Annotated in this window: 59 protein-coding genes (1 of these 59 only partly in view); 29 read left to right on the forward strand and 30 right to left on the reverse strand. The window is 70.5% G+C overall.

Annotated features, from left to right (window positions below):
• Positions 1 to 115 precede the first annotated feature (115 nt).
• Positions 116 to 766: a TetR/AcrR family transcriptional regulator gene (locus tag DAERI_RS17145; RefSeq protein WP_103130666.1), complete on the reverse strand. Its 651-nt coding sequence runs from the start codon at positions 764 to 766 to the stop codon at positions 116 to 118.
• Between the two features lie 141 nt (positions 767 to 907).
• Between DAERI_RS17145 and DAERI_RS17150 the strand changes: the two genes are divergently transcribed.
• On the forward strand, positions 908 to 4111 hold the full coding sequence (locus DAERI_RS17150; protein ID WP_103130667.1) for a bifunctional cytochrome P450/NADPH--P450 reductase: 3204 nt from the start codon (positions 908 to 910) through the stop codon (positions 4109 to 4111).
• A 223-nt stretch (positions 4112 to 4334) separates the two neighbouring features.
• Here the strand turns inward: DAERI_RS17150 and DAERI_RS17155 are convergent, their stop codons facing one another.
• Entirely contained in the window at positions 4335 to 4481 is a 147-nt protein-coding gene (locus tag DAERI_RS17155) for an SDR family oxidoreductase (protein WP_439952259.1), read from the reverse strand.
• Positions 4482 to 4599: 118 nt separating this feature from the next.
• On the reverse strand, positions 4600 to 6243 hold the full coding sequence (locus DAERI_RS17160; protein ID WP_165794263.1) for an outer membrane protein assembly factor BamB family protein: 1644 nt from the start codon (positions 6241 to 6243) through the stop codon (positions 4600 to 4602).
• Between the two features lie 87 nt (positions 6244 to 6330).
• Between DAERI_RS17160 and DAERI_RS22465 the strand changes: the two genes are divergently transcribed.
• From DAERI_RS22465 to DAERI_RS17190, 6 genes are all read left to right on the forward strand, one after another.
• Entirely contained in the window at positions 6331 to 6948 is a 618-nt protein-coding gene (locus tag DAERI_RS22465) for a hypothetical protein (RefSeq protein WP_235610441.1), read from the forward strand.
• Between the two features lie 68 nt (positions 6949 to 7016).
• A complete protein-coding gene (locus tag DAERI_RS17170; protein WP_103130669.1) occupies positions 7017 to 7481 on the forward strand; it encodes a metallophosphoesterase family protein in 465 nt (154 codons plus the stop codon).
• A gap of 33 nt (positions 7482 to 7514) precedes the next feature.
• Positions 7515 to 8498, forward strand: coding sequence for an MBL fold metallo-hydrolase (locus DAERI_RS17175; protein WP_103130670.1), 984 nt, complete (start codon positions 7515 to 7517; stop codon positions 8496 to 8498).
• 21 nt (positions 8499 to 8519) lie between these two features.
• Positions 8520 to 9248, forward strand: coding sequence for a class I SAM-dependent DNA methyltransferase (locus DAERI_RS17180; RefSeq protein ID WP_103130671.1), 729 nt, complete (start codon positions 8520 to 8522; stop codon positions 9246 to 9248).
• Positions 9249 to 9310: 62 nt separating this feature from the next.
• A complete protein-coding gene (locus tag DAERI_RS17185; protein ID WP_103130672.1) occupies positions 9311 to 9769 on the forward strand; it encodes a hypothetical protein in 459 nt (152 codons plus the stop codon).
• Between the two features lie 180 nt (positions 9770 to 9949).
• Positions 9950 to 10375 carry a hypothetical protein gene (locus DAERI_RS17190; RefSeq protein ID WP_103130673.1) on the forward strand — a complete coding sequence of 142 codons (426 nt, stop codon included), beginning with the start codon at positions 9950 to 9952 and terminating at the stop codon, positions 10373 to 10375.
• Positions 10376 to 10434: 59 nt separating this feature from the next.
• Here DAERI_RS17190 and DAERI_RS17195 read toward each other — a convergent pair whose 3' ends face one another.
• The gene (locus DAERI_RS17195) at positions 10435 to 11577 is read right to left on the reverse strand and encodes a citrate/2-methylcitrate synthase (RefSeq protein ID WP_103130674.1); all 1143 of its coding nucleotides are present in this window, start codon (positions 11575 to 11577) and stop codon (positions 10435 to 10437) included.
• A 105-nt stretch (positions 11578 to 11682) separates the two neighbouring features.
• Here DAERI_RS17195 and tsaB point away from each other — a divergent pair, with 105 nt between their 5' ends.
• From tsaB to DAERI_RS17220, 5 genes are all read left to right on the forward strand, one after another.
• Positions 11683 to 12258, forward strand: a complete 576-nt coding sequence (tsaB, locus tag DAERI_RS17200) for a tRNA (adenosine(37)-N6)-threonylcarbamoyltransferase complex dimerization subunit type 1 TsaB (RefSeq protein WP_103130675.1) — start codon at positions 11683 to 11685, stop codon at positions 12256 to 12258.
• A 164-nt stretch (positions 12259 to 12422) separates the two neighbouring features.
• Positions 12423 to 13655 carry an ABC transporter substrate-binding protein gene (locus DAERI_RS17205; protein WP_103130676.1) on the forward strand — a complete coding sequence of 411 codons (1233 nt, stop codon included), beginning with the start codon at positions 12423 to 12425 and terminating at the stop codon, positions 13653 to 13655.
• A 9-nt stretch (positions 13656 to 13664) separates the two neighbouring features.
• Complete coding sequence (locus DAERI_RS17210; protein WP_103130677.1) at positions 13665 to 14600, forward strand: carbohydrate ABC transporter permease; 936 nt, start codon at positions 13665 to 13667, stop codon at positions 14598 to 14600.
• Between the two features lies 1 nt (position 14601).
• Positions 14602 to 15444 (forward strand): carbohydrate ABC transporter permease, encoded by an 843-nt coding sequence (locus DAERI_RS17215; RefSeq protein WP_165794265.1) that lies wholly within the window; start codon positions 14602 to 14604, stop codon positions 15442 to 15444.
• A gap of 217 nt (positions 15445 to 15661) precedes the next feature.
• Positions 15662 to 16795: an LLM class flavin-dependent oxidoreductase gene (locus DAERI_RS17220; RefSeq protein ID WP_103130678.1), complete on the forward strand. Its 1134-nt coding sequence runs from the start codon at positions 15662 to 15664 to the stop codon at positions 16793 to 16795.
• Positions 16796 to 16897: 102 nt separating this feature from the next.
• Here the strand turns inward: DAERI_RS17220 and DAERI_RS17225 are convergent, their stop codons facing one another.
• Genes DAERI_RS17225 through DAERI_RS17250 form a run of 6 tightly spaced genes read right to left on the reverse strand, consistent with a single transcriptional unit; the run spans position 16898 to position 23488 of the window.
• A complete protein-coding gene (locus tag DAERI_RS17225) occupies positions 16898 to 17515 on the reverse strand; it encodes a hypothetical protein (protein WP_103130679.1) in 618 nt (205 codons plus the stop codon).
• 31 nt (positions 17516 to 17546) lie between these two features.
• Positions 17547 to 18857, reverse strand: coding sequence for an ABC transporter permease (locus DAERI_RS17230; protein WP_103130680.1), 1311 nt, complete (start codon positions 18855 to 18857; stop codon positions 17547 to 17549).
• Positions 18854 to 19603 carry an ABC transporter ATP-binding protein gene (locus tag DAERI_RS17235; protein WP_103130681.1) on the reverse strand — a complete coding sequence of 250 codons (750 nt, stop codon included), beginning with the start codon at positions 19601 to 19603 and terminating at the stop codon, positions 18854 to 18856. Before DAERI_RS17235 ends, DAERI_RS17230 begins: the two co-directional genes overlap by 4 nt.
• Positions 19600 to 21033, reverse strand: a complete 1434-nt coding sequence (locus DAERI_RS17240) for an efflux RND transporter periplasmic adaptor subunit (RefSeq protein ID WP_103130682.1) — start codon at positions 21031 to 21033, stop codon at positions 19600 to 19602. Before DAERI_RS17240 ends, DAERI_RS17235 begins: the two co-directional genes overlap by 4 nt.
• Positions 21030 to 22082, reverse strand: coding sequence for a TolC family protein (locus tag DAERI_RS17245; protein ID WP_103130683.1), 1053 nt, complete (start codon positions 22080 to 22082; stop codon positions 21030 to 21032). Before DAERI_RS17245 ends, DAERI_RS17240 begins: the two co-directional genes overlap by 4 nt.
• Positions 22082 to 23488, reverse strand: a complete 1407-nt coding sequence (locus DAERI_RS17250; RefSeq protein WP_103130684.1) for a TolC family protein — start codon at positions 23486 to 23488, stop codon at positions 22082 to 22084. Before DAERI_RS17250 ends, DAERI_RS17245 begins: the two co-directional genes overlap by 1 nt.
• A gap of 176 nt (positions 23489 to 23664) precedes the next feature.
• Between DAERI_RS17250 and DAERI_RS17255 the strand changes: the two genes are divergently transcribed.
• Together DAERI_RS17255 and DAERI_RS17260 are read left to right on the forward strand one after the other, a co-directional pair.
• Positions 23665 to 24348, forward strand: a complete 684-nt coding sequence (locus DAERI_RS17255; protein ID WP_103130685.1) for a response regulator — start codon at positions 23665 to 23667, stop codon at positions 24346 to 24348.
• Positions 24345 to 25631 (forward strand): sensor histidine kinase, encoded by a 1287-nt coding sequence (locus tag DAERI_RS17260; RefSeq protein ID WP_103130686.1) that lies wholly within the window; start codon positions 24345 to 24347, stop codon positions 25629 to 25631. The genes DAERI_RS17255 and DAERI_RS17260 overlap by 4 nt, the downstream gene beginning before the upstream one ends.
• A 433-nt stretch (positions 25632 to 26064) precedes the next feature.
• Here the strand turns inward: DAERI_RS17260 and DAERI_RS17265 are convergent, their stop codons facing one another.
• Positions 26065 to 26421, reverse strand: a complete 357-nt coding sequence (locus tag DAERI_RS17265; protein WP_103130687.1) for an FUN14 domain-containing protein — start codon at positions 26419 to 26421, stop codon at positions 26065 to 26067.
• A gap of 91 nt (positions 26422 to 26512) precedes the next feature.
• Between DAERI_RS17265 and DAERI_RS17270 the strand changes: the two genes are divergently transcribed.
• Together DAERI_RS17270 and DAERI_RS17275 are read left to right on the forward strand one after the other, a co-directional pair.
• Complete coding sequence (locus tag DAERI_RS17270; RefSeq protein WP_103130688.1) at positions 26513 to 27088, forward strand: RNA polymerase sigma factor; 576 nt, start codon at positions 26513 to 26515, stop codon at positions 27086 to 27088.
• A 104-nt stretch (positions 27089 to 27192) separates the two neighbouring features.
• Positions 27193 to 28200 (forward strand): CAP domain-containing protein, encoded by a 1008-nt coding sequence (locus DAERI_RS17275; protein ID WP_235610442.1) that lies wholly within the window; start codon positions 27193 to 27195, stop codon positions 28198 to 28200.
• A gap of 93 nt (positions 28201 to 28293) precedes the next feature.
• On the opposite strand, the gene DAERI_RS23160 is transcribed toward DAERI_RS17275, so the two are convergent.
• From DAERI_RS23160 to DAERI_RS17290, 3 genes are all read right to left on the reverse strand, one after another.
• Complete coding sequence (locus DAERI_RS23160; RefSeq protein ID WP_103130689.1) at positions 28294 to 29547, reverse strand: sensor histidine kinase; 1254 nt, start codon at positions 29545 to 29547, stop codon at positions 28294 to 28296.
• Positions 29544 to 30095 (reverse strand): molybdopterin-dependent oxidoreductase, encoded by a 552-nt coding sequence (locus DAERI_RS17285; protein ID WP_103130690.1) that lies wholly within the window; start codon positions 30093 to 30095, stop codon positions 29544 to 29546. Before DAERI_RS17285 ends, DAERI_RS23160 begins: the two co-directional genes overlap by 4 nt.
• A gap of 466 nt (positions 30096 to 30561) precedes the next feature.
• Positions 30562 to 30798 carry a hypothetical protein gene (locus DAERI_RS17290; RefSeq protein ID WP_103130691.1) on the reverse strand — a complete coding sequence of 79 codons (237 nt, stop codon included), beginning with the start codon at positions 30796 to 30798 and terminating at the stop codon, positions 30562 to 30564.
• A 121-nt stretch (positions 30799 to 30919) separates the two neighbouring features.
• On the opposite strand from DAERI_RS17290, the gene DAERI_RS17295 reads away from it, so the two are divergent.
• From DAERI_RS17295 to DAERI_RS17310, 4 genes are all read left to right on the forward strand, one after another.
• The gene (locus tag DAERI_RS17295; protein WP_103130692.1) at positions 30920 to 31867 is read left to right on the forward strand and encodes a DUF4384 domain-containing protein; all 948 of its coding nucleotides are present in this window, start codon (positions 30920 to 30922) and stop codon (positions 31865 to 31867) included.
• 310 nt (positions 31868 to 32177) lie between these two features.
• Positions 32178 to 32393 (forward strand): FeoA family protein, encoded by a 216-nt coding sequence (locus DAERI_RS17300; protein ID WP_019585419.1) that lies wholly within the window; start codon positions 32178 to 32180, stop codon positions 32391 to 32393.
• Entirely contained in the window at positions 32390 to 34621 is a 2232-nt protein-coding gene (feoB, locus tag DAERI_RS17305) for a ferrous iron transport protein B (protein ID WP_103130693.1), read from the forward strand. Before DAERI_RS17300 ends, feoB begins: the two co-directional genes overlap by 4 nt.
• Positions 34618 to 34902: a MarR family transcriptional regulator gene (locus DAERI_RS17310; protein ID WP_103130694.1), complete on the forward strand. Its 285-nt coding sequence runs from the start codon at positions 34618 to 34620 to the stop codon at positions 34900 to 34902. The genes feoB and DAERI_RS17310 overlap by 4 nt, the downstream gene beginning before the upstream one ends.
• Before the next feature lie 37 nt (positions 34903 to 34939).
• Here DAERI_RS17310 and DAERI_RS17315 read toward each other — a convergent pair whose 3' ends face one another.
• Together DAERI_RS17315 and DAERI_RS17320 are read right to left on the reverse strand one after the other, a co-directional pair.
• Positions 34940 to 35950, reverse strand: a complete 1011-nt coding sequence (locus DAERI_RS17315) for a GIY-YIG nuclease family protein (RefSeq protein WP_103130695.1) — start codon at positions 35948 to 35950, stop codon at positions 34940 to 34942.
• 63 nt (positions 35951 to 36013) lie between these two features.
• Positions 36014 to 36316, reverse strand: a complete 303-nt coding sequence (locus DAERI_RS17320) for a hypothetical protein (protein WP_103130696.1) — start codon at positions 36314 to 36316, stop codon at positions 36014 to 36016.
• A gap of 72 nt (positions 36317 to 36388) precedes the next feature.
• On the opposite strand from DAERI_RS17320, the gene DAERI_RS17325 reads away from it, so the two are divergent.
• Complete coding sequence (locus tag DAERI_RS17325; protein WP_103130697.1) at positions 36389 to 37648, forward strand: MFS transporter; 1260 nt, start codon at positions 36389 to 36391, stop codon at positions 37646 to 37648.
• Positions 37649 to 37714: 66 nt separating this feature from the next.
• Positions 37715 to 38224 (forward strand): pyridoxamine 5'-phosphate oxidase family protein, encoded by a 510-nt coding sequence (locus DAERI_RS17330; RefSeq protein ID WP_103130698.1) that lies wholly within the window; start codon positions 37715 to 37717, stop codon positions 38222 to 38224.
• A gap of 319 nt (positions 38225 to 38543) precedes the next feature.
• Here DAERI_RS17330 and DAERI_RS22130 read toward each other — a convergent pair whose 3' ends face one another.
• Complete coding sequence (locus DAERI_RS22130) at positions 38544 to 38876, reverse strand: hypothetical protein (RefSeq protein WP_133162065.1); 333 nt, start codon at positions 38874 to 38876, stop codon at positions 38544 to 38546.
• Between the two features lie 249 nt (positions 38877 to 39125).
• Between DAERI_RS22130 and sdhC the strand changes: the two genes are divergently transcribed.
• The 5 genes from sdhC to DAERI_RS17360 all read left to right on the forward strand — a co-directional run bounded on the left by sdhC (position 39126) and on the right by DAERI_RS17360 (position 43171).
• Positions 39126 to 39485, forward strand: coding sequence for a succinate dehydrogenase, cytochrome b556 subunit (gene sdhC / locus DAERI_RS17340; RefSeq protein ID WP_103130700.1), 360 nt, complete (start codon positions 39126 to 39128; stop codon positions 39483 to 39485).
• Entirely contained in the window at positions 39482 to 39859 is a 378-nt protein-coding gene (locus tag DAERI_RS17345; protein ID WP_103130701.1) for a succinate dehydrogenase hydrophobic membrane anchor subunit, read from the forward strand. The genes sdhC and DAERI_RS17345 overlap by 4 nt, the downstream gene beginning before the upstream one ends.
• A 10-nt stretch (positions 39860 to 39869) precedes the next feature.
• Positions 39870 to 41621 (forward strand): succinate dehydrogenase flavoprotein subunit, encoded by a 1752-nt coding sequence (sdhA, locus tag DAERI_RS17350; protein ID WP_103130702.1) that lies wholly within the window; start codon positions 39870 to 39872, stop codon positions 41619 to 41621.
• A gap of 143 nt (positions 41622 to 41764) precedes the next feature.
• Positions 41765 to 42517 carry a succinate dehydrogenase iron-sulfur subunit gene (locus tag DAERI_RS17355; protein WP_165794266.1) on the forward strand — a complete coding sequence of 251 codons (753 nt, stop codon included), beginning with the start codon at positions 41765 to 41767 and terminating at the stop codon, positions 42515 to 42517.
• Between the two features lie 150 nt (positions 42518 to 42667).
• Positions 42668 to 43171, forward strand: coding sequence for a DUF2243 domain-containing protein (locus DAERI_RS17360; protein WP_103130703.1), 504 nt, complete (start codon positions 42668 to 42670; stop codon positions 43169 to 43171).
• A gap of 51 nt (positions 43172 to 43222) precedes the next feature.
• Here the strand turns inward: DAERI_RS17360 and DAERI_RS17365 are convergent, their stop codons facing one another.
• From DAERI_RS17365 to DAERI_RS17415, 11 genes are all read right to left on the reverse strand, one after another.
• Positions 43223 to 43726 carry a hypothetical protein gene (locus DAERI_RS17365; protein WP_103130704.1) on the reverse strand — a complete coding sequence of 168 codons (504 nt, stop codon included), beginning with the start codon at positions 43724 to 43726 and terminating at the stop codon, positions 43223 to 43225.
• Between the two features lie 70 nt (positions 43727 to 43796).
• A complete protein-coding gene (locus DAERI_RS17370; protein ID WP_103130705.1) occupies positions 43797 to 44135 on the reverse strand; it encodes an antibiotic biosynthesis monooxygenase family protein in 339 nt (112 codons plus the stop codon).
• 17 nt (positions 44136 to 44152) lie between these two features.
• Complete coding sequence (locus DAERI_RS17375; RefSeq protein WP_103130706.1) at positions 44153 to 44692, reverse strand: cyclin-dependent kinase inhibitor 3 family protein; 540 nt, start codon at positions 44690 to 44692, stop codon at positions 44153 to 44155.
• Between the two features lie 4 nt (positions 44693 to 44696).
• A complete protein-coding gene (hemB, locus tag DAERI_RS17380) occupies positions 44697 to 45680 on the reverse strand; it encodes a porphobilinogen synthase (protein WP_103130707.1) in 984 nt (327 codons plus the stop codon).
• Between the two features lie 70 nt (positions 45681 to 45750).
• The gene (locus tag DAERI_RS17385; RefSeq protein ID WP_103130708.1) at positions 45751 to 45996 is read right to left on the reverse strand and encodes a hypothetical protein; all 246 of its coding nucleotides are present in this window, start codon (positions 45994 to 45996) and stop codon (positions 45751 to 45753) included.
• Complete coding sequence (locus tag DAERI_RS17390; RefSeq protein ID WP_103130709.1) at positions 45996 to 46556, reverse strand: type 1 glutamine amidotransferase family protein; 561 nt, start codon at positions 46554 to 46556, stop codon at positions 45996 to 45998. Before DAERI_RS17390 ends, DAERI_RS17385 begins: the two co-directional genes overlap by 1 nt.
• Complete coding sequence (locus DAERI_RS17395; RefSeq protein WP_103130710.1) at positions 46553 to 46771, reverse strand: hypothetical protein; 219 nt, start codon at positions 46769 to 46771, stop codon at positions 46553 to 46555. The genes DAERI_RS17390 and DAERI_RS17395 overlap by 4 nt, the downstream gene beginning before the upstream one ends.
• On the reverse strand, positions 46768 to 47130 hold the full coding sequence (locus tag DAERI_RS17400; RefSeq protein ID WP_103130711.1) for a DUF3208 domain-containing protein: 363 nt from the start codon (positions 47128 to 47130) through the stop codon (positions 46768 to 46770). Before DAERI_RS17400 ends, DAERI_RS17395 begins: the two co-directional genes overlap by 4 nt.
• Before the next feature lie 53 nt (positions 47131 to 47183).
• Positions 47184 to 47810 (reverse strand): protein-methionine-sulfoxide reductase heme-binding subunit MsrQ, encoded by a 627-nt coding sequence (gene msrQ, locus DAERI_RS17405; protein WP_235610443.1) that lies wholly within the window; start codon positions 47808 to 47810, stop codon positions 47184 to 47186.
• Entirely contained in the window at positions 47810 to 48775 is a 966-nt protein-coding gene (gene msrP, locus DAERI_RS17410) for a protein-methionine-sulfoxide reductase catalytic subunit MsrP (RefSeq protein WP_103130712.1), read from the reverse strand. The genes msrQ and msrP overlap by 1 nt, the downstream gene beginning before the upstream one ends.
• A 45-nt stretch (positions 48776 to 48820) precedes the next feature.
• The gene (locus DAERI_RS17415; RefSeq protein ID WP_103130713.1) at positions 48821 to 51676 is read right to left on the reverse strand and encodes a RagB/SusD family nutrient uptake outer membrane protein; all 2856 of its coding nucleotides are present in this window, start codon (positions 51674 to 51676) and stop codon (positions 48821 to 48823) included.
• Between the two features lie 113 nt (positions 51677 to 51789).
• Between DAERI_RS17415 and DAERI_RS17420 the strand changes: the two genes are divergently transcribed.
• The gene (locus tag DAERI_RS17420) at positions 51790 to 52500 is read left to right on the forward strand and encodes a tetratricopeptide repeat protein (RefSeq protein WP_103130714.1); all 711 of its coding nucleotides are present in this window, start codon (positions 51790 to 51792) and stop codon (positions 52498 to 52500) included.
• A 71-nt stretch (positions 52501 to 52571) separates the two neighbouring features.
• Here DAERI_RS17420 and DAERI_RS17425 read toward each other — a convergent pair whose 3' ends face one another.
• Entirely contained in the window at positions 52572 to 53492 is a 921-nt protein-coding gene (locus tag DAERI_RS17425) for a diacylglycerol/lipid kinase family protein (protein WP_103130715.1), read from the reverse strand.
• 91 nt (positions 53493 to 53583) lie between these two features.
• Between DAERI_RS17425 and DAERI_RS17430 the strand changes: the two genes are divergently transcribed.
• The gene (locus tag DAERI_RS17430) at positions 53584 to 53913 is read left to right on the forward strand and encodes a DNA-binding protein (RefSeq protein ID WP_103130716.1); all 330 of its coding nucleotides are present in this window, start codon (positions 53584 to 53586) and stop codon (positions 53911 to 53913) included.
• Between the two features lie 3 nt (positions 53914 to 53916).
• On the opposite strand, the gene wecB is transcribed toward DAERI_RS17430, so the two are convergent.
• Positions 53917 to 54024, reverse strand: the 3' portion of a protein-coding gene (gene wecB, locus DAERI_RS17435; protein WP_103130717.1) for a non-hydrolyzing UDP-N-acetylglucosamine 2-epimerase. 1050 nt of this gene lie beyond the right edge of the window; the window shows 108 of its 1158 coding nt (coding positions 1051-1158); its start codon lies off the right edge, out of view — the gene reads right to left on this strand; it ends in the stop codon at positions 53917 to 53919.

Here is a 54024-nt window from a genome sequence, read left to right on the forward strand (position 1 = left end):
AGGAGCGGGAATGACCGCCACTCCCATTGGGACAGCAGGAAGGCGTGCGGCCAGACCCCTCATCGGTCCGCGCTCTGGAGCGCTTTCCGCTCCGCCCCATCGTTCAAAGGAGCGATCAGGGGCGGCCTGGCTCGGTCGTGCCTGCCCCCAGACCAGCGAGGATGAGGTTCAGGGCGAGGTCGAAGTCCTCGTCGCTGCCCGTATCGGGCATGGGCAGGTGCGGAATGCTGCGGTAGCGCGCGGGGTGCTGAGCGGCCACGGTGCGCTGCCGTTGCAGGGCCTCCCGGCTGAAGGTTCCGTCCAGCTCCGCGCGCAGGTAGCCGATCAGAAAGGTGATCAGGATGCGGCCTGTTTGGAGGACGAGCCTCTCGGGCAGCCCCGCCTGACGCAACAGGGTATAGAGCGCGTCAGTAACGTCCAGTTCGCGGGCGGCGGGTTCGTGGGGCCGCAGGAAGTCGGTGATGAAGCTGGGGTGGCGCTGGGCGAGGCGCCGGAAGCTGTGCGCGAGGCGGCGAAGCCCATCCTGCCAGGAGTCTGCCGTCTCGGCCGGCAGTTCGAGTTCGTCGAGGATGGCGAGATAGACGGCGTGCAGCAACTCGTCCTTGGTGGCGTAGTAGTGGTACACCGCCTTGGAACTCACCCCCAGCGCAGCGGCGAGCTTGCGGGTGCTGAGCGCCTCCACCCCGTCCTGGTCGATCATCCGCAGGGCGGCGGCGACGATACGCTCGGGCGTCAGCAGGGGTTGGTCGGCGGGGGGTCTGGGCATGGCGGCCCCTTGATTTTACTACGCAGCGAGGAGTAGAGTGCGTTTGCTACGCACTGTGTAGTAAAGGCTGTCCCGCGTGGCCTTTTTTCGGTCATCAACTACACACTGCGTAAATACCTCGCCCCATTTCCCGGAGTTCCCATGACCCAGACCCTGGCGCCCATTCCTGCTCCCCCCAAGCATCCCGAGTACGGCCACCTGCACTACCTTGCGGGCGACGCTCCCGTCCTGAACTTCTTCGGGCTCGCCCGGCAGATTCCCGAGGGCATCTTCCGGCTCGACTTTCCGGGCCGCACCCTGATCCAGGCGTACGACCCGGACCTCGTGGCCGAACTCACCGACGAGCGCCGCTTCCAGAAGCGCATCCACCCGAGCTACACGAACGTTCGCAACCTGGGCGGCGACGGGCTCTTTACCTCGGACAGCTCCGAGCCCAACTGGGGCAAGGCGCACCGCATCCTGCTTCCGGCCTTCTCGCAGCGGGCGATGAAGGGCTACTTCGGGCAGATGCTGGAGGTCGCGCAGAACCTCGTGGGCAAGTGGGAACGCACCCAGGGGCAGGACGTGCGCGTCGCCGACGACATGACCCGGCTGACCCTCGACACCATCTCGCTGTCGGGCTTCGACTACCGCTTCCGGTCCTTCGACAAGGAAGAGTTGCACCCCTTCCTGCAAGCCCTGGCGCGGGTGATGCACCACACCATGACGATGGCGAGCCGCCCACCCATCCTCACCCCCGAGATGGAGGAGGCCGACCGGGCGTACTGGGCGGATATCGCCGCCATGAACGAACTCGTGGACGAGGTCATCCGCGAGCGGCGGGAACACGGCGGGGGCGGGGACGACCTCCTCGGCCTGATGCTGAACGCCACCGACCCGGAGACGGGGGGGCGCCTCAGCGACGAGAACATCCGCTACCAGGTCATGACCTTCCTGATCGCCGGGCACGAGACGACGAGCGGCCTGCTCGCCTTCACCCTCTACCTGCTGCTGCGCCACCCGCATGTCCTCGCGCAGGCGTACGCGGAGGTGGACCGGCTGCTGCCCGGCAACGCCGTCCCGACCTACGACACGGTCATGAAGCTCGACGTGATCCCCCGCATCCTCGACGAGGCGCTGCGCTTCTGGAGCACCATCCCCAACTACGCGGTCACCGCCCTGCGTGACGAGGTGATCGGCGGCAAGTACGAGATCAAGGCGGGGCAGCAGGTCGCCCTCCTGATCCCCGCCCTGCACCGTCACCCGGGGGCGTGGGCGAACCCCGACGAGTTCGACATCGACCGCTGGACGCCCCAGAACCGCCGTACCCACCACCCCGCCGCCTACAAGCCCTTCGGCAACGGGATGCGCGCCTGCATCGGCCGCCAGTTCGCCCTGACCGAGGCCAAGCTCGCCCTGCTGCTGGTCCTCCAGAAGTTCGCGCTGGTCGACCCGTACGACTACCACCTCAAGGTCAAGCAGAGCCTGACCATCAAGCCCGAGGACTTCGTGCTCCGCGTCCGCGAGCGGCGGCCCCACGAGCGGTTCAGCGCGCCGGTGCCCGTGGCCGAGGAACCGCAGCCGGACCTGAGCCGCGTCAGCGTCGCGGGAACCGGCGTCGCCCTCACCGTCGCGTACGGCTCGAACCTGGGCACCACCGAGGACCTCGCCAGCCGCGTCGCGGACTACGCCACCCGCGCGGGCTTCCAGACGCGCCTCACCACGCTCGACGACCTCGTGAACAACGTGCCGGGGGAGGGCCTGCTGTTCGTCACGACCGCCACCTACAACGGCGCCGCGCCGGACAACGCCGCGCGCTTCGATGCCTGGGTGCAGGAGGGCGGGCTGGCCGAGGGGAGCCTGGAGGGGTTGCGCTTCGCCCTGCTGGGCACAGGCAACACCCAGTGGGTGACCTACCAGGCGTTCCCGAAGCGGGTGGAGGCGGCGCTGCTGAGAGCGGGCGCTCAGCCCTTCGTCCCGCGCGGGGAGGCGGACGCGAACGGCGACTTCGACGGCATGGTGAACGCCTGGTTCCAGACCCTGCTGCGGAAGGTCTCCGGGGAGTTCGGCACCCCGGCCCAGGAAGAGAATGGCCCCCGCTACGACCTTGACCTGCTGACCGAGGCGGACGTGCGCCCCGCCGTCGTTTCCGAAAAGGCGTATGGGCTCGAGGTCATCGCCAGCGAGGAACTCGTCGGCGACCCGGCCGGGCTGTGGGACTTCAGCCAGGAGCCGCCGCGCCCCTCGACCAAGGCCATCACTTTCGAGCTGCCGGAAGGCATCACGTATGAGACGGGCGACCACATCGCCGTCTTCGCCAAGAACGAGCCGCGGCTGGTGGAGTGGGCGGCGGGCAAGCTGCGCCTGAAGCCCGGCCAGGTCGTGCGCCTGCGCCAGAGCGGCCACCGCAAGTCGCACCTGCCGCTGAACACCCCGGTCACGGTCGAGGTGCTGCTCTCCGAATTCGTGGAACTCCAGGACGTGGCGACCCGCTCGAACATCGAGGTGCTGCTCGCGCACACGCCCTGCCCCTGGACGACCCGGCAACTGAAGGCCTATCTGGAGGACGACGCGCGGTACGAGGCGGAGGTCCGCAGGCCCAACCTCTCGGTGCTCGGCCTGCTCAACCGCTTCCCCGCCGTGGAGCTGCCCCTCCCGGTGTTCCTGGAGCTGTGCCCGCCGATTCGCCCCCGCTACTACTCCATCTCGTCGTCACCGCTCGTGGCGCCGCGCACCCCCAGCCTCACCGTGGGGCTGCTGGAAGCACCCTCCTGGGCGGGGGCTGGTCAATTCCGCGGCCTCGCCAGCGCGTACCTGAACCGCGTGCAACCGGGCGACACCGTCTTCGGGTACGTTCGCAAGCCCAACCCGCCCTTCCGCCCGCCGGTAGACCCGCGGACGCCGATGATCCTCGTCGGCCCCGGCACGGGCATCGCCCCCCTGCGCGGCTTCGTGGAGGAACGAGCGGCGCAGCGGGCGGCGGGGCAGACGGTCGGCCTCTCCAAGGTCTTCTACGGCTGCCGCCACCCCGAGCACGACTTCTTCTACAAAGGCGACTTCGGGAGGTGGCAGCGTGAGGGCGTGGCCGAGATTCACGCGGCCTACTCCGCCGTGACTGGTCACCCATACCGCTTCGTGCAGGACGCCATCGCTGGCGATCAGGAGAGTGTCTGGGCCTTGATCGAGGCGGGCGCGCACATCTACGTGTGCGGGGACGGGGTGCGGATGGCCCCCGCCGTGCGCCAGACCTTCGCCCGCCTCTACCGCGAGAAGACGGGCGCCCCCGCCGGGGAGGCCGAGGCCTGGGTCGATCAGCTTATGCGGGAAGGCCGTTACCAGCAGGACGTGTTCGGCGCCAGCAAGTGAAGAAGGAGGAGGGCCGCCCCTCCTTCTTCATGTTGGGAGAACCCTAAGGGGCAGAAAGACCAAGTCGCCCTGATGACCGGGGGGCCAGCAGTTTTGGCCGCCCCTTTCTTGCGAAGAGCGGCGGAGGTTGAGCCTCGCCCTACGTCCGCGACTCACCGCGTGGTTCGTCCGCCCGAGACGGACCATGCGGTGCCGCACCCCCTGGCCCTTCGGCGCGCTGGCCTCAACCCGCGCCATGGTTGAAGGTGGCGGCGCAGCCCCCGTCGACGGTGACGGTGGAGCCCGTCACGAAGGAGCTGGCGTCCGGGGCGAGGAACAGGACGGCGCGGGCGATCTCGTCGGCGTGCGCGTGGCGCCCGAGGGGCTGCACTTGCCCTTCCCCGGTGTTGAGGTCCGCGAGGACGAGGCGGGTGCCCGCCGCCCCGCCAGCCGCGCGGTGGACCGCCGGAGGCCCTGTCCGGTTCGCTCACATCGCCCGGCCTGCCGGGTTACACACCTCCCGGCTTCCTCAGGACCGCTGGGTACTCAGGCTGGGACCGCAGCGGCGTGAGGGCGGGGAAATTGAGCGGGAAGGTGAGGGTCCGCCCCGCGAGGGTCAGGACGACTCCGGTGGGGGCGCGGTGGGCCGCCGCCTTGACGCCGGGCAAGCCCGTGAGCGCGGCGAGCGGGACGAAGGGGAGGCGGTTCACGTAACGCACCGGCACCGCGCGGACGTTGGCGGTGGTGGTCGCCTGCCCCGGAAGCGCCAGGGTCGCCGTGCGGGGCGTGAGGAGCCGGATAGGTGTGCCCAGGGCCCCGGCCACGTCTGCCAGTGGAAGGTAGACCCGGCCGTCGAGGGTGCGCGCCCCCTGTCCGGCGGCCTGGGCGTACTGCTCGGGGGTGCGGGTGGGTGCGGGGGGCGTGGCGGGAGTCGGGGGCTTGGTCGCCGGGGGCTGAGCGGGCGGCGCGGGCCTGGAGGGGGGTGCGGACGGACGCCCCGCAAGGACCGCGTTCGCCGCGGCCTTTCTCGCCGCCGCGCGGGCCTGGGCCTCCTGAACCGTGAGCGTGTGGCCCCAGCCGCTGGGCACGCCCCGGAAGGTGGTCCAGGGGCCGTCGGCCAGCGGCGGCTGCTTCTGCACCGCACTCAGGCCGCCCCCCTCGGTGGAGAAGTACAGCATGCCCTGGTCGCTCACGGCCACGTTCGTGTCGATCTTCTTGCCCGCGGCGATCTTCCACAGCGCCTGCCCCGCCCGGCCGATGGCGTGGACGGTGCCGCTCAGGTCGGGCACGACCACGCTGCCGTCGGCGAGTTCGGCCGCCGCCGCCGCCACGGGGGCGCCCGCGTCGTAGACCCATTCATCCTCGCCCGTGGTGTTGACCGCGTACACCTTGCCGTCGTAGCTGCCCACCACGACGAGGTCGCCGCTCGTGACGATGGGGCTGGCGTTCACGAAGAGGCCCGTTTCCCTCGTCCAGCGCCGCTTGCCCTCGGGCGAGACCGAGTAGATGCGGCGGTCGCTGGAGCCGAAGTAGACGTTGCCCTGGCGGTCGATGGCCGGGCTGCTGAAGACCAGCGACCCCGCGCGGAAGGCCCACTTGGGCTGCCCGCCCGGCGTGAGCGCGTGGAGCTGGTTGTCCTGGGCACCGAAATAAATCGTGCCGTCGGCGGCGACGGCGGGGCTGCTGAAGACGGGCGCGCCCACCTTGTAGGTCCACAGCACCTGCCCCCCGGGCCCCAGCGCGTACACGCTCCCCCCCGCCGTGGCGACGACCACGCTGCCGTCGGCACGCAGGGCAGGGCTGGCGTACACGTCGCCGTCAAGCTTGGTCTTCCACAGCAGCTTGCCCGCCGGGTCCAGCGCGTACACGTTGTCGTCGTAGGAGGCGGCGATCACCGTGCCCTGGGGGGTCACGATGGGGTGGGCGCGGCCGATATCGCCGGTCGCGTAGTTCCATCTCTCGACGCCGCGCGCGTCGGTGCGGTGGACCCGGGTGTCGGACCCCACGAAGACCAGATCGCCGTTGTCGGCGACGGCGACGTTGGAGAGAACCTTCAGGTCCTTGAACCAGGCCACCTGCGGGGAGGACTGGGCCTGCACGGCAGAAAGGGAGGCGGGCACAAGAGCGAGTGAGAACGCGAGGATTTTCCTCATGTGAAGGTAAGCTCCTTTACAGTCCCTTTAGTGGGTGTGGGGGCACATGGACGGGTGCCAGGGTAGCGTCCTAAGATGCGTTTCGTTATGAAAAAGATTCTCATGCTGACCGCGTTCGCGCTTGCAGGCCTGGCCGCCGCGCAGACCTCCACCGACACCAGCACCACGCAGACCACCGACACCACGCAGCAGAGCACCGACACGACGACGCAGACGACCGATACCAGCACCACGCAGGACACCAGCACCACCACGACCACCGACACCAGCACGGCGGGCACGACTACCCAGGGCGCCACCGACCCCTCGACCCTGAGCGCCGCGGACAACTTCACCCGCGCCCAGGAGTTCGCCGTGCAGGCCGATGTCGCCTACCCGGTGCCCTTCTACGACCGCACCCTGTGGAAGGCCGCCGTGGACTCGGCCTACTACGCCGCGCAGCAGGAGGCCGGGAACCGCAACTACCAGTCCTACCTGGCGCAGCTCTACACCAAGACCCAGTGGTGGATCAACGCCTACAACACCTGGAACCGCCTGGGCGACCTGAGCGACCAGGAGAAGCAGTTCGCCTCCCTGAGCGCCGCCAAGCTCGCCTATATCGCCCTCCAGCGTGGTGACCGCACGGCCGCCCTCGCCTACGTGCAAAAGGGCATGAGCTGGGCCGACAGCGCCAGCCTCCAGGCCATCATGAAGCGCCTGCAGTAAAAGCACCGCTTTGAGCGCGCCCTCCCAAGCGGGGGCGCGTTTCTCATGAGGGCCTTTAGACTCGGGCCATGCGCGTCCTCGTCCTCTCCGACACCCACGGCCTGCTGCGCCCCGAAGTTCTGACGCTGGCCGGGGAGGCGGACGCCGTGTTGCACGCGGGCGACGTGGGCAAACCCGGGGTGCTCGAGGCCCTGCGTGTGGTCACGCCGGGTCCCGTCCATGCCGTGCGCGGCAATGTGGACCGGACGCCTCCTCTCTCCGCACTTCCAGAAACGTTGCTCGCCGAGTTGGAGGGCGTCTGGGTCTACCTCCTGCATGACCGGAACGACCTCGACCTGGAGCCGGGGGCGGCGGGCGTCCGGGTCGTGATCAGCGGGCACACGCACGCCCCGAGGATGGAGGAGCGCGGCGGCGTCCTCTTTCTAAATCCCGGCTCGGTGGGGCCGCGCCGCTTCCGGCTGCCGGTGGCGTGCGCGTGGCTGCATCTGGAGGGCGGCGGGGTGCGGGCCGAGCCGGTGACGCTGGAGCCGTGAGGACCACCCCCGGGCCGGTGGTAGCCTCCTGCCATGACCGCCTCCGCCCCCGCCCTGACCCGCGTTCACGGCACGCTGCACGCCCTGCAGGTGCCCATCCCCTACCCCATGAGGACGGTGACGGTGCTGATCGACACGGGCGGTCCCGTCACCCTGATCGACGCGGCGCTCGACACGCCCGAGGCGCGCCGGGCCATCGAGGATGGGCTCACGGCGCTGGGCCTGCACTGGCCGGACGTGGAGCGGGTCATCATCACGCACCACCACCCCGACCACTACGGGCTGGCGGGCGTGGTGGAGGAACGCAGCGGCGCGCAGGTGCAGATGCTCGATGTGGAGATCGGGCGCGGCGAGCGGTACTGGCACATGTGGGAGGAATGGCTGCCCGGCCACATCAAGCACATGCGCGACCACGGCCTGCCGAATGAACTGCTGGAGACGCTGGGGGCCGAGAGCCGCCGCACCCGCGCCCGGGTCAATCCCGCCAGCCGGGTCGAGCCCCTGCGCGAGGGCCAGACTGTGCCCCTGGCGGGCGGCGAGTGGGAGGTGCTGTGGCTCCCCGGCCACGCCGACGGGCACCTGGGCCTCTGGAACGAGGACGAAAGCCTCCTCATCGCCGGGGACGCGATCCTGCCGCGCATCAGCCCGAACATCGGCCTGTACGCCTACACCCGGCCCGACCCCCTGGGCGACTACCTCCAGACGCTCGGGAAACTGGAGGCGCTGAACCCCGCCCGCGCCGTCGTGGGACACCACGGCCCCGTGATGGAGGGCGTGCAGGCCCGCGCGCGGCAGCTTCGCGCCCACCACCACGAGCGGCTGGACTTCATCCGGGCGGAGGCGGGCCGGGAACCCCGTGATGCCTATCAGCTCTCCCTCGCCATGTTCCCCCGCGACCTGAACACCGCCGGGCGCCGCTTCGCCCTGGCCGAGACGCTCGCGCACGCCGAGCACCTGCGCCTGCTGGGGCAACTTGCGCGAACCTGGCAGGGGGAGGCGTGGGTGTACCACGGGTGAGGTAAATACTCTGCTCTCACGATGAATTCCTCTACGCCCACGTGGTTCGAGTTGTTCATGAGGACCCTCGACCCAGTGCAGACGGAGCGGGAGACAGAGTTCCTGGCCCGTCAACTGCCCCTCCCCGAGTACCGCCACATCCTCGACTTATGCTGCGGCACCGGGCGGCACGCGCACGCGTTGGCCCGGCGGGGGTACGAGGTCGTCGGCGTGGACCGCGACGGGCTGGCGGTGGAGGAAGCCCGGATGCAGGCCCCAACGGGCTGTCTTTTTCTCCAGGCAGACCTGCGCGACATCGGCGGCGTTCCCGGCCCCTTCGACGCCGTGACCATCCTCTGGCAGAGTTTCGGGTATTTCGATGATGACACCAACGCGGCCGTTTTGCACGAAGTACACGCCAAACTCCGGCCCGGCGGGCGGCTGATCCTGGATGTGTACCACCGCGGCTTCTTCGAGCGGCACCAGGGGGAACAAGCCTTCGAGCGTGGCGGGCTGCCAGTAAGGGAGCACAAGCGGATGGACGGGCCGCGGCTGCGGGTGGACCTGACCTATGGGGAGGGCCGGACGGGCGACTCCTTCGACTGGCGGCTGTACACCCCGGAGGAGTTGCGGGACCTCGCCCGGTCACGGGGCTTTACCTGCCTGCTCACTTGCACGGGATTTGACGAGGAGCGCCCCGCCTCGGCGGACGTGCCCCGGATGCAACTGGTGTTCGTGCGTGAGGAGAACTCCACCCTCTCCCCCACCTGATTCCCCCCTCAAATGACGCCCAGCCGCCGTTTGCCCACACCCCCCGCTCTATACTCGCCCCCATGACGGCCTCGCAAACGGAACTTCAGCGCATCATGCGCGCCCTGGAGGAAAGCGGAATGACCGTCGAAGCGGTGGAGGACGGCGCCCTGGTGCGAAACGGCGAGAGCCGGGTGGCGCTCTTCGCCGACCCCGACCCCCAGGGCGGCGTGATCGTGCGCCTTCACCTCGACCTCGACCTGTACGTCGAGGAGGACGCGCTGCCCGACATCCTGATGGGCATGAACCTGCTCAACCAGGGTCTCGATTACGGCGCCCTGAACCTCGACCCGGTGGAGGACGAGGACGCCGGGGAGGACGCCCCCCTGACCTTCGCGGTGCTGGGGCGCGCCGTGCTGTGGCTGCGCGACCTGGGCGCGGGTGAGTTGGAGCGGCTGCGCGAGCACCTGCGCCGCTTCGAGGGGGAAGTGACCGAGGCGGTCGAGCGCACCCTGCACGGCAGCAAGGGCATGAGCGCGTAGCGTCCCCACCCTGCCCCTCCGGCGGCCCGGGCGCGGATGTGTGCCCGGGCTCCTAACGTTGTGCCTCCGGGCGGGAGTACGCTCGGGGAAACTTTTCCTGTGTCGGCGCCACGTTTGGCCGCCCGTCCGCTGAACCGGGACTCACCTCCCCGCGCTCACCCCCCCGACCTGGAGGAAGGTATGCCGACCCGTTCCCGTCCGGCCCGCCGCCCCAACCCCGCGCACTTCACCCTGAACAGCCGGGGCCGGGTGTACGGCGTGTTCGTCTCGCTGGAGGACGTGCAGGAATGCACGTCCCGGCTGCTCGCCCTCGGGCTGAGGGACCAGGCCGTGCAGATCATCATGGGGGACGAGGGCCAGCAGGCCCTGGATGTCGAGGGGCGCGGGTTGTGGGGCCGTTTCCTGCGCCTCATGCAGGGCATGACCGACGAGCGGGGCCACCTGGAGCAGTACGCCCACGCCCTCGGGCGCGGTGAGATCGTCCTGAGCGTGGACCTCTCGGGCTCCCCGGGCAGCGTGGCCCAGGTGGCGCAGGTCTTCCGCGAGAGCCGCGCGCACTTCGTCAACCACTACGGCCCGTGGGTGGTCGAGCCGCTGAACGCCTGAGCCCAAAAGGGACAGGGCCGGGGCGCTGAGGCTCCGGCCCTTCGCCCTGACGTTTGTGCTTACTGGCGCTCTTGCAGCGGCACGTAGTGCTGGTCGCGGGCGCCGGTGTACACCGCGTCCGGGCGCAGCAGGCGGTTGTCGCGCGTGTACTCGATCACCGAGGCGCACCAGCCGGAGATGCGGGCCAGCGCGAAGATCGGCGTGAAGTACTCCTTGCGGATGCCCAGGTCGCTGTAGACCGTGCCGCTGTAAAAGTCCACGTTGGGGTAGATGCCGCGCGAGCCCATGCGCTCCACCACGACCCGCTCGATGGTTTCAAGGATCTGGTAGTAGTTGCTCTTGCCTTCCTTGTTGGCGACGTGCGCCGCGTAGTCCCGCAGCACGCGCGAGCGGGGGTCGAAATACTTGTAGACCCGGTGCCCCACGCCCATGATCTTTTCCTTGCGGTCGAGCTTGGCGGTGATGTAGGCCTCGGCGTTCTCCGGGGTGCCCACCTCGTCGAGCATGTCCATGACGGCCTCGTTGGCGCCGCCGTGCAGCGGACCCTTGAGCGCCCCGACCGCCGAGGTGATGCAGGAGTACATGTCGCTGAGGGTGCTCGCCGTGGCAATCGCGGTGAAGGTGCTCGCGTTCATGCCGTGGTCGGCGTGCAGCACGAGGGCGATGTCGAAGAGCCGCGCCTGCTCCTCGGTGGGCTCCTTGCCCGTCAACATGTACAGGAAGTTGCCCGCGTGGGTGAGGTCCATCCGGGGCGCCACGATCTCCTGCCCTTCCTGGGCGCGGTTGATCGCCGCAATCACAGTGGCGAACTGCGCGATCATGCGGATGGCGATGGCGCGGCGGGCCTCCTCGGTGGTCTCCTCGGCCTGGGGGTCGAGCAGGCCGAGGTAGGAGACGGCGGTGCGCAGCGCCTGCATGGGGTGAATGCCCCGGGGCATGGCCGAGATCACGTCTAGAAGCCCCTGCGGCACGGCCCGGTTCGCCTTGAGGTCGGCGTCGAAGCGGGCGAGTTCGGCCGCCGTGGGGAGTTCGCCGTCAAGCAGGGCGAGGGACAGCTCCTCGAAGGTGCTCTTCTCGGCCCACTCCTGAATCGGGATGCCCAGGTGCGTCAGGATGCCCTCCGCCCCGTTGATGAAGGTCAGCCTCGTCTCGGTGAAGAGAACGCCTTCCAGCCCCTTGGCGATGTTGGCCGTGTTCGTCATGATGGGCTCACCATACCACCGGGCCCAGCGGTGCCGAATCTCCCCACGATCACGTTCCCGCTCCGGTGACAGCGCCACGCGGCGCTCACCCTACAATGCGCGGCGATGACCGCTCCCGCCGCCCCCGTCACCCTCGCCCTCGACACCGCCACGCCCTTCCTGACCCTGGCGCTGGCCTGGGAGAACGGGGAGGTGGGGTTCAGTGAGGAGGTGGGCCGTGCCCACGCCGAGCGGCTGGCAGACGCCGCGCGGGCGCTGTTCGGGCGGGCGGGGTTGCCCTTCCGGGCGGACAGAATTGTGATCGGGACCGGGCCGGGATCGTACACGGGGGTGCGTGTGGGCGCGAGCTACGCGCTGGGGCTGGGACGGGCATGGGGAGCCCCCGTTCTGGGCGTCTCCACCCTGGAGGCCCTGGTGCGCGGCCCGGACGGAACGGTCCCAGCGGGCGAAGTGGCCGTCTCCCTCGACGCCCGGCGCGGCAACGTCTACGGCGCGGTGTACGAGGTCCGGGGGGGCGTGGTGACGTGGGTGGTCCATCCCCCGGCCCGGCGCCCGCTGGAGGAGTTCGAGGTCCTCGCCGCAGGTCTCCCCCACCACCGCGACGTGGCCCCAGACGGCCTCGCCCTGCTGCGGGCGGGGCTGGCGCACGGGGCGACGCAATGGGCGCTGGCGTATCTCTGACCCGGGAGCGTATCTGGGCGGGAGTTGGAGACGCGGCCACGAAGCCCTACTCTGGAGGAGCACGAACAACCCTGGCTGACCCCTGCCGCTCCACCCTTCCGAGTAGTTGATAGAGTTGGTCGTCTTTTCAACCGGGCTCCTGCCCGCCCACCGGAGGTTCTTCCATGCGTACCCGCCTGACCCTGACCGCCCTCCTCGCCCTGACCGGGGCCGCTGCTGCGGCGCCCACCACCCTGACCGTGTTCATGGGCAGCCAGCAGCGCCCGGAGATCTTCCAGCCCATCTTCGACCGCTTCGAGAAGCAGAACCCGAACATTCGGGTGAGGATCGAGACGGGCGGCGCCACGAGCGAGGCGCAAAACCAGTACCTCACGACGGTGCTGGCCGCGCGGGACCCCAGCCTCGACCTCTTCCTGATCGATGTGGTGAGGACCGCCACCTTTGCCGCCGCCGGGTGGGCCGAGCCGCTCGACGCTTACCTGCCGAACAAGAGCGTGTACCTCAAAGCCTTCCTGAAGGGGCCGTTGAGCGCCGCGACGGTGGACGGCAAGCTGTACGCGATGCCCGCCTTCACGGACGCGCAATTCCTGTACTACCGCAAGGACCTGCTCGCCAAGTACGGCGCCAAGGTGCCCAAAACCTGGGACGAACTCGCCGCGACCGCCGCGCGCATTCAGAAGGCGGAGGGGGGGAACCTCCAGGGCTTCAACTTCCAGGGGGCGCCCATCGAGGGCACCGTCTGCAACTTCCTGGAGACCCTCTGGGGCGCGGGCGGCAACGCGCAGAAGGTGGACAGCCCGGCCGGGCGGCAGGGGCTGGGCTTCCTGGTGAACGCGGTGAAGACGAAGCTCGCCCCCGCCGCCAGCTCCGAGATGAAGACGGACGACTCGCGCCAGCAGTTCCAGGCGGGCAACGTGCTGTTCGGCCTGAACTGGAGCTACGCCTGGGCGCACTTCCAGGGGAACAGCCCGCAGCCCACCCAGGTCAAGGGCCAGGTCGGCGTGGCGCCGTTGCCCGCCTTCAGCAAGAACCCCAGCGCGACCTGCACGGGCGGCTGGCAGTGGGCCGTCAGCGCCTACAGCAAGAACAAGGCCGCCGCCGCGAAGCTCGTGCAATTTATGGCAAGTACCGACGTTCAGCGCGAAATGGCGGTCAAGGGCGCCTACCTCCCCGTCCGGGCCAGCCTCTACAACGACAGGGCTGTCCTCGCCGCCAACCCACATTTCAAGGACCTGTACCGCATCGTGACCGCCGCCCGGCCCCGCCCCGTCACGCCCGCCTACCCGCGCGTCTCGGAGATCATCCGCAACAACGTGTCGGCGGCGGTCGCGGGCAGCAAGACGGTGGACGCGGCCCTGAAGGACATGCAGCGCGACCTGGACGGCGTGCTGAAGTGAGGCCAGACCTTGCGGAGTGAGGCCGGAAAAGTCAGCACTCCCCCCGCCACGCGGACGCGGCGCCGGATCAGGGGGGACGGCCCCCTCGCCGCCCTGCTCCTGGCCCCCGCCGCCCTGCTGCTGTGCGGCGTGCTGCTCTTTCCCATGCTGACGACCTTCCGCGACAGCCTGTTCGTGAACAAGCTGACCGAGCCGTGGGCGGGGACGCCGTTTGTCGGGCTCAAGCAGTACGCGCAGATGATTCAGGACCCGCGCTTTCTGAACGCCCTGCGCAACACCCTCTTCTTCGGGGTGCTGACGGTGGGCGGCTCGTTCCTCGTCGGCATCCCGATGGCGCTGCTGGCCCACACGCCGAGCCGGGTGCGGGGGCTGGCACGGGTCGCCCTGCTGCTCCCCTGGGCGATGCCGCCCGTCATCACCGGGTTGATCTTCGCCTGGCTGTTCAACGGGCAGTACGGGGTGATCAACGACGTGTTGGTGCGCGGGCGGCTCATCGGGGAGCCGCTCCGCTGGCTCTCCACCCCTGGCCTCGCGGTCGTGGCGATGGTCGTTACCATCGTCTGGAAGACGAGTTCTTTCGTCGCGCTGATCGTGCTGGGCGGCCTCCAGGGCATCCCGCGCGAGTTGACGGAGGCGGCGGACGTGGACGGGGCGACGCGGGTGCAGACCTTTTGGAGGGTCATCCTACCGTTGCTCGCCCCCAGCCTCGCGGTGGCCTTCATCTTCCGGGCGATCAGTGCCGTGCAGGTGTTCGACATCCCTTACACCTTCATTCAACAGGCCCCGGCGCAGGGACTGCTGGAAACGCTGGGTGTTTACATCTACCGCACGAGCATCGAGTTTCTGGACTTCGGGTACGCGGCGGCGCTCTCCGTGGCCCTCTTCGGGGTAAGCCTGGCCGTCACCCTCGTCTATGTGCGCTTCGTGCGCGGCGGGGAGGGCTGAGATGGAACAGGCTCCCCGGCTGAACCTGAGTGAGCGGGTGATCCGCGCCCTCGGCCTCGCCCTGCTCGTCTTCGGCGGCTTCTTCCCGCTCGTGTGGATGCTGCTCACCAGCCTGAAGAACGAGGGGGAACTCCAGAAGTTCCCGGTCCAGTACCTCCCCTCCCACCCGGACTTGGGCAACTACGCGCGGGTGTTTTCCGAGCAGCCGTTCGGGACCTTCTTCATGAACTCGCTGATCGTCAGCGTGCTCAGCACGGCGCTGTGCGTGGCGGTCGCCGTGCCCGCCGCTTACGCGCTGGCGCGGCTGGAGATTCGGGCACGCGGCCTCCTCCTCACCCTCGTCGTCGCCTTTTCCATGCTGCCGGTCGTGAGCCTGCTGGTGCCCCTCTTCCGGCTGATGCGGAGCGGAGGGTTGCTGAACTCCTACCCCGCCCTGATCCTCCCCTACGCGGCGCTGAGCCTGCCCGTCGCCGTCCTCACGCTCGTCGCCTTTTTCAGCGCCATTCCCCGTGACCTCGAATCGGCGGCGATGGTGGACGGCACTTCCCGCGTCGGCGCGATGACCCGGATTGTGCTGCCCCTCAGCCTGCCGGGCGTGGTGACGGCGGCGCTCCTCGTCTTCGTCAACTCGTGGAACGAATTCCTGCTGGCGCTGAGCTTCAACACGCGGCTGAACATGCGAACCGTGTCGGTCGGCGTGACGCTGTACCAGGGGGAGTTCGCTTTCCCGTGGCCTCTGATCAGCGCGGCGGTGGTGATCGCCGTGGTGCCCATCGTCGTGCTGATCGCCGTGTTCCAGAAGCGGTTTGTGGCCGGGCTGACGGCGGGGGGGGTGAAGGCGTGAGGGAGAAGTATCACTGCTCAAGCTTTCGCATTTTTGCCCCTCCCCCCTGAGGGGGGAGGCTGGGTGGGGGTGAACGGGGACGCCCCCCGGCGCGGCCAGTAGACGAGGCAAGCCATCCTGCTGACGCTCAAGCCGCTCGCGCGCCCCCTCACCCCGGCCCTCTCCCACGAGGGGAGAGGGAGAAAAGCATCAGAACTGACTTCCTAGCGAGGTTCACATGACCCAACCTTCCCAATCCGAATTCCTCTGGTTCCTCCAGCTCTCCCGTGACGGCGAGTTTATCGGGACCAGGGAGAAGCCGCCGCGCAAGCCCACGCTGCCCTACATCTCCAGCCTGATCACGACGGCGGGGGAGGCGGGGTTCGGCGCACTGCTGACGGCGACGAACTACCACTCCGAGCACGAGAACTACACGGCGGCGATTGCGGCCCTGGCGCGGACGGCGCAGACGGACCCGGGGCTCCTGATTGCCGTGCGGCCCGGCATGTTCCACCCGGCGATGTACGCGAAGATGCTCGCCACGGCGCAGAACCTCTTCCCCGGGCGGGTGCGGGTGAACATCGTGACGGGGAGCAGTCCCGCCGAGAACGCCATGTACGGCGACTTCGAGCCGCACGCCCAGCGGTACGAGCGCACGCGCGAATTCATGACCATCCTGCGCCAACTCTGGACCCAGCCGCCACCCGTCAGTTACCACTCGGATCTCTTCGCCTTCGAGAACGCGGTGCTGGACCCGCCGCCCGTGCAGCCCATCCCGATCTACTTCGGGGGCGCGTCGCCCGTCGCTCAACGGATCGCCGCCGATCTGGCGGACGTATACCTGATGTGGGGCGAGCGGGAGGACATGCTGGCGGAGCGTTTGGCCCAGATGCGGGCGCTGGAGGCGGAGACGGGCCGACCGCTGCGCTACGGCCTCCGCACCCACGTCATCGTGCGCGAGACCGAGGAGGAAGCCTGGCAGGCCGCCGAGCGCCTGATCTCCCGCGTGGACCCCGAGGTGCGCCGCGCCTTCGTGGAAAGCTATAAGCACGTGGACGGCGTGGGCCAACTGCGCCAGATCGAGATGCTGCGTGGCCTGGAGGAGGGCAACCTGCTCGTCGAGCCGGGCCTCTGGGCGGGCGTCGGCATGGCCCGCAGCGGGGTGGGCGTGGCCCTGATCGGCAACCCCGAACAGGTGGCGGCCAAGATTCGGCGCTACGAGGCGATGGGCTTTTCCTCCTTCATCTTCAGCGGTTACCCGCACCTGGAGGAGGCCCGGCGCTTCGGGGAACTCGTCATGCCGCTCCTCAAGGGGCAGGGCGGCGAGGGCTCGCGGCAGATTCACACGGACACGGTGGCTCCGGTCGCTTGACGGGAGAGAACAGGCAGCGGCGTGGAGGGAGATGCCCATGCCGCTGCTTTGCCGAATCTGGCTTAAACCTCAAGCGCGCTTGAGTTCAAACCCCGTCCAACCTCACTTCTTCTGCAACACTGCGATGTACTGCTTCAGGGCGTCGGCACCCCGTCCCTGGGCGAAGGGATTGAACCCGCCGGGCTGGAAGTTACCGGGCGCGCCCTGCCCCTGACCGTTCTGCCCGGCGCCATTCTGACCCGTTCCCCCGGGACGCTGGCCGCTGAACGCGCCGGGAACACCGGGAATCCGCAGGCCCGCCTGTCCCCCCTGCCCGCTCTGCTGGGCCTGCGTCCGCCGCGCCTCGCGCTCCTGTTCGGCCTTGAGCGTCAGGTCGTCGAGCGCCGTGACCTGCTTGCCCGTCAGAATCTTGTCCTCGATCTGCGTCAGGTACTTCTTGGCGTCGCCCGGCTGCACCGCCTTGGCCTTTTGCAGCGCCGTCAGGATGGGAAGGAGCTGTTTAGCCTGCGCCTTCGTCACCGCTGTCGCCTTGTTCTTCTCCAGGTCGGGCAGCAACCTGACCGTCTGGGCGAGGTCCATGATGGGCTGCATCTGGGCCATGCGGGCGCGCATCTCCGGGGTGAGCTGGGGCCGGTTCTGGCCCGACTGCCCGGACTGCTGGGCTCCCGCGACGGGGAGGAGGACGAACCCGAGGAGCAGGATCATCTTGCTGTACTTCATGTTGAACTCCTTCGTGGAGAGGAATTGACGTTTACTCGTACCGCAGGCTATCCACCGGGTCGAGCCGCGCGGCCCGCGCCGCCGGGTAGTACCCGAAGAACACGCCGACGAGGGCGCTGAAGGCGAAGGCGACGAGAATGGGCGTGGGCGAGAAGACCGGGCTGATGCCGAAGGTGTTTCCGGCATAGGCGGCCCCAATGCCGAGCGCCAGGCCGATCACGCCGCCGCCGACCGAGAGCAGCGCGGCCTCGACCAGAAACTGCGTGAGGATGTCGCGGGGCTTGGCGCCCAGGGCCTTGCGCACGCCGATCTCGCGGGTGCGCTCGGTCACGCTGACCAGCATGATGTTCATGATCCCGATGCCGCCCACGATCAGGCTGATCCCGGCGATGGCGCCCACCAGCAGCGTCAGGGTGGTCGTCACGCTGCTCAAGCTGGCGAGGGCGTCGGCCTGGTTCTGCACCTGGAAGTCGAGGTTGCTGGGGTCGGTCTGCTTGTGGCGCTCGGACAGCAGCGCCGTGATGTCGGCCTGAAGCCCGTCGAGGTCGTTCTTGTCGGCGGCCTGGATGTACACGTTGTTCACGGTCGGCTCGCCGCTCGCGCTGTTCGTGCGGGAGAAACGCTGGAGGTAGGTGCTGAGGGGAATGAACACCTGGCTGTTCGGGTTCCCGAAGCCGCTGTTCCCCTTGTCGGGCAGCACGCCGACGACCGTGAAGGTGACGGCGCCGAGGCGAATCTTCTGCCCCACCGGGTCGCTGCCGTCCGCGAAGAGGTCCGTCACGACCTGCGAGCCGATGACCGCCGTGCGCTTGCGGCTGTCCACGTCGGCCTGGGTGAAGTAGCTGCCGCTGGCGACGGGGCTGTTGCGAACCGTCTCGTAGGCCGGCCAGGTGCCGATCACGGTGACCTGCGTGTTGCTGCTCCCCACCTTGGCCTGCATGCTGCTCTGCGCCGCCGGGGCCACGCCCGCCACCCGGCTCCCGAAGGCGGTCGCCAGGGCCTCCGCGTCCTTCACCGTCACCGTCTGCTGGGGGCCGCCGCGCACCAGGCTGCCGCCGGGCCGCCCCCGCGCGCTCTGCACGGTGAGGAGGTTGGTCCCCAGCGATTCGAGGTTGCGCGTCACGCCCGCCGTGCTGCCCTGCCCGATGGCGGTGAGGGCCACGACCGCCGCCACGCCGATGATCACGCCCAACGCGGTGAGGATCGAGCGCATAGGGGTGCCGATGATGGCCCGCCAGGCGATGCGGAAGGCCCCTCCCAGGCCCAGGCCGCCGTGCCGCCTCGGGGCCGCGACCTGCTGTCCCGGGCTGCCGAGGGCCGAAGTGTCGGGGTTGACGGTCATGCAGTTCCTCCCGGCCTATGCGGCGTCTGCCGCTCGTCGCGCTCGATCAGGCCGTCGCGCACCCGGACCACCCGCTCGGCGTAAGCGCCGATGTCCGCCTCGTGCGTGACGATCAGGACGGTGGTGCCCTCCGCGTGCAGCTCGGCAAAGAGGGCCATGACCTCCTCACTCGTCCGCGTGTCGAGGTTGCCCGTCGGCTCGTCGGCGAGGAGGAGGCGGGGGCGACCGGCCAGCGCGCGGGCAATCGCTACCCGCTGCTTCTGCCCGCCGCTGATCTGGCCCGGGAGGTTCCCGGCCTTGTCCGCCAGGCCCACCCGCGTCAGCATCCCCATCGCCCGCTCGCGCCGCTCCCGCGCGGGGACGCCCGCGTAGGTGAGGGGCACCTCCACGTTCTCCAGCAGCGTCTGCCGGGGCAGCAGGTGGAAGGCCTGGAAGACGAAGCCGATCTCGCGGTTCCGGGCCTCCGCCCGCTCGTTCTCGGAGAGGGTCGTCACGTCGCGGCCCCCCAGGTGGTACGTGCCCGCGCCGGGCCGGTCGAGCAGGCCGATGATCTGCATGAGGGTCGTCTTGCCGGAGCCGGAAGGTCCCATCAGCGCGACCATCTCGCCCTGCGCGATCTGGAGGCTGACGCCCTTCAGGGCCTCGAACACCACGTCGCCCTGCGCGTAGGTCTTGTGGATGCCTTGCAGGTCCACCACCGGGACGGCGAGGGCGGGTGGGCGGACCACCGGGGCGGGCGCGCTCATGGCGGCCCCCCGAAGCCCCCACCGGGAGGGCCGCCGAAGCCCGACTGCCGGTTGGAACCCGAGGTGGAGGAACTGGACGTGCTGCTCCGGGTGCTGCCCGGCACGACGACCTGCTGCCCCGCCGTCAGCCCGCTCTCGACGATGGTGTTCGTGCCGTCGGTGGCGCCAGTCGTCACGCGCGTCCGCTCGGGGTCGTTGCCCTCCGCCCCCTGTACCAGGACGTAGCTGCGGTCCCGGACGGATTGGATGGCCTTCGTGGGCACGACCAGCCCCGACGCCTCGCTCTGAATGATCTCCGCCTCGGCGGTCATGCCCGGGCGCAACTTGCCATCCGTGTTCGGCAGGCTGACGGTCGCCGTGAAGACGCTGATGCCGTTCGACTGGGTGGCCCCCGGCGACACGCGCACCACCTTGCCGGTGAAGGTGTCGTTCTCGTAGGCGTCGAGGGTGACTTCCGCCGTCTGCCCCACCTTCACCCCCGAAATCTCGGTCTCGTCCACCTGCACGGGGAGGTTGAGGGTGGTGTCGTCGAGCAGGGTGAGGAGGGCCGTGTCGCTGCTCGTGCCGATGACCGCGCCCTCGGTGGCGTTGACGGCGCTCACCACGCCGCTGATCGGGGCGTACACCTTGAGGTCAGCCTGGGCCTTGCGGGCAGTCGCCAGGTTCTCCTCGGCCTGCTGCACGGCGATCTGCGAATTGCGGAGGTCCTGGGCGTTGCTCTCGGCCCCCGCCCGCTGCTGGGTGCGGGCGCTGGCGGCACTCGCGCGGGCGCTGGCCAGACTGGCGCGGGCGCTCTGCACCTTGGCTTGCGCGTCGGCCACGGCTGTTCTGGCGCTGGCGAGGTCCTGGGCGCTCACGGCCCCGACGGCGGCGAGGCGTTCCTGCGCGTTCAGGGTGGTCTGGGCGGTGGTCAGCGCCCGCTCGGCGTCACTCAGCGTCTGCCCCGCCGAGGTGACGTTCGCGTCCGCCTGCGTGACGCTGCTCTGCTGCTGTGCTCGACTCGACGCCTGGGTGGCGCGCAGGGCGTCCAGGGCCGCGCGGGCCTTTTGCAGGTTCAGCTCGGCGGTGGTGACGTTCGCCGTCACGTCGTCACTCGTGAGGGTGGTCAGGAGCTGGCCCCTGGTGACCCGCTCCCCGACCGCGGGCAGCGTCCCCACCGTCACGTTGCGGTCCACGCCGATGGTGCGGGTGACGGCGGCCTCCAGGGTGCCGGGGCCACTCACGCTGACGCGCACAGTGCCGGGTTGGACGGTCTGAAGCTGCGTCTGGGCGGTGGCCGTCTGCGTCTGCCCGGAGTGGGTGCGGGTGTACCACACGCCGCCCCCCACTCCGCCGACCAGGAGCAGACCCGCAAGGACCCACGGCCAGCGCCCCCGGCGCCGCACCGGGCGGGAGGTCACCGCCGTGGTCGTGGTGGGCGGAGTCGTCATAGGGTCCCTCCAATCCCGGTCAGGTTCTGACCCGCCGCCACGGACAGCGCGGCGAGCGACTCCAGCACGTTGTCCTGCGCCTGGAGCCGGGCGTACTGTGCCTGCTTCAGGGCGAGCTGGGTCTGCTGGAGTTCGACGGGGCTGATCGTGCCGCTCTTCAGGCGGGCCGCGTCCTGGGTGTAACTCTTCCCCGCGGCGGCCTCGCGGCTCCCGGCGACCTTGAGCTGCTCGGCGGCGTTCTGAGCGGTCTGGTACGCCGAGGCCAGCGCCGTACTCGCGTTCTTCTGCGCGGCGTCGAGCGTGCGCTGCGCGTTGGCGAGGGCGGTGCGGGCGTCTTGCAGCGTGCGGGCGGGCGTGAAGTCGTTGTCCGAGAGCTTCACGGTGAGCTGAGCGGCGGCCACGTCCTGCTGGGCGGACACCACCGAGGTGAGGTTCTCGCCCAGCCCTGAACGAAGCTGGGTCAGGCTGGTCTTGAGGGTCGGAACTGTCGTCAGCCCCGCCGCCCGCACCCCGCTCGCCAATCCGGTCAGGCTCGCCATCTTGGCCGAGGCGAGGTTGACCTGCGCCCGCGCGTCGGCGAGGTCCTGGGCGCTGCCCGCCAGGGTGTTCTGGGCCTTTTGCACGTCGAGGGCGGTGGCGTTACCCACGCTCTGCTTGACCTGCGCGACCTGGAGGGCCTTCTGATTGACCGCGTTCTGGAGGGTCTGGAGTTCCACGTTCTCCTGCGCCTCGTAGAGGGCGGTGTAGGCGTTCACCGCATTCTGGAGGGTGGAGAGCCGCGCCGCGCGGAGCCCCACGGTGGCGAGCGCCTGCCCCTGCCCCGCGGAGAGCTTGGCGGCGGCGAGGGTGCTGGGGTCGGCCTGCGCGGCCCGGTTCGCGGCCGTCGCTTTTTCGAGGTTGGCCTGCGCCGTGCGGACATCGGTGCCGTTCGTCAGCGCGGCCTGCACCGCCTGGGTGACGGTAACAGTGGACTGGGCAGCGGCGGTAGGCACGAGCAGGGCGAGTCCGAGGGCAAGGGTCAGGGTCGGCGTGCGGGTCAAGGTGTGCATCACTGGGAGCCTCCGGCGGCATTGACGAGTCGAATCAGGGCGAGTTGAACGGTGGCGCGGGCCTGCACGAGGTCCCGCTGCGCCTGGGCGAGCGAAATCTGGGCCGCCGTCACGTCGTCGGCGGTGCTGGTCCCGGCGGACAGACGAGCCTGCGCGGCGCTCAGGGCCGCCTGCGCGGCCTCCACCTGCGTCTGCTTCGCCTGGAGGGCGATCAGATTCGTCTGGGCCGTGCTGTACAGGGTGCGGACGTTGAGTTCGGCGTTCTGCTGCGCGACTTGCAAGGTGAGCTGTGCCTGCGTGACGTTCGCCTGCGCCGCCGACACCTGGGCACGCGCGGCGGGCGAGTACACCACGTAGCTGCCGGTGATGCTGGCGACGAAGCGGTTGCTGGCATTGCTCCCGCTCGCGCCGAAGGGCACGCTGTAGCCGATGCCCGCGTTCCCCTCCTTCACGTCCAGGCTGGCGGTCAGGCCGCCGCTTCCGGCTGGTCCGTACCGCACGCTCGCGGTCAGGTCAGGAAGCTGCTGGTCCCGCTGCTGCGTCTCCAGCGTGTCCTGCGCGGTGGCGAGGTTGTTCTGCGCCTGGACCACGTCCACCGTGTTCGTGCGCGCCCGGGCGACGAGGGTGTTCAGGTCGGGCAGGGTGAAGGTACTTGCGGGCTGGGTGGAGAACGTCACGCCCGTCAGGTCCTGGTTCAGCACGGCGGCGAGGTTGAGCCGCGCACTCTCCAGGCTGCTCTGCGCCTCCGTGACCGAGCCCTGGGCGAGTTGCACGTTCGCCTGGGCGCTCAGCACGCTCTCCTGGGTCGCATTGTTCTGCGTCTGCTGCGTGCGCGCGATCTCCAGTTGCCGCTGGCGCAGGGCGAGCGTCTGCGTGGCGAGCGTCACGTCCTGCCCGGCCACGACCGCCGCGAGGTACTGCTGGTAGACGTTCAAGCGGGCGCTGGCCTGCGCCGCCGCCAGGTTCGCCTGGGCCAGGGTCAGGCTGCGTTGAGCCGTTCGCAGACTCGACTGCCCGCTCGACCACGGCAGCAGTCCCAGGCTCGCCTGCACGCCCGCGCTGCCTCCCAGGCTGCCCGCGGTGGAGGTGGTCGTGCCGTCACTCGCTGTGGTCGTCGAGCCCCCCGTGTAGCTGGCACTCCCGGTCACGCTGACGCTGAGCCCAAGGGCACCCCGGGCCGCGTTCAGGTTCTCCTGCGCGACCCGCACGCTGAGCCCCGCCTGGGTCACGCTGGGGGCCTGCGCGAGCCGGGCCAGCGCCGCGTCGAGCGTCAGGGTGGAGGACGGTGCGGTTTGCGTCTGGGTCGGTGTGGTCTGCGTCGTCTGCGCCTGCACGCCGCCCGCTCCCAATAGCAGCGCGAGCGTCAACGTTCGGAGAAGGGGGAGGCGGGGGGGAGGGCTCGTCATGGCCCCCAGGGTGACGTGCCCCCGCGAATGCCCTGCGAACCTTTTTTGAAGATTTGTCGAAGAGGGGTGGAGGCGCACGGGGAGGCGCCGGACTGCGCGGAGACGGCCCGCAGCGCCCCTCCTGCCCCGCTGGGCGCCTTCGCCAAACCTTGGCCCGGGGTGCCTACCATGGGGGCATGAGCGCCCTGATCCTGATCGTCGAGGATGAACCGCAACTGGCGGAGGTGCTGGAAGCCTACGCGAGGCAGGAGGGCTACCGCACCGAGCGCGCCGCCGACGGGAACACGGCCCTGACCGCCTACCGCGCCGCCCACCCCGACCTCATCCTGCTCGACGTGATGCTGCCTGGCCGGAGCGGCCTCGACGTGCTGAAAACCGTCCGCGCCGACGGCGCCACCCCCGTCATCCTGGTCACCGCCCGCGCCGAGGAGACCGACCAGATCGTGGGGCTGGAACTCGGCGCCGACGATTACGTGGTCAAACCCTTCCGCCCCCGTGAACTCATGGCGCGGGTCAAGGCCGTGCTGAGACGGGTGAGCGCTGCCCTGGAGGACAACGAGCGCCCGCTGCGGGTGGGGCCGCTGGAGGTGGACCGCCGGGCGGTGGTGGCGCGGGTGAACGGGCAGCCGCTGACGCTGACCCCCACGGAGTTCCGGCTGCTCGCGCACCTGGCGCAGGTGCCGGGCCGGGCCTTCTCCCGCGAGGAACTGCTCGCCGCCGCGCTGCCCGACAGCGACGCGCTGGAGCGGGTGGTGGACGCGCACCTCGCCTCGGTGCGGCGCAAGCTCGACGGGGTGCGGGCCGGAGAGCTGCTCCGCACCGTCCGGGGCGTGGGCTACCGCCTGGAGGCGAGCCCTTGAGGCTGCGCCGCCCCCGCTTCCCCCCCGTCCGCTGGCGCACGCCGAGCCTGGCGGTGACGCTGCTCCTCGCCATGCTGCTCGTCGTGGGGCTGGCGGTGGGCGGCATGTTCCTGTTCTCGAACCTCGCCGGGCGCCGCGAGGTCGCCAAGCTGCCGCCCGAGGTCCAGACGTACCTGCGCGAGCGCCAGGAAGCCGAGCGCCGGGGCCAGGAACCGCCCCCACCCCCCCATCCCCCGGCCCTGCCGGGAACAAGCGCGGCGCGGGGCACGGGGGAGGCCCAACCTGATCCGGGTGTCACGGACCGCGCCGACCGCTCCCAGGGGGGACGCGGGGGCGGTGGCCTGCCCGCCGTCCTCAACCCCCGCAACCGCTCCTTCATCCGTGACGTGCAGACCAGCCTGATTCAGGGCGGCCTCGTCGCGGCGGCGGTCGCGGCCTCCCTCAGCCTGCTGCTCGCGCGGCGGGTGGCGCGGCCCATCTCGGCGGTGTCGCAGGCGGCGGTGCGGCTGGCGAACGGCGACCTGACCTCCCGCGCGCCCGCGCTCCGGGGGGACCGGGAGGTCGCCGACCTCGCCCGCACCTTCAACGAGATGGCGGGCAGCCTGGAGGCCCTGGAGCGCGAGCGCCAGCAGGCCGTCGCCGACATCGCGCACGAGCTGCGCACCCCCATCGCCATCATGCAGGCCCGCCTGGACGCGCTGGAGGACGGCGTCTACCCCCTCGACCGCGAGCAGATCGGGCTGCTGAGCGCGCAGACGCAGCTCCTGACCCGCCTGGTGGGCGACCTGCGGACCCTCACCCTCGCCGACGCCGGGCGGCTCGGCCTGCACCTGGAGGAACTCGACCTCGCCGAGGTGGCCGGGCAGGTCGTGCGCGACCTGGGGGACCGGGCGGGGGAGCGCGGGGTCACGCTGACGGCGGCGGCTCATCCTGCCGCCGTGGTGGCCGACCCCGACCGGGTGCGGCAGGTCACCGCCAACCTCGTGGAAAACGCCCTGCGGCATGCCCGCAGCCAGGTCACCGTGCGCGTGGAGACGGCCCCCGACGGGGTGAGGCTCCACGTGGACGACGACGGCCCCGGCATCCCCGAGGACCTGCGCGAGACGGTCTTCACCCGCTTCACCCGCCTCGACGAGAGCCGCACCCGCGACACGGGCGGCAGCGGCCTCGGCCTCGCCATCGTCCGCGCCCTCGCCGGAGCCCACGGCGGCCACGCCTGCGCCGACGCCTCCCCCCTCGGCGGCGCCCGCTTCACGGTGACCCTGCCGCATCAGATGGGGTGAGGGGGGGGAATTTGGGGTGGGGGCTGTCCCAGGGTGTAGTGGAGAAGCTGGCGCCTGTTCTGCGGACTTGGGACGAGGAGAAGGGCTTGGAGATTCTGGCTGGCCTCCCACGCCCGGCCCGCTCACCCCCTCCCAACCTCCCCCCTCAAGGGGGAGGGGTAAAAGCGCCAAAGCTCCTGCTTCCCAAAACCGTCAATTGTGGACGGCCCATTCCTGTCAGCGACTCGCTCTCGCACCGCCTTCACCACGCCTTGCTCGCGCAGCGAGACGGTGGGCACGCGGCTGAGCAAGCAGCAAGATCAAACATTCAGCGTGAAGGAAAACGACCACAGGCGTGATGGGCCGAGCCCCTTGCCGAGCGCAGCGCTGCTCCCCCCTGCCCTCTGGGTAGGGGGGCTGGGGGGGTGGGCCTGCCTTCCAACCCCGCCGCCCCTCACCCCCGCGCCCTGAGCCCCACCAACAGCCCCGCCGTAAACGCCCCCACAAACGGCAGATTCGCCGTGAGCACCTGCCCCACCCACGCCCCCCCCACCTCTCCCCCCTGCCGCAGCAGCGGATCGGCCAACGCCTGCACCCGCGGCCAGTTCACCGTCAGCAGGTCGAAGTAGGCCAGCACCTGCACGGTGATGAACAGCAACCCCAACGCCAGCAGGGCCAGACGCCCGATCTTTTTCAGCGCGAACCCCGTGGCAAACCCCAGCACCGCCCCCACGCTCAGATCGGGGAGCAGCGGCCGCAGGGCGTCGGCGATGGGCGAGGTGGAGAGCGCGTCGGGCAAGGGCGGGAGCATGCTACCGCCGCCCGTCTTGCGCGCGTCTTGCAGGGCCAGTCGCCAAAAGGCGGAGGCACCCCGCCCCCGCAGGCGGTATGGTGGGCGGGACGTGACCCCCGAGCCGGACATCCTCACGCCCGAGTTGCTCGCCCGCTTAACCAACGGCGAGGAGGCCGCCTGGTACGACTTCGTGAGCACCTACGAGGGCCGGATGTACGCCTACCTCTACCGCCTGGAGGGGAACGCCGAGGACGCCTTGGACCTCACCCAGGAGGTCTTTTACCGCGCCTGGCGCTCCATCAAGACCTTCCGCGAGGGCGAGCGGGTCCTGCCCTGGCTCTATCAGGTCGCGCGCAACACCCAGATCGAGTCGCACCGCCGCAAGCAGCTCCAGCGCTTCAGCCTGGAGGAGGCCCGCGAGGACGTGGGCTTCGAGGTGACGAGCGCGGCCCGCTCGCCCTCCCAGGCCGCCGAGAGCGCCGACGCGCAGGACCGGGTGCAGCGCGCGCTGATGCGCCTGCCGGAGGAATACCGCGAGGCCGTCGTGCTGCGCTTCGTCGAGGACCTCCCCTACGACGAGATCGCGCGCATTCAGGGGGTTGCCGTCGGGACGGCCAAGAGCCGCGTGTTCCGCGCCAAGGAGCAACTGGCGGAGTTGCTCGCGGATGTGGCGGACGTGCATTGAGGGAGCGGTCAGCCAAGGGGAACGAGTCCCTGGTTCTCCCTGACCCCTTCCCCGCGTGGTTTCCCTCACGGCCCCCCGCCCCATGCCCCCGCTAGGCTGGGGGGGTGAGTCTGGGAATGTGGATACGCGGGGGCCTGCTGACGCTGGGGCTGGCGGGCGTGCCGTGGGCGGCGCTGGTGGAGGCGGGGGCCGTTCAGCCCACGGGCTTCCGGGTGGGCTTCTCGATGGACGAGGAGCGGCGGGCCCCGCTGACTGTCGCCTTCACGGCGCAGGCGCCCACCGAGGACCGGGTGGAGTGGGACTTCGGGGACGGGAGCGTGGCCCAGGGCACCCGGGTGACGCACACCTACTACCGGGCGGGCACCTACACCCTGCGTGCCCGTCTGATCGACACGCGCGGACAGGTGCGGGCGACCGCGACCGGCCTGGTCCAGGTCCTCAGCGGCGGCCCCGAACACGCCGAAGCGGTCGTGCTGCTCGGGCGCGGCGAGGTGCGGCTGAGTGCGGCGGGCAGCGTGGCCTACCGTCCCGGCACACCGAGCTTCACCCTGAACGGTCGCCCAGTGGGGGGTGGCCCCGTCCAGATCGCGGCGGGCGAGTACCGCGCGACCGTGCGGGTGCCCGGCGAGAGGGGGACGCTGGAGCGCACCGTCGCCTTCCGCATCGCGCCGCTGGCCGCCAGCGTCCCCTTCGAGACCGAGGTGCTGCGCCTGACGAACCAGGCCCGCGCCCGCGGCTGGAACTGCGCGACCCTGCGGGAAGGCGGCCCGGCGCTGCCAGCCCTGACGCGCGACCCTCAGTTGGAGGTCGCCGCGCTCGCCCAGTCGGCGGGGATGGCGCTGCACGGCTACTTCGACCACAAGAGCGGGCTGGACGGGAGTACGCCGATGCAGCGGGTGCAGGCGACCGGGCTGCGGCCCCAGGCGGTCGCCGAGAACATCGCCGCGGGGCAGCGCACCCCCGAGGAGGTCGTGCAGGCCTGGCTGCGCAGCCCCGGCCACTGCCACAACATCATGGGGGACTTCTCCCGCATCGGCGTGTCGTACGTGAACCGTGCGGGCAGCCCCCACCTCCACTACTGGACGCAGGTGTTTGCCGCGCCCGCCGAGTAGACCGGGCGCGCCCCGCGCGAAGGCCTTGGCCTTCTGCCCCCAACCTGCTCCTCCGCTGAGCGCCCACGTTCGCGGGAGGTCGTGCAGACCCCTTCAGGCCGGGCGCCCCAGCTCCCCCTCCAGGATGAGGGGCTCGCCCAGGACCACCCGGGCGAGGGTGCCGCCCCCCGGCGCGTCCTCCAGCGTCACGTCGCCGCCGTGGGCGCGGGCATAGCGCCGCACGAGCGAGAGGCCCAGGCCCTGCCCCGGCGTCAGGCCGCGCGGCCCGCGCTCGTGGGGCAGGAACATCCGCTCGCGCTTCCCGGCGGGAATCCCCGGGCCGTGGTCGCGCACGGTGATCTCGGGCCGACCGTTCGGGATGCTCAGGGTCACCTCGACGGGGCCGGAGGTGTACTTCAGGGCATTCTCGACCAGATTCTCGACGATCTGCCGCACCCGGTTCACGTCCACCGGCCAGAGGACGGGCTGCACCGGCAGGTGGGCGCGGACCCGGCCCCCGGCGACCCGGCCCACCAGCACCCGCAGGTCCGGGCGGGTCACCCGCAGGGTCACGTCGAGATAGAGGTCGTCCAGGCGGGTGAGGTCGGCCCTATGGGCGATCTGGGCGGCGCTGTCCTCGATCAGGGCGAGCAGGCGCTGCCTGGCCTCGGGGGTCTCGGCCTGGCGCAGCAGGTCGCTGGCGAGGAGCAGCGACTGGAGGGGGCGGCGCAGCTCGTGGCTGGCGAGGCTCAGGGCCTCGCGCTGGCGGGCCTCGCGGCGGGCCCGGCGCTCCCGTTCCGAGCGCCACAGCAGCAGCGCCCGCCCGGTGAGCAGCATGCTCAGGAGCCCGGTCAGGCCAGCGGTGGCGAGCAGCGCCCGGCGCATGGAGTCCAGCGCCCGCACGTACTGCACCCGGGTGTCGTTGGCGAAGTCCCCCGCCTGGGCGTTCAGGGAGGTTGCCTCGCGGGCGGCGGCGGCGATGCTCGCCGGGGTGTTCTGACGCAGCAGGGCCGCCACCCGACCCAAGCGGGCCTCACCGTGGGCCTCCACCGCGTCCAGCATGGTGAACTGGGCGGGGTTGGCGGCGCTGGACAGGGCGACCTCGTAGCGCATCTGCCGCTCCTCCGGGTCCTGGGAGGGGTCGAGCCGGGCCACCTGATAGGCCTGCACGTCCTGCACGAGGCCCTGGTAGGCGTAGGGGGTCCAGCCGCTCCCGCGCTCGATCAGCGTGCGGTAGGCGGGCTGCGTCGCCAGCAGCAGCAGCGCGACCGTCAGCACGGCGGGCAGCGCGGCCAGCAGCACCTCGCGCACACGCAGGCCACGCGGAATACGGTGGAAGGCGCGTTCGGGGGCGGGGATGGGCGTCATGGGGCGGGGGCGATGCGCTCCACGAACCACACCCAGGCGGCCCCGTAGAGCCGCGCCGGGAAGCGCGCCGGGTCGCGGGGCAGCACGACGGTCAGCGGTCCCTTCTCCAGCACCGGGATGGGTTTCCCGTTCGCCGTGTGCGCGAGCATGATGGGCGCTTCCAGGTAGTCCCGGGCGCGGATGGTGGTCACGAAGCCGTTGCTGGCGTAGAGGCGCATGTCCCGCCCGGCGAAGCCCCCCATGACCGCCAGGTCACGCAGGGGCACGCCCTCGTAGGTGAAGGTGCGGTGAAGCTGCGCGTGTTCGGTCGCGTAGCGCACGGTGGGCAGCGCGAGCAGTTGCGCCCGCGTCAGGGCCAGCGAGCGGCCAGGACCCTCCACGGTTAGCATGATTCGTTCGCCGGGCCGCACGGCGGGCAGCGGGCGGGCGGGGTGGACGTAGGAGAAGGGGGGCCATTTCGCACTCTGCCGCTCGCCGGAGGAGGTCCCCAGGGCCAGGCCGGACGCCAGGACCAGGGCAGGCAGCAGGGCCAGGATTTTGGGGAACACGCCCCACTCTAGTGCGCCGGGGGGCGGACCCTCAAGGTGACACCCCGGGAAGTAGGCCCTGATCCCGGCGAAGGTCAAAAGGGGTGCCGTCACCCGGAGCGCGGGCGAAGGGTCCAGGGCGGCGGGTGGGAGATGCCCCGCCCCGGGCTCAGCACGGCAACTTCCTTGAGCTTGGGCGGAAATAGGCCGTTATTTTTGACCAGGCAGAAGCTGTCCTGCGTCAAATTGCAAGTCAGCCTGGGCAGGCTTTGATCTCCACGCCGTCCCGGCTCTGGGAGCTGCCCTCATCAGCCGACTTCACCTGTCTGGCGTCCCCTCACCCCCGCCTGCGCCGAGGCCTCTCCGCAGGCGGCTCTACGAGTCCCACGAGGGGAGAGGGTCAGAACCGCTGAAGAGGAAGGGACACCGGAACGGTGTCCTTGCTTGAGATCGAAGCCTGCCAGCCCGGGACGTTCTCCGGCCTTCCTCAGCGCTCGCCGGGAAGGCCCACGCTGACGAGGTGGAAGGCGTCCGGACTGGCTCCCGGATTGATGCGGAATCTCCAGGGGCCGTACTCGGTGTCCAGCAGCACCTCGCCGTCCCCGGCGGCGGCGCGGCGCAGGGCCTCCCAGTCCTCGTCGGTCACGCTGCCGTGGATCAGGACGAGTTCGTTCCGAACGGGCGTCTGGGTCCCGGTGATGATGCGGGTGCTGAGCTGTTCCATGCCCCCAGCTTAGCGGGAAGAGCCCCGGGGCCAGTCAGGCATGAAGCCCGAGTGAGAGGTCCCTCACCCCCACTGAGGGCCACGTCAGGAGGCGGTCAAGCAGGGGAGGCAGAGTGGGCGCATGAAGGTTCTCACCCCCCTGAACGCCCTCACGGCCCTGCTGCTCGGCACGGCGAGCGCCGCCCCCGTCATCAGCGCCCAGAGCATCATCGTGAACCCGGTGCCCACCACCCTGAGCGTGAAGGTCTGGACCGACCGCGACAGCAGCGGCACCCAGGCGCCGGGCTACGCGCCGGGCGAGCGCATCCGGCTGTATACCAGCGTGAACCAGGACGCCTACGTGTATCTGTTCAACGTGGACCCCCAGGGCAACGTCGACCTGATCCTGCCCAACCGGTACCAGGGCGGCGGCAACTTCCTGAAGGCGAACACCACCCGCGCCTTCCCCTCGCCCGGCGACCCCTTCACCTTCGATGTCGCCACGCCCTACGGCCTGAACAAGGTGCTCGCGCTCGCGAGCCGCACCCAGCTCAACCTCGACCAGATCGCCTCCTTCAAGTCGCAGCAAAACTCGTTTGCCACGGTGAACGTCAAGGGCCAGCAGCAGCTCGCGCAGGCGCTGAGCATCGTGGTGAAGCCCGTCGAGCAGACGAGCTGGATCAGCGACACGGCGTACTACACGGTCGTCTCTCCCACCGGGAACACGGGGGGCGGCTCGGCCACGCCGCTCCTGGTTCCGGCCCCCGCTGCGTCGGCACCCGCGCGCCCCAACCCCATTCAGCCCGCGCCGACCGCCAAGGCCCTCTCGGTGCAGGTCCAGCCGACTGCGCCGCAGCCCGCGCCGTTGCCGAACACGCGCGACTGGCAGGCCACCGTCGAGCGCCAGGGCAGCCTGAGCGCCGTGTACGCCGAGTACGCGGCCCGCCTGCGCGCCGAGGGGTACACCCAGACGAGTTCCCGGCAGACGGGCAACCATATCCGGGGTGAGTTCCGCAAGGGCGACGGACGTGCCACCCTGGAAGTCAAGCAGAAGGGCAGCCGCTTCGAGATCAAGGTCACCCGCCGCTGAGCTTTCCCGACTCCACGTCCGCCGCTCCAGAACCGGGGCGGCGGATGCCTTTCGGCTGGTGGTCCTGCCAAACCGGCGGATGCCGAGCCCGCAGAAACAGGATGGAGGTCTTGTCCACCCCAGCGCCTCCAGTCACCGGCACGCGACAGCCTTCCAGCGAAGGCCGCAGCGGGACCGCTTCACCCTGCAGCCACCGGGGCAAGCGTCAGACCTCTGCGGAATGCCCCCCTTCCAGACATTCGACCCCTTGCCTTTCTCTTAATGCCGACTAGACTTATCGGGTATCGGGGGCGCGATGGAAGAACGAGGCTTGAACGAACTGAACCCCGGCGAGGCCGCCCACGTGGTCACCCTGGACCCCCGGCACCCCCTGCGGCGGCGGCTGCTGGAACTGGGCTTCGTGCGGGGGGCGCGGGTGGCGGTCGTGCGCCGGGCGCCGATGGGTGACCCGGTCGAGGTGCGGGTGAACGGAACCGACCTGGCGCTGCGGGCACAGGACCTGCGCGGCATCCGGGTGCGGGCATGACCACGCTGCCGTCCGCGCCCCCGCCGGGCCTGCTCGTGCCGGACGAGGCTGCCTGCGCGACCACGCTGGAACGGCTGCGCGCCGCCCACGAGCCGCGGGTGGTGGTGGTCGGCAACCCCAACGTCGGCAAGACCACGCTGATCAACGCGGTGGCGGGCACACGCCTGAAGGTCGGCAACTGGGCAGGCGTGACGGTCGAGAAGCGCGAGGCCCGGTTGAACCACGCGGGCCGTCCCGTCTACCTGCTCGACCTGCCCGGCGCGTACTCGCTGAGTCCGCATACGCCCGAGGAACTCATCACCCGCACGGCCCTGCTCGACGAGGCGCCCGACGCGGTGATCAACGTGCTCGACGCGGGCAACCTGGAGCGCAACCTCTACCTCACGCTGCAACTCCTCGACTTCCGGGTGCCGCTGGCGGTCGCGCTGAATCTGGTGGACGAGGCGCGGGACAAGGGGCTGACGGTGGATGCGGCGGCGCTGTCGCGGGCGCTGGGCGTGCCCGTGGTCGAGACCGTGGCGAGCCGGGGCGAGGGCACCGGGAAACTGCTGGACAAGGCGCTCTCGGGGGCGACCCTGGGCATCGGCGTGCGCTACCCGGAGGCGGTCGAGAGTGCTGTCGCTGACCTCACCACGCGCATGGCCGAGCTGCCCACCCTGCCCCCGCACGCGCACCGCTACCTGGCGCTGGCGCTGCTGGAGGGGGACCCCAGCGTGCGTGGGCGGCTGGCGGCGACGGGGCACACGCCGCTTCTGGACGCCGCCGACGCGCACCTTGCCGCGCTGGAGGCGGAGGGGGTGGACGCGCTCATCGAGATTGCGGAGGCGCGGTATGCGCGGGCGGGGGACCTGGCGCGGGTGGCCGTGCCCCAGGCGGAGGCTAGGCGGACCCTCAGCGAGCGGCTGGACCGCCTGGCGCTGCACCCCTGGCTGGGCATCCCCCTCTTTCTGGCGCTGGTGCTGCTGGTGTTCCGGCTGACGTTCAGTGTGGCCTCGCCTTTCGTGGACCTGATCGGCGGGCCGCTCCAGGGCACCGTGAGTGGCTGGGCGGCGGCAGCCCTGGGCTGGTTCCCGCTCGCCCGCGACCTCGTGGTGGGGGCGATCATCCCCGGCGTGGGCACGGTGCTGAGCTTCCTGCCCACCCTGCTCGTGCTGTACCTCGCCATGAGTTTCCTGGAGGACAGCGGCTACATGGCCCGCGCCGCCTTCCTGATGGACCGGGCGATGCGCGGGGTGGGGCTGGACGGGCGGGCCTTCATCCCCCTGATCCTGGGGTTCGGGTGCAACGTGCCCGCCGTGTACGCGACCCGCACCCTGGAGCGGCGCAGCGACCGGATGCTCGTGAGCATGATCCTCCCGTTCATGAGCTGCTCGGCGCGGCTGCCGGTGTACGTGGTGTTCGCCGCCGCGCTGTTCCCGCGTCAGGGCAGCCTGCTCGTCTGGGCGCTGTACGTGCTGGGGATGGTCGTCGCCTTCGCCTTCGCCCTGCTGCTGCGCCGCACCGCCCTACCCGCCGAGGGGGGCGGGGTGCTGCTGGAACTGCCGCCCTACCGCTTCCCCGCCTGGAAGGTGCTGTGGAAGCACGCCTGGCGCCGCACGGCCAGCTTTGCGAGGCGGGCACGCACCACGGTGCTGGCGACCGTGGCGGGCGTGTGGCTGCTGCTCGCCATCCCGGTCGTGGCGGGAGGCCAGTTCGCCACCGTCCCCCCGCAGGACAGCCTGTTCGGGCGGGTCAGCGAGGCGGTCTCGCCCGTCTTCGCGCCGCTGGGCTTCGGGAACTGGCAGGCGACCGGGGCGCTCGTGCCCGGCTTCGTCGCCAAGGAGGTCGTGGTGGGCACCCTGGGGCAGATTTACCTGGGCGAGCAGGCCGAGGCGCCTGCCCCGCTGGGTCTGTTTGCTGGGATGGGCCAGGCCGTCGCCGCCACCTGGGACGCGGTCAAGGCGAGCGTCTCGGCCCTGCCCACGGTGCTGGCCCTGCCCAGGCTGGGGGCCGACACCTCCGCCGACGCGCAGACGCCCCTGGCCGCCGCCTTGGCGCGGGCCTTCACCCCGGCGGGCGCGCTGGCGTACCTCGTGTTCGTGCTGCTGTACACGCCCTGCATCGCCACGGTCGGTGCGCTGGCGCAGGAACATGGGCGGCGGGTCGCGTGGGTCACGGTCGCCTACCAGCTCGCCACCGCCTGGGTCATGGGTTTCCTCGTCTACCAGATCGCGTCGAGGCTGCTGTGACCGCCCCGCTGGCCGCCATCCTGGGCGCCGTGGCGGGTGAGCCGCGCACCCCCGCCGAACTCGCCCGCACCCTGGGAAGCAGCGAGGCGGCACTGACGGGGATGCTGCGGACCCTGCAAGCCGGGGGCTACGTGCAGGAGGCCACCCCCGAGGGGGAGGGCTGCGCCTGCGGCCCCTGCGCCCTGAAAAGCCTGTGCCGGAATGCGAACGGTGAAGCCGCGCCGCTGCATCTGTTGCGGCTCACCGCGCGGGGCGAGGCTTACCTGAAGCGGGCGCGTTGAGGGGAAGAGGGCGGGCTCAGTTGAAAACCCGCCTGTCCTATTGGGTGTCTAAACTCAACTCGGCCTGACGCGCGATAAACGCCCGCTCAGCCGCATCTACCAGGTCAAAGCAGTGGTAGCGGCTGTAGTACGTTGGCCCCTTCCGCATCAGACGCAGATTCATCAGGGCCATTGCCTGGGCCGATAATCCGCTCTGAAGCAGACCGGTAATGTCAGCGAAGCCATGGGCGAACATATTGAATTGGTCCTGTCCCCCTGGTGCATAAGTATGGTCCGTCATCTCCCAGCCCAATTCAGCTATTTGCTGCGGCCAGTCTTCACCCAACTCCTCGCGCAACGGACTCATCGCCAAATGGAAGCTAGCCCAGAGCCCGCTGTCCTCCACGAACAGGCTGAACACCTCCTGCATGTTCAGGTTCACCCGGAACAGCAAGGTGCTGCCTTCTGGTGCCCCGGTGTCCGGCAAGCAGGACACCGACCAAAAGCTCAGCTCCGTCCGGCGTGGGAAAGGCACCACCGTCTGGAGGTACAGACCCAGCACCGTCAAGGCGTCTGGTGCGTAAGGCGACGTCATGAATCGTTCGAACCTGCGCCGGTAACGCAGGCGCAAGGCCTCGTCCTGAACACGCGCCTCATCGTCCTGAAGCGCACTGACATCACCAGTGAGCCACACCTCCTGCTCCTCCGGCAGCACCACCAGGTCCAAGTCCCGCTCACCCTGTACTACGCTCATATGCTCGATGTTTCGCAGGCGCAAGCCCCGCGCCTCCAACGCGTGGATGAACTGCCGCTCAACCGCGTTCAGATCCGCCTGCTTCACCCGCTGGAAGGTCAGGTGCGTGATGTCATCGTGCGTCTGGCGGTGCTGGGCGAAGCGGCGCACGACATCCACCGCCTGCCCCACGTACCGCTCCCCGTTTGCAAAACCCAGCACGTAGATGCCGCACCGCTGGCTCTGCCTGTGCAGGTCTGCCACCGAGAACCGACCCGCCACTTCCTGCCAGTCCGGAAAGCCCAGTGCCCAGATATGTTCGTCGCCCGCCCGCATAGCTGACGTGCCCCCCCAGCTCTGCTCCTGTAACAGCCCTAACCTCTAACTGCTATCTGCCCTTCACACCACGATCCGCCGGAACGCGCCGTCCTCGCCCACCATCGGCAGTTGGCCGTACATCAGCTCCTGCTCGACCACCCGGGCCACGTCCTCGCCGAGCTGCACCGCATCCCGCTTCTCGCTCTCCAGCGGCTCGGCGATCACGTCGAACCCGCGCAGGGCGTTCACGTCCTGGTGGCGCACCTCGACGCGGAAGCTGCCGCCGTCCATGTGAGGCGTGATCGTCAGCCCCTCGGGGTGATCGTAGGTGAAGGCGGCCTGGAAGGCGGTCAGGGTGTCTTGCAGGTTCATTCGCGCGGTCATGGGGGCAGTGTGCCCAACCTTTTCGGCGACGGGGTGAAGGGCCGGTAAAGGCGCGACCTATACTGGCCGCACATGACGACCCTCCCTTCCGCCGCCCCGCGCGTCAGCCCGTGGGTGCTGTCCGCGTTCTGGTTCGGCACGGCGTTTCACTGGCTCCTGCTGCTCCTGATCCTGATGCCCGCCAACGTGGTGCGCTTTGTGGGCGAGGAGCAGAAGGGCACGTACCTGGGCACCCTGACCGCCGTGGGCGCCGTGATGGCGCTCGTGCTGCCGCCGATCATCGGGGCGCGCAGCGACCGCACGGGGAGGCGGCTGCCGTACATTCGCCTGGGCCTGGGGGTGAACCTGGCGGGCCTGGCGGTGATGGCTTTCGCGGCCACCGCTCTGGCGGGCCTGGGCGGCTTCTGGGTGTACGTGCTGGGCTTCCTGCTCGTGCAGTTCGGCAACAACTATGCGACGGCCCCGTACAGCGCCCTGATCCCCCAGCTCGTGCCGCCCGAGCAGCGCGGGCGCTACAGCGGCGTGATGGGCCTGCTCCAGGCGGTCGGGCAACTGCTGGGGGCGGTGACGGCTTTCGTCGTCGGCCTGCTGAAGCTGCCCGTCCTCGTCTCCTTCGCGTTGATCGCCCTGGTGCTGTTCGTCCCCGCGCTGGTCACCCTGCGGGGCGTGCCGGAGGGGACCGGGCCGCCCGCCCAGACTCCGGCCCGGCCCGCCCTCCCCTGGCGGCAACTCTTCGCCCATCAGCCCTTCCTGTGGGTGTTCGTCACCCGGGTGCTGTTCGCGCTGGGGCAGTACAGCGTGCAGCCCTTCCTCCAGTACTACAACGTGGACGTGCTGCGCCAGCGCGACCCGGCGACGAGCACGTCCATCATGCTCGTGTGCATCATCGTGGGGAGCATCGCCTCGGCGCTCGTTGGCGGGCGAATCAGCGACCGGGTGGGCCGCAAGCCGGTGATCTACGTGGCGGGGGGCGCGATGGCGGCGGCGGCCCTGCTGCTGCTCGTGGCGCCATCCTACCCGGCGGCGCTGGCCCTCGCCGTGTTCTTCGGGCTGGGCTTCGGGGCCTTTACAAGTGTGGACTGGGCGCTCGGGAGCGACGCCATGCCCAGCGCGAGCAGCTACGCGCGGGACATGGGCATCTGGCACGTGGCCTTCGTGGCGCCGCAACTCTCCAGCGCGCCGCAGGGAGCCCTGCTCGACTGGGGCAACGCGCAGGGCGGGAACCTGGGCTACACGCTCGTCTTCGGCATCGCGGCGCTGTTCTTCCTGCTCGGCGTGGTGCTCGTGCGGAACGTGCCGGAGGTCGTGCGGCGGCGCGCTCACGCAACCTGAGGGCAACCTTTAGACGGTGCCCATCTCACCAGAGCCCGTCGCCCACTGCGTGACATGCTTCGTGTTATGGACCAACAACACGAACACCCCAGCCGCGAGGAAACGATCCGGCAGATGGCCGCCGTCATAAAGAACGTCAAATTCGCCATGCTGACGGTGATGACGGACGACGGCCACCTGCAAGCGCACCCCATGACCACCCAGCAGACCGAGTTCGACGGCGACGTGTGGTTCATCGGCGGCAAGGACACCCAGCAGGTGCAGAGCATGGCCGCCCGTCCGCAGGTCAACGTGAGCTACGCCGACCACGACAAGGGCGCCTATGTCAGCATCAGCGGCGCCGCGCAGCTCGTCGAGGACCGTGCCAAGCTGGAGGAGCTGTGGAGCGACGCCTACAAGGCGTACTTCCCGGGCGGCATCGACGACCCCTCGGTCCAGCTCGTGAAGATCGAGGCCCAGGGCGGCGAGTACTGGGGCAGCGACGGCAAGCTCAAGAACATGTTCCAGCAGGCCCGCGCGGCGATCACCGGCAAGCCCGCCACCGACCTGGGAACGAACGAGACGGTCGAGTTCTAAGCGGGGCAGGGCGTGAAGGCGCGGGCTTGTGTTCCCGCGCCTCCGCCCTATCTCTTCCATTCCTTCCCCGGAACCCAGGCCGTATCCTCGGAGCCGTAACCGCCGCCCTCCCCCATCCCACCTCGGTTCAGGCGAGACTCGCGCTGGCTGGAGTCATGTTCACGGTGGCCGTGTGGGGTGGGAACGCCGTGCTGCTCAAGGCGTTGTTGGTCCGGGGTCACCTGGGCGCCGCAGTGATTCTAACGGGGGCCACCCTCGCCAACGGGCCCAGAGCTGCCCGGCTTGGGGGAAAAGCCCCCCGAGTAACCCTCGTCCCGCTTCAGTCGAGCTTGAAGTCGATCACCAGGGGTTGCCGCTCACCCTCGTCGCCTTCGGGCTTGGCGTCCTCTTTTTGTGCTTGCTCCGGGGGCGGGGACGGCTGGGCCGCGGCCTGCTGAGCGGGCTCGGCGGGGGGCTTCTGCTCCTGGACCGGGGTGCGCCCGCTCTTCGCCGCCGACTCCTGGGCGGCGCGGCGGGCGGCGATCAGGATGGAGTCGACCTCGCCCGCGCTCAGCAGGCCCTTGTTCTGAAGGGTGCTGAGGATCGCCAGGGCGAGCTTGCGGACGTACTCGGCGTCGGTGGGAGGAGGGGTGGGCACGTCTGGCCGCGTCATGCCCGCACCCTAGCGCGAACCGGGGGAAGGGAGGCCAAATTGCCCCCCGGGGCGGCGCTACAGTGGGGGCACCTTCACCCCGGCAGGAACAGGCCGAGCATTCGGCCAACCGGAACACAAAAGACGGAACGCCCAGACACGGGTGTTATCCTGTGAGCCGTCTGAACAGGTGGCGTGAAGCTTCACCCACACGGCAACCCGCCGTCCTCTCCGGGCAAAAACGGGGAGGCGCAAGAGGAGGAAGAGGGAATGTACCGAGGAAGAGAGGGGCAGTGGGCCTGGATGCTTCACCGCCTGTCCGGGCTGGCGATTCTGGCCTACCTGCTGATTCACGTCATCAGCATCAGCCTGTTCGTGTTCGGCGAGCGGGCCTACATGGCGGTCCATACCACGTATGAGCTGCCGATCTTCAGCCTGGGCCTGATCGCGGTCACCGCCGGGGTCGTGTACCACTCCCTGAACGGCCTGCGGATCATCGTGATGGACTTCACCGGGCGGGGCGTGGCCTACCAGCGCCAGATGTTCTACGCCGTGCTGGGCCTGACCCTGCTCGCCACGGCCTACACCGCCTTCGTGGTCATTGGCCGCCTGATCGGGGGCGAGGCATGATCCGCGCACGCACCCTCACCGACGCCCGGCAGCAGGCGCACTCCAACGCCGAGCTGAACTGGTGGATCTTCATGCGGATCAGCGGCCTGGTCCTCGTGTTCCTGATCCTGGGCCACATCTACATGACCTTTATCCAGGTCAGCGAGTCGGACGCCACGTACATCGCGGTCGTCAACAAGCTGCAAAACCCGGCCTGGAAGTTCTACGACTGGCTGATCCTGTCCTTGTCCATGCTGCACGGGGTGAACGGCGCCCGCTACTCCATCGAGGACTACGTGCGCTCGCGGCCCAACCGCGCGTGGGTGAAGACCATCTTCTACACGATCAGTGCCCTGATCTTCACGCTGGGCACCATCGGGCTCTTCTCGATCTAAAGGAAGGCACATGCACCATCGTTACGACGTACTGGTGGTTGGCGCGGGCGGCGCGGGACTCATGGCCGCCCTCTACGCCGCCAAGGGCAACGTGTCGGTTGCCTGCATCTCCAAGCTCTACCCCACCCGGTCCCACACGGGCGCCGCGCAGGGCGGCATCGGCGCCGCGCTCGGCAACGTGCAGGAAGACCACTGGGAATGGCACATGTTCGACACCGTCAAGGGCGGCGACTACCTCACCGACCAGGACGCGGCCGAAATCTTTTCCAAGGACATCATCGAGGCGGTCTACGAGCTGGAGCATATGGGCCTGCCCTTCTCGCGCACGCCGGAGGGCAAGATCGCCCAGCGCAAGTTCGGCGGCCACACCCGCGACTTCGGCAAGGCGGCGGTCGAGCGGAGCTGCTACGCGAAGGACCGCACCGGGCACATGATTCTGCAAACCCTGTACCAGCAGAACGTGAAGTCCGGGACCACCTTCTACAACGAGTTCCACGTCACCGACCTCATCATCGAGAACGGGCGCTGCTGCGGCGTGGTGGCCTACCACCTGGCGTCGGGTGAGATCCACACCTTCCACGCCAAGGCCGTGATCCTGGCGGCGGGCGGGTACGGGCGCATCTACAAGATCACCTCGAACGCGCTGACGCTGACGGGCGACCTGATGAGCATCTACTACCGCAAGGGCCTGCCGCTGGAGGACATGGAGTTCTACCAGTTCCACCCGACGGGGCTGGCCAAACTCGGCATCCTGGTCACCGAGGGGATTCGCGGCGAGGGCGGCATCCTGCGGAACGCCCAGGGCGAGCGTTTCATGGAGCGGTACGCGCCGACGATCAAGGACCTCGCCCCGCGCGACATCGTCTCGCGCTCGATCATCACGGAAATCCGCGAGGGGCGTGGCGTGGGGCACGACAAGGACGCCGTCCACATCGACCTGACGCACCTCCCGCGCGAGGTGATCGAGGGCAAGCTGGCGGAGATCACCGACCTCGCACGCACGTACCTGGGGCAGGACCCGGTGAAGGACCTCGTGGCCGTGCAGCCGACCGCGCACTACGCGATGGGCGGCATTCCGACCGACGTGAACGGCCTGTGCCTGGCCGACGGGGCGGGCACCCGCGTGGAGGGGCTGTACGCGGCGGGCGAGCAGGCCTGCGTGTCGCTGCACGGGGCGAACCGCCTGGGGACGAACAGCCTCGGCGACCTGATCGTCTTCGGGCGCCGGGCGGGCATCTTCGCCGCCGAGTACGCCCGCGAGGCCGGATACCCCGAGATGCCGGAGAACCCCGAACGCGACTCCATCGAGCTGTTCGAGCGCCTGCGGAACGCCAGCGGCAAGGACAACGCCGCCACCATCCGCCGGGAATTGCAAGAGTCGATGATGAACAACGTCGGCATCTTCCGCAACGGCCCGGACATGGAAAAGCAGGTCGAGATCGTCAAGGAACTCAAGGCCCGCTACCGCAACGTCAGCGTGACCGACCCCAGCCAGCGCTACAACAGTGAGCTGATCGAGGCGCTGGAACTCGGTTTCATGCTCGACTGCGCCGAGGCCGCGACCGCCAGCGCCCTGAACCGCCGGGAGTCGCGCGGCGCCCACGACCGCAAGGACTACCCCGAGCGCGACGACGCGAACTGGCTCAAGCACACGATGGCCTACCAGGACCTGAACAACCCCGGCAACGTGCTCATCGGCTACAAGGAAGTCGCCCTCAAGGGCTACACCCGCGCCTTCGAGCCCAAGCCGCGCGTGTACTGAAGCCCGATTGCGTTGATTCGCAAGAATCAACCGAGCGGAGCGAGAGGCAAAGAGTACGGGATGGCGGAGATGGACGAGTATCCGGCGCTGTCCCGGATACTCGGGAATCGGAGCAATCCCGTACGAGCCAGCAAGGAACCGAAATGGCAGAACAACACGTCCCCATCGACACCTACACCACGCCCGCGATGCGCGTGAACGTCAAGATCCTGCGCTTCAACCCCGAACAGGACAAGAAGGCCCACTGGGAGACCTACCCGGTGGACGCGCAGCCCTCGGACCGGGTGCTCGACCTCCTGAACTACATCAAGTGGTACGTGGACCCCACCCTCACCTTCCGCCGCTCGTGCGGGCACGGCATCTGCGGCAGCGACGCGATGCTGATCGCCGGGCGCAACCGCCTGGCCTGCAAGACGCTGCTGCGCGACGTGGTGAAGGACGGCGGCACCCTGACCGTCGAGCCCATCCGCGGCCTGAAGGTCGAGAAGGACCTGCTGGTCGACATGGAGCCCTTCTTCGACTCGTACCGGGCGATCATGCCGTACTTCATCAACGAGAGCCCACCGCCTGCCGCAGAGCGCCTGCAATCGCCCGAGCAGGCCGAGCGGATGGCACACTCCAGCAACTGCATCCTGTGCGCGAGTTGCACGACCTCCTGCCCGATCTTCTGGGTGAACGGCAGCTACCTCGGCCCCGCCGCCATCGTGCAGGCGCACCGCTTTATCTTCGACAGCCGCGACCAGGCGACCAACCAGCGCCTGAACATCATGAACCAGAACACCGGCGTGTGGCGCTGCCGCACCGCCTACAACTGCACGGAGGCCTGCCCGCGCGACATCCCGATCACCACGCTGATCGAGGAGGTCAAGCGCGCGGTGATGTACCAACAGTCCTGAGGCGGTCAGCTTTCAGCCGTCAGCAATCAGAAAGGACGAGGGGTGGGGGCTCAGGCTTCCGCCTCTTCTCTTTGGGATGTGGGAAGACTCAAGGCCGCGCTGAGAGTGACCCGCACCGCTACCCCCCGCGCTTCCCCTACCGTCAGGGCTATGACGACGGGGGACATGGGGCGAGGGGGGACCTCCCCAGACGCGGATCGGCGGCGCTGGATGCGGGGCGGCGTGCTGCTGGGGTTGGGGCTGGGCGGCTTTTTCGACGGGATCGTCATTCACCAACTGCTGCAATGGCACCACATGGTCAGCGCCATTCACCCACCCGACACCCTGGAAAACCTGCGGCTGAACACGGTGGGCGACGGCCTCTTCCACGCCGCCACCTGGGTGTTCACGGCAGTAGGTGCCTTCCTGCTGTGGAGCGGGCTGCGGGGCCATCACCCGGCCTGGCACACCTCCGCCTTCGTCGGAACACTGCTCTTCGGCTTCGGACTGTTCAACGTGGTCGAGGGCCTGATCGACCACCAGCTTCTGGGCATCCACCACGTGCGCCCGGGGCCGTACCAGCTCGCCTACGACATCGGCTTCCTGATCTGGGGCGCGGTCATGCTGCTTGGCGGTTGGGGGCTGATGCGGAACGTGCGGCGGGCGGGCGGGTAGGGCAAAGGGGCCACACCTCCTGCGGCTGGCCCCTCTTCGCTGCCCTGATCCTCAGAACTGCAACACGTACCGCGTCCCATCGTTCCCGGTGCAGTCGCCGATGCCGTGGTCGCGCTCGTCGACCTGAAGGGTGCAGGTCAGGGTGCGGGGGTTGGCCCCGGCCGTCTTGGCGATCAGGTTCCCGGCGCGCAGGGTGGCGCGGGGCTCGGGGGGCGTGCCCAGGAAGACGCCGTATCCGGTGGAGGTGTTCCCGTTCGACTGCCCCGAGCCAAAGGCGATCCCGAAGTTCAGGCCCCCAGACGCCGGAACTGCCGCCACCCCTTCCAGCAACGCCGCGCGGCCCGCGTAGGTCTGCCCGCCAATCACGATGGTCGTGTTGTTGCCGCCGAAGGGGTCACCCGCCCGCGTCCGCAGGGCGCCGGGCAGGAAGGTCACCGTCCCCTCCGCCCCGGTGCTGGCGTTCACGATGCGGCCAATGGTGGAGGCGGTGTAGGTGGGCGCGCAGGACGCGAGGAGCGCCGCGCACCCCAGGGCGATCAGCGGGATTTTGGGCATGGTTCCAGTGTAGGCGGCCTTTCTGACGGGTTGTCGGGAATCCGCTCAAGCCCGCATCATCTGGCTTTTCTTAGTGCGGGGCGGCAGGCGTCCCGGTCGGAAACCCGCTGCTCTGCACGACCTCGTGAATTTCCAGCACGTTGGGGCCGCTGAACGCCTCGCGCGGCAGGCTGCCACTGCGCGCGTGCCCCTGACGGAAGGCGTCCGAGGTCGTCCACGCCTCGAAGGCTTCCCGCGACTCCCAGAAGGTCAGGACGACGAAGGGCTCACCTTCCTTCGTGGGCCGCAGGACATGGTTGGCGACGAAACCGGGCATACCGTCCACCAGCCCGGCGCGGTCGCGGAACCGCTGCTCGAACTGGTCGTGGTACTCGGGGCTGACGTAGATGCGGTTGGCGACGGTAATCATGGCGGGTCCTCCCCCGGCTAGCGGGCGGCGAAGTCGTGGACGAACTGCTCCTGGGCCGCGTTTTCTACCGCCCCGGGCCGGGCCTCGCGCACCCGCGCGATCGCCTGCTCGGGCGGCATCCCCGCCTGGGTCAGCAGGCAGGCGGCGGTGAGCCCCGCCCGGCCCAATCCTCCCCGGCAGTGGACGACCACCACGTGCCCGTCGAGCAGGTGCTCTATCAGCTCGTCGAGGAGGGCACAGAAGGTGGGCAGGTCAGCCGGAATGTCGCCGTCGCGGATGGGGCAGCCCACGACGGTCAGGCCCCGTTCGCCCGTCAGCGTGTGATAGTCGGGAATACCCAGCAGGTCGAACTCGTGCTCCTCGATCAGCGGCGCGAGGACGTTCACCCCCTGTTGCGCCAGCCGGTCGAGGTCCGCCGCGAGGTCCCGGTCGTGCGTCACGCCCGCCTGGAGGACGCTCGCGCCCTTCTTGCCGGGGGCGAAGGTGAGGCCCAGGCGGCCCGGCCAGAGCGCCGTGTCGATCCAGTCCACGCGGATGGGGTGGGTCTCGCTCGTCACCGGCTCAGCCCTCCCGCAACCAGCGGGCCGCGTCCAGCGCGTGGTAGGTGATGATCGCGTCGGCCCCGGCCCGGCGCATCCCCGTCAGCGTCTCCAGCACCGTGCGGCGCTCGTCCATGTAGCCCGCCTGCACCGCCGCCTTCACGAGCGCGTACTCGCCGCTGACGTTGTAGGCGACAAGGGGCAGGTCGAAGGAGTCACGCAGCAGCCGGATCATGTCGAGGTAGGCCAGGGCGGGCTTGACCATCAGGTAGTCGGCGCCCTGCTCCGCGTCCAGGCGGGCTTCCCGCAGCGCCTCGCGCTCGCCGCCCGCCGGGTCCATCTGGTAAGAAGCGCGGTTGCCCACGCTGGGGGCACTGCCCGCCGCGTCGCGGAAGGGGCCGTAGTAGGCGCTGGCGTACTTCACCGCGTAGGCCATGACGGGGACATGCTCGTAGCCCGCCGCGTCGAGGGCCGCGCGGATGGCGCCGACCTGACCGTCCATCATCGCGCTGGGGGCCACCACGTCCGCCCCGGCCCGGGCCTGCGACACCGCTGTTTGCGCCAGGAGTTCCAGCGCCGCGTCGTTGTCCACCGTCCAGTCGCCGTCCGCCGTCTGGCACAGCGGCCCACAGTGCCCGTGGTCGGTGTACTCGCACAGGCAGGTATCGGTGATCACGGTGACCTCCGGCAACGCGGCCTTGATCGCCGCCGCCGCGCGCTGGATCACGCCGCCCTCGGCATACGCCTGGCTGCCCTGGGGGTCCTTCTCGTCGGGAATGCCGAAGAGGATCACGCTGGTGATGCCCAGGTCGCGGGCCATCCGCGCCTGCTCTACCGCCCCGGCGACGCTGTGGCGGCTCACACCCGGCATGGTGGCGATGGGTTCTTGCGTCTCCTGCTCGTGGACGAAGATGGGGTGGATGAAGTGCGACGGCGACAGGGTCACCTCGCGGATCAGGGCGCGCAGGCCAGCGGTGCGGCGAAGGCGGCGGGGGCGGTCGAGCATGGGGGCAGGCTAGCGCAGGCGGGAAAGGGGGAATGGGATCGGGGCGCGGTGTGGAAGCACCTTCCGCGTCCTAGACGACGAAGGCCCGCACGCCCCGATCCCGGCAGCCCCGCAGAAGGTTCTGCCGCGTGAGGGCGACCACCTCCGGGTCGGAGTGGGCGAGGGTGAGGACGGTGCGGGCGCGGCCAGTGGCGTCCACTCCGCTCCGGGCATGGAGGACGGCGCCGCCCGGCGTGGCGAGCAGGACGGCCAGCACGTCATCGTTCAACTCACCGGGCAGCGTGACGTGCTCCGAAACCTGTCCCCCGCCCGGCATCAGGCGTGCCCTAGGCGGCGGGCCGCATCCTTCGCTACGTCCTCGCCCCAGACCCGCGCGGCGACGGCAAGGGCCGCGTGCAGGGCGGGGAGGCCACCGGGAGTGGTCGTCAACCCACCGTCCGTGACCACCTGGCCGGGACGCACCTCGTCGGGGGCGTAGCCCCAGAGCGTGCCTTCGAGGTCGGCGGGTCCTCCCACCGGACGGCCCCGCAGCGTGCCCGCGTCGCCCAGGAGGAGCAGGCCGCTGCCGCTCGCACCGGTGGGCAGGGCGGCGTGACGGGCCAGGAACTCGCGCAGCAGGGGGTCACGGGCCGCCTTCTGCGCTCCGGGGCCTCCGGGGACGAGCAGGCCAGCGGGATCGGGCAGCGCCGCGTACAGCACGTGCGGCGTACTTACCAACCCCCCAGCGGTCACGATGCTCGCCCGCGAGCGGTTGACCGTCCGGGTCGCTTCGGCCCCCCCACACAGGCGGCACACCGCGACCATGATCCCCAGTTCGAGTTCGCTGACGCCCGCGTAGACGGGGATGGCGACGACGGGACCAGCCGCGTCGGTCATGGCCGCAGGGGCCGCACCCGGTACACCCGGCGAGCGTCGGGCGGGCCGACCTCGCCCTGTTCCAGCAACAGGGTCGCCGCCTCGGGCGAGAAGCGCTCAACGCGCACCAGGTAGGCGTGCAGGGTGGCCGGGCTGTCGAAGCGGCGGGGGTGGGGGTCGCCCTCCACCCGCAGGTCCAGCCAGGCGATGCCCGTTGCCGGAACGGCACCGCTCATAGCTCGCGCAGGTCCTCCCAGAGTTGCCAGCCCACGCCCTCGGGGGTGGCGTCGAGCAGGGGATTGAGCGCCTCGCTGGCCCTCTCGGCGTCCCCATGCAGGTCCTCGCCCCCCGGCTTGTCGTCGTACAGGCGCAGGACGGTGAACTGGTAGAAGAGCTGCCCGGCGGTCGGCTCGCCGTTCTCGAAAAAGGCGAAGGGGGGGTTCACCGCGTCCCACAGCACGTGCGCCTCGTCGAGTTCGTGGGGCAGGTAGTGTTCCAGGTCCACGTCGGCGTCCTTGGGGTGCCACAGGTAGCCCTGGAGCAGGCGCACGGCGGCGCGGCCCCCCGCGGCCCCGTGGTCTTCAGTGGTGCTCATCGCCCCGCAGCATACCCGCTCCGGGCCGAGTCAGAAGGTCCCTAAGGAAGGAGTCAAGGGCGCCTCCGCCCCCGGCGCAGCAGGCGCAGCCCCAGCAGCCCGGCGAGGATCAGCGCCGCCAGGAGCGGGGCCGTGTGGTCCTTTTTCACCCCCCACCAGTAGTGAAGCGCGCCCAGCCCGGCGGCGAGGTAGACGAGGCGGTGCAGGCGTTGCCACGCGGGGAAGCCCATCCGCCGAACGGAGTCCCGCGTGCTCGTCAGGGCCAGGGGAAGAAGCAGCACGAGCGCCGCGAAGCCCGCCGTCACGAAGGGCCGCTCCAGCACGTCCTCCACGAGCAGGCCGGGCGAGAAGCCGTGGTCGAGGAGGTAGATCAGGAAGTGCAGCGCCGCGTACCCGAAGGCGAGCAGGCCGAGGGCCTTCCGAATACGGGCGGGCCACGTCCAACCCGTGAGCAGGCGCAGCGGGGTGCAAGCGAGCGAAAGCAGCAGCAGGGCGAGCGCGAGCAGCCCGGTCTGGAGGGTGGCCCGCTGGACGGGATTGGCGCCCAGCGCTCCAGTGACCGCGTCGAGGGCGAGGATGGCCGCAGGCAGCAGTCCGCCGACCACCACGCCCGGCTCCAGCCAGGGGAGCGGGGAGGCGCGGCGGGGGGCAGAACGGGAACTTGAGGCGGCCCGGCTCATCAGAAGAAGCGGTGCAGGTCCATGCCCGCGTACAGGTGCGCCACCTGTTCGGCGTACCCGTTGAAGGGCAGGGTGGGGCGGCGGCGCAACTCACCGATGCGGCGCTCGGTGGCCTGGCTCCAGCGGGGGTGGGGCACGGCGGGGTTCACGTTCGCGTAGAAGCCGTACTCGTCGGGAGCGGCGAGCGCCCAAGTGGTTTGCGGCTGCTCGCGGGTCAGGGTGATCCGCACGACCGCCTTGATGCTCTTGAAGCCGTACTTCCACGGCACGACCAGCCGCAGCGGCGCCCCGTTCTGGTTGGGCAGCACGCGGCCATCCAGTCCCACGGCCATCAGGGTGAGGGGATGCAGCGCCTCGTCCAGGCGCAGGCCCTCCACATAGGGCCAGTCGAGGAGGGAGGTGTGCTGGCCGGGAAACTGGTCGGGGTCATGCAGGGCGGTGAACTTGACATACTTCGCCCCCCCGGTGGGCTCGACCCGCCGCAGCAGCGCCGCGAGGGGAAAGCCCAGCCAGGGCATCACCATCGACCAGCCCTCCACACAGCGCATGCGGTAGACGCGGTCTTCGAGGGGGAACCAGGACTGCAAGGTGTCGATGTCCACCCGCACGGGTTTGCGCACCTCGCCGTCGATCAGGACGGTCCAGGGCCGCGTCTTCAGCCCTCCGGCGAGGCGGGCGGGGTCGTCCTTGCCCAGGCCGAACTCGTAGTAGTTGTTGTAGCTCGTGGCCTGCGCCCAGGGGGTAACCGCCTCGGTGGTGTCGTAGGGACCGGTGGGACGGGGGGCCTGCACGAGGGGCTCACCCGCCGCCTCGCCCGCCCCGGGACGGCGGGTGAGCAGTTCCAGACCGCCTCCCAGCGCGAGGGCCGTGCCCGTGAAGAGGGCGGCGTTTCTCAGGAACTCGCGGCGTGGGCGAACGGGATCGGGGGCGCCGGGCTCGTCACGTTCGGGGGGCGTGGGGGTCATCGCGTTCTCCTCCTCCCAGGTATACGCCGTTCCCCGGGGTTCGGTTCAGTGGCCGTTCTCCCCCTCCGCCTCCAGCAGCGCGAGCGCGTCGCGGACCCGCAGCGTGCCCGCCTCCCAGCCCGGGTGGAGGGACCGCAGCACGGCCTCCGGGTGGGGACAGCCCTCTTCGAGCGCCCGGCCCGCCTCCTGCCAGACGCCGCGCCGGAAGGGGGCGAGGGCGGGGTCGGCCAGCGCCTCGCGCAGCCAGCGCAGGGTCGCGGCACCGTCCCCGATGGTGGCCCGGGTCTCCAGGGCGAGGAGCTGGGCGGTGAGGCCCGGGTCGGCGTCGGAGGTGCCGGGCAGCCCCGCCTGCACCCGCCGCACCAGGGCGTGGGCGCGGTTGATCTGGGCGAGGGCCGCCTCCGGCTGTCCCGCCCGCAGCAGCGCCTCGGCGTACCCGGCGCGGGCCTGCGCCTCGGCGTAGGGGTGGTCCGTCATGTCGAGCGCGCGGGTCACGAAGTCCAGCGCCCCCCGTGGGCCAGGCTCGGCCAGCGCCCGGCTGAGGTGCAGGTCGAAGGTGAGGACCTGCTCCCGGTCGCTGGGGGCGGGCGGGCGGGCCAGAAAGTCGTCCAGCAGCGCGCGGGTATGGGCGAGGTCCGGGTGGTCCCGAACGGCCCCCGCGAAGGGCTGGAGGTACGGCCGCCCCAGCCCCCGGGTGAGGTACGCGAGGGCCACCCGGTAGCGCGTGCGGCGGGTGCGGTACTCCGCCTCCGCGCGGCGGGAACCGGGCCGGGCGAGGAGGTCCAGGGCGCGGGCGGCGTCTGCCAGGGCGGCATCCGGCTGCCCGAGCGCGAGCCGGATGGGCACCCCCTCGCTGAGGAGCCGGGCACGCAGCACCGCGTCGGCCCGTCCACCCCGGTCCTCCCCGTTCGGGAGCAGGGCAAGGGCTTGTCGTAGCGAGGCCAACCCCTCCCCCGGGCGCCCCAGGCGGCGCAGGGCGGTGGCGGCGCGGGCCAGGGCGCGGGCACGTTCCTCGGCGCCCGCGCCCGCCGCCTCCAGCCGCTCGGCGGCCTCGCCCAGCGCGGCCAGGGCACCCCCCGGTTGCCCCAGCCGCAGCCGCAGGTCCCCCTCCTGGTACAGCGCGCGGGCGGAGAGCAGGGGGCTCGTGGCGGGCACGAGGTGCAGATGTCGCAGGGCGTCCGGCCAGCGGCCCGCGTCCTTGGCGATCAGGCCGCGCCAGAGGTGGGCGCGGGGACCCCCGTGGGCCGTGCGGGGGTCACTCGCGGCGTGGGTGGCGGCCTCCAGGTCGCCCCGCCAGCGGGCGAGCGCCGCCTGCACGAGGAGCGCGTCGGCCCGCGCGGCAGTCGTCCAGCTATCGGGGTGCCCCTCCAGCGCGGCGGTCAGCTCCGGGTGGGCGAGCCCGGCGGTCGCCGCCTCAAAGTTCCCGGCGTCCACGCTGCTCTCGGCGAGCTTGACCCGGGCCCAGCCCCGGACGGCGGGTTCAGGGGATTCGAGCAGGGTGAAGAGCGCGTCCCGGGCCCGGGGGTCGTCGTACTCGCCGCGTCCGGCGTGGTGCGCGGCGACGGCGCGGGCCAGCACTTCCCGCGTCCCGCCCCGTGCCCCCGCGCGAATCCGCGGCCAGAGGGGCGGGAGGTGCCGGGCGTCGTCGGGATGGCTGGCGAGCCACGCGGCCAGCGCGTCCCACTCGCCCAGCGCGGCGAAGGCGGCCAGCCGGGTGGGGGCGAGGCCAGGCGCGGGAGGAGCGGCGGTCAGTCGGCGCAGCGCCTCCTCCCGCTCGCGGGCGGGCACGTGGGGGAGGGCCGCCGCGAGGGCGGGAACGGGGGTCCAGCCGGGGTCCTCCCCTTGCAGCAATGCGCGGGCATGGGGAGGCAGCGCCGCGCATGGGAGACCCAACGCGACCTCCAGAATCGCCCCGGGAATGCCAGCCGTCCCCCCGTCCAGTGCCGCGAGCGCCGCCGCCAGCCGCCGCACGTCCGGGTCGGCGAGCAGGCGGTCGGGGGCTCCCCCGGCCCCTCCGCCCCCCGCCAGCAGCGCGAGCCGGTCGAGGTGGCGCCCGGTCTCGCGCACCAGGGCGTCGGCCCGCTCGCGCGTCACGCCCAGCCGGGCCATCAGGTAGGCCCGCGCCTCGGCCGGGGTGGGGGGTCGCAGTTCGATCACCTCGGCCACCCCGTCGGGGAGTCCGGCGCGGTCCTCCAGGGCGAGCAGCACGGCCACGCCGGGAGGGGCGCGGCGCAGCAGGTGCTCGGCGGCCCAGGCGGCGGGCGTCGTCGGCGTGCCGTCGGGCAGGCGGGGCGGCTCCCCGGCGAAGTTCAGGTCCGACGTCACGCGGGCGAGCAGCACGCCGGGGGCCACGGGAAAGGCCGCCCGCGCGGCGTCCGCCTGAGCCTGCGCCCGTTCCGCATAGGAGCTGCCCGCCCCGGACAGGACGAGGACCGCCGCCGCGTCCCCCCGCAGGTTGAGCCGCCTCACCTCCACCCCGGAGAGCGCCCGCTCCACGTGGTCGAGCAAAATGGTCTTGCCCGCCCCCGCGCGGCCCGTCACGATCAGGCGGGGCACACGGCCCGCACGCACCCCTGCCAGAAACTGCTTGTACGCCCGCTTCTTGCTGCGGCCCAGCAGTTCCAGCTCGTCGGGCAGGGGGGCAGGGCCCGGCCCCACGGCCTCCCCTATCAGCGGTCGCCCGGCCTCCCGCGCGAGGCCCTCCAGCAGGGCACGCAGGGCGGCCTTGTCGGCGGGGGTGCCCACATCCCGGTAGACGATGTTGCGGACGGACGCGGGATTGGCGCCCCGCGCCCGCATCTCGGCCTCCAGCCAGCGCAGGCTGCCGCGCCGCTCCCGCCCCCCCTCCCGCGCCGGGGGCAGGTGGGCGCGCAGGTCCGCCAGGGTCCCCTTCCAGTCCACGTTGGGGCGAGGCTACCACCCCGGACCTGACGGCCCCATCAGACTCCCGCGCGCGCCCTCTGTATACTCGGTCCAGTTTTCACGTCCATTCCAGCTTTCCCCCAGGAGGAACCATGCGTCAGACCCCCATCCGTCCGGCCCTCGTGACCCTCGCCCTCGCCTTGACCGTCAGCGCCGGGGCGCAGAGCCTTCAGGCGGCCCAGGCCCTCTATGACCAGGGCAAGTGGCAGGAGGCCGCGACCGCTGCCGCCGCCCTGAACACCAGCGCGGGCTTCGCCCTGGCCGCCGAGGCGACGACCGCCGGGGCCAGCCTGAGCCCCGACAACCAGAAGAAGGGCCTGTTCGAGAAGGCCCAGGGCTACGCCAAGCAGGCCATCGCGCTCGACAAGAACAACGCGGACGCCTACTTCGAGCTGGCCCGCGCGCAGGGCCGCCTGGCGCAGTTCGTGGGCATCCTCCAGAGCCTGAACCTCGCGGGCGACGTGCGGAAGAACCTCGACCAGGCCATCCGGCTGCGGCCCAACATGGCGGGCGCGTACGTCGCGCTGGGCCTGTGGCACGCCAACCTCGTCAGCAAGGGCGGGGCCGCCACCTTCCTGACGGGCGCGAAGAAGAACCAGATCGTGCCCAACTTCGAAAAGGCCATCGCGCTGGAGCCGAACGTGGCCGTCCACCGCATCGAGTACGCCAACGCGCTGCTCCTCCAGGGCAACCGGGCCGGGGCCGCCGCGCAGCTCCAGAAGGCCGTGAGCCTCCCCGCCGAGACGTTCTGGGAGAAGCGCGACCTGGAGATGGCGAAGGAGAAGCTGGCGAGCTTGCAGTAGAGCGGTCAGCCTTCGGCCGTCAGAAAGAGAAGAAGCCCTGGCTACGGCTGGGGCTTTTTCGTTGCCGAGCCCTACCCGTTCAGCAGCGTCACCGCTCCCGGCAGCACCTCCGCGTGAACCGCCGTCACCCGCCCGGCCAGGTCCCCGTCGAGGTGCAGGTGGGTGGGCCGCGCCCAGGTCACGGTGACCATCCGGCCCGGCGCGTGGTGGACGCGGGGGTGGCCGAGGTGGCGGCCCCGCAGCACGCGGCCCATCAGGGCCAGGAGCCCCGCGCGTGAAACCGGTCCACTTGCCAGCGCGTGCAGCAGGCCGTCGCGGGCGTCGGAGGCGGGGCTGATCTGGAAGCCGCCGCCATAGCGGGTGCCGTTCATCACGGCGGCGAGGGCACTTGGCCCCGAGTAGAGCACCTGACCGTCCACCTCCACCGTGACGGGCGTGAGGGCGAGGTTTCGCAATGCGGCAAGGGCAGCCCAGGCGTAGCGCCCGAAGCCGGAGAGCCGGGCGGGAGCGCCCAGGGTCAGCGCCGCGACCTCCGCGTCGAAGCCCATGCCCAGGCCGTTGAGCAGGAGGTGCGTCCTCCCCTCCCCCTCGCCCGACAGGATGGTGGCGCGCAGAGCGTCGACACGCCGGGGGGAGAAAGCAAGGCGGTCCAGCGCCCCCGCGAAGTCCCCGGGCCGCAATCCCAGCATGCCCGCGAAATCGTTTCCGCTGCCCAGGGGGATGATGCCGAGAAGGCGCGCAGTCCCCACCAGGGCGGGCAGCAGCGCCCCCACCGTCCCGTCTCCCCCAACCGCGAGCACGGCGGTCTGTGTCGGCAGCGCCTCCACCCGGGCCAGGGCCGCCGCCCCGCTGGCCTCGCTGATGACCTCGAAGGAGAGGCCCCGGGCGAGCAGTTCTGCCTCCAGCCGGGGCCACTCGCGCCCGGCAAGGCCACGTCCGGCAGAAGGGTTGAGGACGACGGCGTAGGACCGCGCTGGAGGAATGGGAGTCACGTCGCCCCCAGGATAGGGTGAGGGCACACCGTCCTAACGGAGGGGCAAGGGGACTTCACCCGCTGCGGCGTGGAGCCAACGACGCTGGGGCATGAATAAGGGAAAGATGGACCTCGGCATTCCGAAGAAGGTGCAGGAGAACGCGGCACTGGGGCTGCGGCTGCGCGACGAGCACGGCTTCGGCGGCACCGAGGTCGGGGAGCACATGGCCGAGAAACTGGCGGCGGGCGGCGAACTCTCCCCCGAGGAGGTGCGGCACGTCGCCCACTACTTTCCCCGGCACGCGCACGACAACCTCGACCAGACGGGCGAGGACGGCGGCAAGCCCTCGCGCGGGTACATCGCCTGGCTGCTCTGGGGCGGCGACGAGGGCCGCGCCTGGAGCGAGAAGTTGACCCAGGAGCTGGACAAGGAGAACTGACCCCTACGCCCAGTCCTCGGGCCTCGGGGCCAGCCCGAAGTGCCACGCCACCGCCTGAGCGATGCGCCCCGCCGCCCGCCCGTCGCCGTAGGGATTGCGGGCCGCGCGCAT

This window comes from Deinococcus aerius (genome assembly GCF_002897375.1).
GTDB lineage: Bacteria > Deinococcota > Deinococci > Deinococcales > Deinococcaceae > Deinococcus > Deinococcus aerius.

Bases quoted from the DNA above. Each gene is read 5' to 3' on its own strand.
- DAERI_RS17360 (WP_103130703.1), top strand. From the start codon at position 42,668: ATGACGACGGGGGACATGGGGCGAGGGGGGACCTCCCCAGACGCGGAT.
- DAERI_RS22465 (WP_235610441.1), top strand. From the start codon at position 6,331: ATGAAAAAGATTCTCATGCTGACCGCGTTCGCGCTTGCAGGCCTGGCC.
- DAERI_RS17290 (WP_103130691.1), bottom strand. From the start codon at position 30,798: ATGGAACAGCTCAGCACCCGCATCATCACCGGGACCCAGACGCCCGTT.
- DAERI_RS17315 (WP_103130695.1), bottom strand. From the start codon at position 35,950: ATGCGGGCGGGCGACGAACATATCTGGGCACTGGGCTTTCCGGACTGG.
- DAERI_RS17145 (WP_103130666.1), bottom strand. From the start codon at position 766: ATGCCCAGACCCCCCGCCGACCAACCCCTGCTGACGCCCGAGCGTATC.
- tsaB (WP_103130675.1), top strand. From the start codon at position 11,683: ATGACCGCTCCCGCCGCCCCCGTCACCCTCGCCCTCGACACCGCCACG.
- DAERI_RS17320 (WP_103130696.1), bottom strand. From the start codon at position 36,316: ATGACCGCGCGAATGAACCTGCAAGACACCCTGACCGCCTTCCAGGCC.
- DAERI_RS17325 (WP_103130697.1), top strand. From the start codon at position 36,389: ATGACGACCCTCCCTTCCGCCGCCCCGCGCGTCAGCCCGTGGGTGCTG.
- DAERI_RS17295 (WP_103130692.1), top strand. From the start codon at position 30,920: ATGAAGGTTCTCACCCCCCTGAACGCCCTCACGGCCCTGCTGCTCGGC.
- DAERI_RS17160 (WP_165794263.1), bottom strand. From the start codon at position 6,243: ATGAGGAAAATCCTCGCGTTCTCACTCGCTCTTGTGCCCGCCTCCCTT.
- hemB (WP_103130707.1), bottom strand. From the start codon at position 45,680: ATGCTCGACCGCCCCCGCCGCCTTCGCCGCACCGCTGGCCTGCGCGCC.
- DAERI_RS17220 (WP_103130678.1), top strand. From the start codon at position 15,662: ATGACCCAACCTTCCCAATCCGAATTCCTCTGGTTCCTCCAGCTCTCC.
- DAERI_RS17205 (WP_103130676.1), top strand. From the start codon at position 12,423: ATGCGTACCCGCCTGACCCTGACCGCCCTCCTCGCCCTGACCGGGGCC.
- DAERI_RS17170 (WP_103130669.1), top strand. From the start codon at position 7,017: ATGCGCGTCCTCGTCCTCTCCGACACCCACGGCCTGCTGCGCCCCGAA.
- DAERI_RS17370 (WP_103130705.1), bottom strand. From the start codon at position 44,135: ATGATTACCGTCGCCAACCGCATCTACGTCAGCCCCGAGTACCACGAC.
- DAERI_RS23160 (WP_103130689.1), bottom strand. From the start codon at position 29,547: ATGACGCCCATCCCCGCCCCCGAACGCGCCTTCCACCGTATTCCGCGT.
- DAERI_RS17235 (WP_103130681.1), bottom strand. From the start codon at position 19,603: ATGAGCGCGCCCGCCCCGGTGGTCCGCCCACCCGCCCTCGCCGTCCCG.
- DAERI_RS17365 (WP_103130704.1), bottom strand. From the start codon at position 43,726: ATGCCCAAAATCCCGCTGATCGCCCTGGGGTGCGCGGCGCTCCTCGCG.
- sdhA (WP_103130702.1), top strand. From the start codon at position 39,870: ATGCACCATCGTTACGACGTACTGGTGGTTGGCGCGGGCGGCGCGGGA.
- msrQ (WP_235610443.1), bottom strand. From the start codon at position 47,810: ATGAGCCGGGCCGCCTCAAGTTCCCGTTCTGCCCCCCGCCGCGCCTCC.
- DAERI_RS17255 (WP_103130685.1), top strand. From the start codon at position 23,665: ATGAGCGCCCTGATCCTGATCGTCGAGGATGAACCGCAACTGGCGGAG.
- DAERI_RS17245 (WP_103130683.1), bottom strand. From the start codon at position 22,082: ATGCACACCTTGACCCGCACGCCGACCCTGACCCTTGCCCTCGGACTC.
- DAERI_RS17345 (WP_103130701.1), top strand. From the start codon at position 39,482: ATGATCCGCGCACGCACCCTCACCGACGCCCGGCAGCAGGCGCACTCC.
- DAERI_RS17250 (WP_103130684.1), bottom strand. From the start codon at position 23,488: ATGACGAGCCCTCCCCCCCGCCTCCCCCTTCTCCGAACGTTGACGCTC.
- DAERI_RS17400 (WP_103130711.1), bottom strand. From the start codon at position 47,130: ATGAGCACCACTGAAGACCACGGGGCCGCGGGGGGCCGCGCCGCCGTG.
- DAERI_RS17150 (WP_103130667.1), top strand. From the start codon at position 908: ATGACCCAGACCCTGGCGCCCATTCCTGCTCCCCCCAAGCATCCCGAG.
- DAERI_RS17395 (WP_103130710.1), bottom strand. From the start codon at position 46,771: ATGAGCGGTGCCGTTCCGGCAACGGGCATCGCCTGGCTGGACCTGCGG.
- DAERI_RS17230 (WP_103130680.1), bottom strand. From the start codon at position 18,857: ATGACCGTCAACCCCGACACTTCGGCCCTCGGCAGCCCGGGACAGCAG.
- DAERI_RS17185 (WP_103130672.1), top strand. From the start codon at position 9,311: ATGACGGCCTCGCAAACGGAACTTCAGCGCATCATGCGCGCCCTGGAG.
- DAERI_RS17390 (WP_103130709.1), bottom strand. From the start codon at position 46,556: ATGACCGACGCGGCTGGTCCCGTCGTCGCCATCCCCGTCTACGCGGGC.
- feoB (WP_103130693.1), top strand. From the start codon at position 32,390: ATGACCACGCTGCCGTCCGCGCCCCCGCCGGGCCTGCTCGTGCCGGAC.
- DAERI_RS17175 (WP_103130670.1), top strand. From the start codon at position 7,515: ATGACCGCCTCCGCCCCCGCCCTGACCCGCGTTCACGGCACGCTGCAC.
- DAERI_RS17195 (WP_103130674.1), bottom strand. From the start codon at position 11,577: ATGACGAACACGGCCAACATCGCCAAGGGGCTGGAAGGCGTTCTCTTC.
- sdhC (WP_103130700.1), top strand. From the start codon at position 39,126: ATGTACCGAGGAAGAGAGGGGCAGTGGGCCTGGATGCTTCACCGCCTG.
- DAERI_RS22130 (WP_133162065.1), bottom strand. From the start codon at position 38,876: ATGACGCGGCCAGACGTGCCCACCCCTCCTCCCACCGACGCCGAGTAC.
- DAERI_RS17190 (WP_103130673.1), top strand. From the start codon at position 9,950: ATGCCGACCCGTTCCCGTCCGGCCCGCCGCCCCAACCCCGCGCACTTC.
- DAERI_RS17420 (WP_103130714.1), top strand. From the start codon at position 51,790: ATGCGTCAGACCCCCATCCGTCCGGCCCTCGTGACCCTCGCCCTCGCC.
- DAERI_RS17225 (WP_103130679.1), bottom strand. From the start codon at position 17,515: ATGAAGTACAGCAAGATGATCCTGCTCCTCGGGTTCGTCCTCCTCCCC.
- DAERI_RS17385 (WP_103130708.1), bottom strand. From the start codon at position 45,996: ATGCCGGGCGGGGGACAGGTTTCGGAGCACGTCACGCTGCCCGGTGAG.
- DAERI_RS17355 (WP_165794266.1), top strand. From the start codon at position 41,765: ATGGCAGAACAACACGTCCCCATCGACACCTACACCACGCCCGCGATG.
- DAERI_RS17215 (WP_165794265.1), top strand. From the start codon at position 14,602: ATGGAACAGGCTCCCCGGCTGAACCTGAGTGAGCGGGTGATCCGCGCC.
- msrP (WP_103130712.1), bottom strand. From the start codon at position 48,775: ATGACCCCCACGCCCCCCGAACGTGACGAGCCCGGCGCCCCCGATCCC.
- DAERI_RS17240 (WP_103130682.1), bottom strand. From the start codon at position 21,033: ATGACGACTCCGCCCACCACGACCACGGCGGTGACCTCCCGCCCGGTG.
- DAERI_RS17265 (WP_103130687.1), bottom strand. From the start codon at position 26,421: ATGCTCCCGCCCTTGCCCGACGCGCTCTCCACCTCGCCCATCGCCGAC.
- DAERI_RS17330 (WP_103130698.1), top strand. From the start codon at position 37,715: ATGGACCAACAACACGAACACCCCAGCCGCGAGGAAACGATCCGGCAG.
- DAERI_RS17430 (WP_103130716.1), top strand. From the start codon at position 53,584: ATGAATAAGGGAAAGATGGACCTCGGCATTCCGAAGAAGGTGCAGGAG.
- DAERI_RS17180 (WP_103130671.1), top strand. From the start codon at position 8,520: ATGAATTCCTCTACGCCCACGTGGTTCGAGTTGTTCATGAGGACCCTC.